Source organism: Streptomyces caniscabiei (genome assembly GCF_014930365.1).
Taxonomy (GTDB): domain Bacteria; phylum Actinomycetota; class Actinomycetes; order Streptomycetales; family Streptomycetaceae; genus Streptomyces; species Streptomyces caniscabiei.
The window spans coordinates 1-54,928 of record NZ_JABXWI010000001.1 but is presented as its reverse complement, the minus strand read 5'-3'; the positions used below and the strand labels follow the sequence as shown (position 1 = coordinate 54,928).

Below are 54,928 nucleotides of genomic sequence, written 5' to 3'. Positions count from 1 at the left end.
CGTCCTTCAGGTCGGTGATGAGCGAGCCGGCCGGGCTGCCCGGGTCGATGACCCAGCAGCGCGGCCCCCACTTCTTCGTCAGCTCCCGCGCCCGCTCCTTGAACCAGCCGGTGCCCGGCCGGTGCTCGACGACCTCGACGTGCGTACCGCCCCGCCAAGCCCCGGCCACCGCGATCGCCACGTGCGACCGCTCCGGCGTCATGTCGACGGCGAACGCCACCGGGTCGCTCGGCGTGGACTCGGCGGCCGCCAGGGCCCGCCACGCGTCCTCCCCGATGACCTGCCACGTCTCTGCGGTCACCGCCGGGTAGTCGCCCACACCGAGCCGTTCGCGCGCGTACCCGGCCGCGCTGAGTGTGGAGCGCTCGTTGCGGACCTTCGGCAGCGTCAGCCGGAACCCGACCGCCGGGTTGGCCTTCAGGACCGCCTCGTCCGAGCCCGCGTCGTCGTGCGCCGTGCAGCCCTGCGGGCACTCGTCGACGTGGAGGTCGCACGACCACTCGAAGTACGCCAGCGACTCGTCCGGCTCCCCGGCCTCGATCGCCGCCATGGCCCGCCCCCGCAGCCGCGACAGCTGCACCGACGGCGTGCCGATGCCCGCCGAACCCAGGTACCAGATCTGCGGGTTCTCGACCGCCGCCATCGTCGGCAGCAGCGCGTCCATCGCCTCGTCGCCGAGGATCATGTCCTCATCGAGGATGTTGCAGTCGCCGGTGAAGCCGCGGCCCGAGCCCTTCGAGCGGGCGATGAACCGCAGGATCTGCCCGGAGTGCAGCTCAATCGACTCCTCGCCGACCGTGTACCGGTAGGCCTTCACGCGTTTGTGCAGGTCAGGGCATCCCCTGATCAGTTTCTCGATCCGCTTGAACGCGTTCTTCGCCGTCTTGAACTCGTGAGCGGAGTGCAGGATCAGCTGCTCGCCGCCGATGAACAGGCCCCACAGCTCGCGGGCCTCGATGATCCCGCCCTTGCCGTTCTGGCGCGGGACATTGACCGCGACCTCGAACGCCGACCATGCCCCGTCGGCGGCCTCGCCCATGCCCACGCGAAGCACGTGCTGCTGCCAGGGGTCGAGCTTCAGCCCGGCCTTGGCCGCCAGGTCGATCGCCTCCTGCCCCGCGCTGGACACCGAGGGCGGGGCGATCTGGATCGGGGGCTCCTGCCAGCCGTACAGCGGGCCGTCAGCCGCTGGCCTGCTCGCGGGCGGCGGCCCGGCGCTTCGCTCGCTGCTCAGCAATGTCATCGACCGCGTCCCCCTTCGACTCCACGGGCGCGAGCTTGCGCAGGTCAGACATGATCGAGCGGAGTTCGTGGGCCGCCTTGGCCTGTGAAGCCGGAACGTCGGTGGAGTCGATCGCCTTGGCCAGCGCAAGGGCGACTGCCGCCATTCCGGGGGACGTCTCCTCCGCGTGAAGATCGTCAATCTCGGAGGCGATCTTGTCGGCAACGCTCACGATCACCCCCGGGCCGTGACGCAGCGTGATGTCACGCAGGGTGACGCTCCCTAATCCGCTGGAGCTTGCTTCGCCGGATTAGGGAGAAGATTTGGGCCGCGCAAAAAACAGGGCGACAAGGGCGTTTGGGTCGCCCGGTCTTCATCCCCCGTCAGCTACCCGCCCCCCTCCCCATGGGCGAATCGCCGCAGCTCACCAGGCCCGCGACGACTGGGGCATGGCCGAGCGTGACCGGCTGGCGCGGGAGTTGTACCAGCGGGTGGCGACCCTGGTCATGTCGGGGTCGCGCATGGCTTCGATGCGTGCCATGACGATCTGCCGGCCGGGGTCGACGACCACGATGCGCGCGTTGAGTCGTTTGTAGCGAGCGAGTGCTTTGCCCGTCGGCATGGTGTGGATGAGGTAGACATCGACGCGGTCGCGTAGCTCGAAGGCCTCGTGCATGGCGGCATAGCGCGCCTTGTGGGCGACCCTCAGCTGGAGGGGGTCCTGGTTCCAGGCGGGGGCGCCGGGGCCGGTCAGCGCGTGGGTGATGCGGTCCAGGTCGATGACGATGTCACGCGCTGTGGCGTGCGCGTCGATCCAGGTGGACTTGCCTGCGGCGGGCGGGCCGGTGATGACGTACAGCACGCTGTGTCACCTCGGATCGAGCCAGTCGATGAGCGCGTGTTGAGCGCAGGAGTCGCAGCCTCCGCAACTGCAGTCGGGGCCGCCGGCCTCGTCACGCATTCGGTCGGCGATCGCCACGAGCAACCGGTCCGCGACCTGATCGCGTTGGAAGAGGAGCGCGATCGGGTCAACTCGCCGCAGCTCTGACGCGACGACTTGGTGGGGAGTCTGCTGCTGGGCAGCCACGGTCACCACCTCCGTGAGGCTCGCTGGGGTGCCGCCCTGGGCGGCGTGGTGGTGCGGTTGCCGCGGCTGCTGTTGCAGCGCCGGTGCGCGGGCCGGGCGTTGGCCCGGTCGAGGAGGCTGCCGCCGCGCGAGAGCGGGACGAGGTGGTCGAGGGTGAACGACAGCGGGTGCCGGGCGTCGAGTTCGTACCCGATGTTGTGGCCGCAGATCCAGCACGGCAGCTGCTGGGCGCGGAGCCAGTCGACGAGCCGTCGGTAGGGGCGCCCGTTGCGGGGGTTGCCGGCCACGGGCGCCACCTCCGGGTCGTCAGGGTGCGGCGGTCTCCAGATCGTCGAGGGTGTCGTCGAGTTCCTTCTCGATGTCGTCGAGCGACTCCTCGACTTCCTTGGTCGTCTGGTCGGCGACGATGTCCTTGGCGTACTTCTGCACGGTCTTGTCGTCGACGCCGTCGCACGCGTCGGGGCGGCTGCCTTCCTTGCCGTCCTTGGCGTCCTCGAACTGCTTCTCCATCGCGGCCTTGCAGGCTGCGGGGTCGGCCTTGTCGCTGCTGCAGGCGGCCGTGGTGGCTGCGAGGGCGAGCAGGACGGCTGTGATGGCTGTACGGGTACGCATGGATCCCCCCGAGAGTGATTGCGCTGACGGGGCATCATCCGTCGAGTGCCGTCCGGGGGTCCCCGATGTGGCTGTTCTGTGACGTGGCTGAGCACACGACGAAGCCCCGGCCGGGGGGATTGGCCGGGGCTTCGCGTGCGTCTGTGGGTGCCGTTTGAGGACACAGTTGTTCACCGCGATCGTCACACAGGGTCTGACCTGCGGTCAAGCTGCAGCGTTCGCTCGTCGTTGCGCGGAGATGGCGGCGACGTCTTGGACGGCGTACCAGGGGTGTCGGTCGGTGCCTCCGGCGCGCTTGAGGCGGCCTCGGTAGACGAGGTTGCGGAGGGCTCCGGGCGTGATGCCGAGGGCGCGTTGGGCGTCGCGGGCGGTGAGGTAGCCGACGGGTGCGATCTGGTCGTCCATGACCCCAGTGTGGGTCAGCGGGCGCCGGCCTGGTGGGTACGGCGCCAGGCGTTGTGGGCGCGGCGGCCGACGCGGAGCCGGAGCTTCTTGCCGAGGCACCGCGGGCACATCCGGGTCTTGTCGCGGTGCTCGATCTCGCCGAGGCCGCCGCACCTGCGGCACGGGGCGAAGGGGCGGACGGCGCAGAGCACGGCGTAGCCGCCGAGCCACAGGACGGCCGCGGCCATAGCAACCAGCATGGGGTGTCTCCTCCTCGATTCCGGGCGGTTCCCGGGGGTTCAGCGGTGCCCCTGCTAGGCGCTAGGTGCCTGCTCAGGGGCCGTTTCGGGCGCTAGTAGGGGTGCTAGACCTAGCGGGGCGGGGTGCTAGGTCTAGCGGCCGTCCTGGGGCTATGCGGCGAGCCGGTCGGCCTCGCGGCGGGTGACGGCGGCGACCACGTCGGCCCGCTTGATGCCGCGCCGGTTCTTGCCCTCGCCGTCGTCGGTGGTGCCCCACACCTGGTCGGTCTTGATGCCCCACGCCTTGACGGTGGTGGTGACGTTCTCGCCCTTCCACTCGCCGTACACGTCGGGGCGCAGCTGGGCGAGACGGTCGGCGAGACGCTCGCACCACACGGCCTTCTCGTCCGGGCCCATGACGGCCAGGACGTCGCCGAGGATGTCCATCCCCACGGTGGCGGACGGGCCCTCGCCGAGGGCGTGGCCGGTGATGTTGCCGTACTCCTCGCGCATCTTCCGCGCCCGGGTGACGATCTGCTCGGCCTTCGGGGCGTCGACGAACGCGGACGCGACGATGCGGGGGTCGTCGCCCTCGCCGGACAGGTAGCAGATGCCGAGGTCGCGGCGGCTGAACATGGTCGCCCGGATCCCCGACTTGTACGCCCCGGTGCCCAACACCATGTCGTTGGCCTGGTGGTTCATCACCTTGAGGCAGAACCGCAGGACGGCGTTCGCGGAGATGCCGGTGGGCAGCGACTTGGAGTCGGGCCGCTGGGTGGCGAACATGCCGATGATGCCGAGGGCCGGGCCCCGCTTGGTGATGTCGGTGCAGATGCTCTCGATCTCGGCGCCGTGCTTCTCGTGCTCGAACACGACCTGGCACTCGTCGATGCCGATGACGATGGGGTGCAGGCCGAGGCTCTTGTCGTTCGCGAGGGCCGGGGTGACCTTCGATTCGGGGCAGCGGGCGTGCGGCAGGCCCTTGATGACCTTCGCGCGGCGGCGCAGCTCCTCCTTGACCTCGCGGAGCGCGTGGAGGATGTACTCGATGTCGTCGTCTTCCTCGCCGGCGCGGTAGCGGTGGGCGACGGGTTCGAGGGCGCGGAGGTCGCCGGTGCCCTTCAGGTCGAAGGGGAGCAGCCACGCGCGCGGGTCGAGGGCGGCGATGAGCATCAGCAGCCTGAGCAGGAACGTCTTGCCCATGCGGGGGATGGAGCCGATGACGATGGAGGCGAACATGAGGGTGACCTCGACCCACCGCATCCGCTGGTCGTTGCCGAAGACGACGGGCCGGAAGAGGTCGACCTGCCCGTCCTTGAGGAGCGGCCAGGCGGGTTTCGTGGTCTCGTTCATCGGCTTGTCGCCGACCCACAGCACCAGGCGGCCCTCGTGCTCGTTCTCGTCGCCGGAGGGCCAGACGCAGCCGACCTTGCGGCGCAGGCCGGAGGCGAGCTGCTCGCGTTTCTCCATGATGTCGTCGGGCGTTACGCCGTAGGGGAGGTCGAGGTCGGCGCGGTAGCCGGGCCCGTCGCGGACGATTTCGCTGGTGAAGCGCATGCCGTCCATGTCGCCGCCCTTCTTCAGGGCGGCGGAGATCTTCGGGTTGCCGATGGAGTCGAGGCCGCGCAGGACGATGGTGCCGGTGAGTTTCTGCAGCTCGGTGCGCATGACGGCTGGCCCGATGACGGGGGCGTCGGGCTGCTGCCCGAAGTAGCCGAGGGTGAGCACCCCGCCAGCGGCGAACGCCCACAGGAACGCGGGCGCCATGACGTACAGCCAGAGGGCGAAGCCGAGCCCGAACACGGTGGCGACGACGGTGACGAGACCGCGGAGGCGGACGCGGTTGCCGCGCAGCCGGGCGAGGTGCAGGTACTCCTCGACGTCCTCGGTACGGACGGCGTGCCCGCGCAGGGGCGCGGCCTCGCGGTCCCACAGCCACCGGTTGGTCTCGGTGACGAAGCGGCAAGCGCCGCGGGGCGCCATGGCGGCCAGTTGCACGGCGTACCAGGGGGCGCGGAGCCCGTGGTAGGCGGTGGCGTAGCCGAGGCGGGCGCTGGTGTGGCGGGCGGCGGTGGCGAATTCGGTGCGGTCCTTGAGCCACGGGGGGAGGATCGGCCGGCGCTTCTCGTCGGTGACGCCGGGCTTGGGCAGGTTCGGGTTGTCGACGGGTACGGGCGCGGTGGGCGGCTCGGTGGTGTCGACGGTGGCGGGTACGACGGTGTCCGTCATGCTGGTCTCTCCGGGTTGTTCTGTTGGGCGGTCCGGGGCCCGGGGACGGCCGTGGCCTGGACAGTTGGGGCCGTCCCCGGGGCGTTGCTACTTCTTGTTCTTGCGGCGGAGCGCCTGGCGCTCGATCCGCTCGGCGCGGGCCTTGAGGTCGCTGATGTCGACGCCGTCACCGGCGAGGCCGCGCTTGCCCATGCGGATGGCCAGGCCGGCCAGCCGCAGCTTCTCGCCGGTGGTGAGGTCGCTGAACTTGGGGCCGTCAGCCACGGGTGTCCTCCTCCGTGTCGGTGGCGGGCTGCTGCGGGAGGGTCATGGAGAAGGTGATGGTGAAGTCGCCGTCCGGCTCGATGTCGATCTCGCTGCCGGTGTCGGGGTTGATCAAGGCCATGGCTGGGTCCTCCTGGTTGCGGGCCGGGCTGTCCGGCCCCACCGCACCCCCACAGGCACAGGCCTGCGAGGGACGGAAGGGCAGGTCAGCGGCGCGGATAGGTGTGGCCGGGCGGCGGGTACGGGGCGCCGTCGGCGGGGACGGCGGCGCTGAGGACGGTCTCCTCGAAGTCGGTGAGGGAGGCGTCTCCGCACGCGTCGCCGGTGCGGGCGGCGTAGGCGTCCTCGACGCCCTGGAGGATCCGGCTGGTGCGGGCCTCGTCGTCGGCGGCGTTCTCGGTGCAGCGGAAGATGCCCATGTCAGCGGCCCTTCCGGTAGTCGGCCCACATCGAGCGCAGGACGACGGCGAGGATCGCGACGGACATCCCGCCGATGGCGATGGCGATCGACGCGAATGCGATCCCGATGCCGCCGACGCACACGGCGCAGCCGATGGCCAGCCATTCGCCCGCACTGCGGGCGGACTTGTGCTGGTGCCCGCACGCGGGAGGTGCGGCGGCGGGCTGCGCCTGCGCGGCCTTGGCCAGTTCGACGGCGGCGAGCGCGATCTGCACGGCGGCCGTGTTCACCGACGCCTCGCGGGCGGCGGCCTCGGCCTTCTCCAGGGCGTCGCTCATGACGTCCACCCCCTGATGCGGCGGCTGATGCGCGGCCAGGCGATGACCCCGGCGGCGAACGCGAGGACGACCGGCTGAGAGGCGACCGTGACGGCCGCGGCGAGGACGACAGAGAGCAGGGTCGGGTAGGCGACGAGGAGCCCGAGGAGGGCGCCGAAGATGATGCGCATCATGCGTATCCGCCCTCCATCGGCTTGGCCGGCACTTCCGGCTGGGGCTTCTTCGCGGCCCGCGAGAGGGCGGTGCGGATGTACGGCTCGTCGACGAGGAGACGCCGGTGCTGGGCCAGGTGCTCGGCGATCTCGCGGGGTGATGCGCCATCGCCGAGAGACGAGGCGGCCTCCTCGACGGCGCCTTGGAGGTTGACCGGTTCCAGCTCGCTGACCTGCTGATGCGCGGGCGCATCGGGTCGATGCACCTCGTACTCGGGGGGCTGCTGGCCGAGGACGACGGCGACCTGGACGGCGTCGACGACGACGCCGTAGGAGACGAGGAGGGCGGCCAGCTCGGGCGGGGGCGCATCAGGGTGCGCATCCGCTGCGATCCGGATCACCTCGGCGGGGTCCATCTCGGCGAACTTCTCGCGGAGCACGGTCTGCGCCGACCGGGCCGGGACAGGGCCGGCCTCCTTCGGGGAGGACTGTCCGCCGTACATGGTGGCGAGGGCCGCATCAGCTCCCTCGCGGACGCGGACGCGCTGGACGTCGACCAGGCCGGCGCCGAGCTCGGTGTCGCCGACACCCACGTATTTGGCGAGTCTCCAGTACCTGCGGACGGCGATCTTGCGTCGCCATTCGCCGGGGTGGCCGTCGGCGACGGCGCGCTGGAAGGCGATCTGCCGGGCGGCGTCGGCGTTGCGGCGCATCACCTCGGCGTCCACGCCGGTGCGGTAGACGACGACGCTGCGGGCGATCAGGCCGAGGCCTTCGGCGGCGCCGGACATGGCGAGCGGGGTGACCGCGTACACGGCGGCTTCGCGGACGTCGCTGGCGATGGTGATGCCGATGCCGCTGGCGGACAGCGGGGCGAGCCACATCCCGCCGCGGACGACGGCGGGGGAGGACTGGCCGAGCATGGTCCGCCCGAGCATGATCAGGGCGAGGATGAGGGTGAGGCCTTCTCCGGCGGCGACGACACCGGCGGCGGTGGCCTGGCGGTGGAACTCGGCGACGGCGTTGGAGTAGGTGCCCCAGCCGCCGAATGCGCCGACGACGACCATCAGGACGGCGGCGGTGCCGAGCACTCCGGCCTGCCCCCGGGTGAGTTCGCGGGTGGTCACCGGTCACCTCCGGCGAGGATCACGGCGAGCTGGTCGGCGAGGTCGCGCAGCTGGTCCGCGTAGCTGTCGAGGGCGGCCGCGAGCCCGTAGAGGTCGACGGGGTCCAGGGTTCGGCCGGGTGGGTACACCGAGACGCCGGGCGTCCGGCCGCCGAGGTCGGGGGTGGAGGGCGATGCGAACGGGGACTGTGCCAGGCCTGCGGCGATGACTTCGCCGCCGTGGAGGGTGAGGGCGACGTCCGGGCCCTTGTGGAGGATGTCGGCGCGGTGGGTGTCGGGCCGGTGGTCGGCGTGGCCGGTGCACCAGGCGGGGCAGGTCAGGGTGACGTCGCCGTGGTCGATGGTGGGCAGGGTGATGGTGCGGGGCGCGTTCACGGGCGGTCACCCCGGGCGCGCTCGTCGGCGAGGAAGCGGGCGACGACGGGGAAGGCGCGGTCGACGGAGGCGCGGGCGGCCCTCTCGGCGGCCTCGGTCTCCTCGGCGCGGAGCCTGCTGCGGAGGAAGTCGGCGTTCCAGCCGATGCTGGCCGGGTCCTCCTCCAGGGCGCCCTTGACGGTGGCGCGGACCCAGTCGGCCCGCGTCTGCATCCGGCGGGCGTGCTCGGGGGTGTCGTGGGGGAGGGTGACGGCTTCGAGGACGGCCTCCAGCAGGTTGCGGAGGTCGCGGGCGTCGCCGGGGTTCTGCGTGGGGGTGGACGGGGAACTTGCGGGCGCGCCGGGGCGCGGGGAAAGATCGGTCATGCCGACTCCTGGTGTGAGATCCAAGTCGGTAGAGGGTCGGGCGGTGCGATCGCCTCCCGGGTGTTCCAGCACCCGCGAGAGCTGCCGTCCGGCCCTCGTCTATTCGGTTGTGTACTTCTTGATCGCGTTGCCTACTGCGGTCTGGCTCAAGCCGAGTCGCTTAGCCAGTGCGTAGACGCTCCCGAGCTCGTCGGCCCCGTCCTTCAGGGCTTGAGCTCTCCTCTTCCGGGCCTGCTCTGCTTGGACGTCGAGCTGTTCCAGCAACTCGTCTTCCTCGCGGATCCGGTCCCTCCATGGGGTGTCTTCCACCTCCAGAAGGATACCGCATGGGGGGTTGAGCACAACCCCCCATTGAGTATCGTTCACTGGGTCGGCTCCTTGCGCTGCGCCCGCTGGAACGCCTGATAGATCAGCCGCTGAGCCTCGGCCAGGTGCCGGGCACAGATCTTCAGCTCGGCCGCAGGGTCCACGGCCTCGCCGGTGCACCGGACACCGCGGCCGGACAGAACACGGCACGTCACAATGCGCTCGGGCACGTCTCCTCCTTCGGCTGGAGGTGCTGGAGCTGCAGCCAGTCCTGGGCGGTCTCGTAGGTGTAGCCGCACCAGCCGCACCGGATCCGGGTCTGGCCCGGCAGCCGCTTGATAACGGCCCCGCACACCACACCTTCGACGTCGACCGCGACGCACGTGCCGAGCCGCTGCACGCGCGGCGCCGGGTCGCCCACGATCGACCGGGCGCTTCTCTCCAGCTCGCCGACCTCGCGCGCCAGATCCCCGGCCGCCGGATAGTGCGCGGCGATCCACTCCAGCTCCATGCCCAGCCAGCGCGCGTCCGCGTTCATCTCGGCGGCGGGCGGCGGCCCGTGGTGCGGCCACCGCACGCGCTGCACATCCACTCGCCACAGGTGCACGACCTCGGCGGCGCCGTTCCAGGTGACCGTGTCGAGGACGTCCTCGTCGATCGGCGACCTGGGGCCGGCCGCGCCCCTGGTCGACACGATCTCGCCCCAACCGGAGCGGCGCGGGACCAGACACTCGCCTACCTCGGCGTACAGCACGGGCAGCTCGGCCAAGCGCTTACCAGTGGCGAGCGCGCAGCCGGGACACAGGTAGCCCTGTGTCAGGTCGCGCTCGCACAGCCCGCAGCTGGCCGTCATGCGCGAGCCTTCTCTCGCGCGGCGTCGAGCCGGGCCTGAGCGGCGCGGGCGGCCTTACGGTCCCGCCGGTCGTCACAGATCCCGAATGCGACCTGGACGAGGATCATCAGGTCCATGCCCACGGCGACGCCGATGAACAGCAGCTGGAGTTCGTGATCGGTCATGACGTGTCCCTTCACGCCGCAGCGGCGAGGTTGTAGTTACGCAGGGCTTGGCCCGTCGCGTGGATGTCCATCAGGTCCGACACGTCTCCGGCCGTACTCCCGGCCGGGATCGGCACCCGGTTGAAGCGGCACCAAGCGCGCTGCTTCGGGCTCGGCGCCCTGTCCCGGTACCGCGCAGCCCGATCCAAGTACGACGGGTGCACGAGCCGCCGGGCCTGCTCCTCCGTCCACCGCATCGTCTCCGCGAGCGGCGCCTCCACATCCGGGCTCGGAGGCCTGACGCCTGTGCCGGTGTCCCAGCGCCGGACCCGGTACACGCCCGGCTTACTGCCGCGGACGAGGAACAGGAACATGCTCGATGTGAGCGGCACGAACCAGATCCCCGCGTCGGTCTGGAGCCACCGCACCGGAGACTCGTGGAAGAGATTCACGTCCTCCCACTCGACGCTCCCGATCGGCGCGTTGAGATCGTCCTCGTCGGCCGTCTCCCCGAGAGACCGGCCATCCTTCGGCTCCGACAGGCTCCGCCCGGTCAGGTCGACGATGGACGCGAGCTTGTGTCGGGTCGAGGCGCCCATCACGTCCAGGAGGAGAGCGTCCTTCTTGCCCTCCCACAGGCGCAGCGCACGGCCGGCCATCTGGCAGTACAGGCCCGCGGACTTCGTGGGGCGGGCGATGACCGCGCACGACGTCCACGGAGCGTCGAAGCCCTCCGTCAAGACCATGCAGTTGCATAGGACTTGGACGTCGCCGTTCTCGTACCACTTCAGCGCGGTCTGCCGGGCCTCCCTGGGCATGTCGCCCCAGATGGTCGTGGCGGAGATTCCGACGTCGTTGAGGGAGTCGGCCATGGACTGGGCGGTGGCGACGGTCGGGGTGAAGACGACGCCCGCCCGGTCGGCGGCGAACTCCTTGTACGCCTCGGCGACGACGTCGGCGGCGCCGGAGTCGTCGAGGGCCTGGGCGAGCTGGCCGTCCTGCAGGTCGCCGTGGCGGGTCTTGACCTTGTCGAGGTTGAGGCCGTCGACGACGACGCGCTTCCCGCGGACGTCGACGAGATAGCCGCCGCGGATCATCTCCAGGATGTCGAGGGTGAACACGACCTCCTGCCAGACCTCGGCGAGGCCGCCGTCCTGGCGGGTCATGGTCGCGGTGAAGCCGGCGGTCGGGACGCCGCGCCAGGCGCCGAAGTGTTCGAGAACGTCCATGTAGGTGGGCGCGGCGGCGTGGTGGCATTCGTCGACGATGATCAGGCCGATGTCGCGGATCGCGTTGCGGCGGCGCTCTACGGCCAGGGTTTGGACGCTGGCAACGATGACGTCGACGTCGTGGTGGTCGTTGCGCTGTGCCTTGACGATGCCGACACGGAGGTCGGGGCGGACGGCGCGGACCTTGGCGGCGGCCTGCTCGATGAGTTCTTCGCGGTGGGCCAGGACGAGGGCCCGGCGCCCGTCCAACTGGTCAAGCATCTCGCTGATCAGGTTGGCGAAGACCACGGTCTTCCCGGCGCCGGTCGGGAGGACGACAGCGAGCCGGTTGTTCGGACTGGCTGCCCAGCCGGAGGTGAGCGCCTGGATGGCCTTGGTCTGGTAGGGACGCGGAGTGAATTCAGGCATGGGTCACCTCGGCTCGGATCTGCTGCGGGGGAAGACTCCGGGCCGTTACGTGGCGCGTAACGCCTACGTAACGCCCTGCGTAACGCCTCTTTGTGGGCCTGACCTGCTCTTTCTTCTTCTCTTCTTTCTTTGTTACGTAGTTACGTAGAACACACAGGTACGCGCATGTGCACGCCCGCGCTCGCGCACGCATGCGCGCATCGGGGTGGGTATTCCGGCCGATTGCGTAACGCGACTTCGTGACGCGCTCACAGGTCCCTGAACTGCACATATGGCTCGCAGGCCCCGTTACGCAAACCGCGTAACGGCACTGCGTAACACGGCAGATGGAGGCGGTAATCACGCCGCCTCCCGGGCGTCTTCGTTCAACGTCAGTGCCTCGGGCGTGAACTGGAAGCAGCGCGCGGTGCGTCCGTCGAACCGGGTGACGATCCGGTAGGTGACCTTGCCGCGGTCGACTGCCGAGGAGAGGTAGCCCGCGTTGGCCCAGCCGTCCAGGACCGCGTCCAGGGAGTAGCCGGCGTCGGAGAGGATCGTCCGGAGGCGTTCGGGCATGAGCGCGATGAACGTGCCCTCCTTGCTGACCTTGACCGCGCCGAGCCAACCGCGCAGAGGCGGCCGATCCTCCGGGTCACGGCTGGGCCACAGCTCGAAGGAGTGGGCGGCGATGTATTCGCGGACCACGTCCATGGCCATCTCGGGCTGGTTGTCGGTGGCGTTGGACGAGGTGAACGTCTCAGCCCACGTCTCCGTCGACAGCGGCTCGTAGGGCAGGATGCCGGTCTCGCACGCCATCGCCTCGGCGAGGGCCAGGACTGCCACCATCGGGGCGCGGCGGCCCGTCATGGCGTTGTCGCCCCGGAAGAGGACGGTGAGGTCCTTGTGCCGCTGCCTGAGCCTGTCGCGGCCGCCGTCCCGGGCCAGTCCCTTGCGGACCAATTCCGCGAAACGCGGTCCGGCGTGACCGTAGTTGGCGAACACGGCGTCGTGGACTTCGCGGGCGGTGTCGCCGTCGTCTCCGAACGGGGCCTCGGTCGTGCACAACGTCCGTGCCGCCGCGCCCTGGTTACGGGTGTACGACAGCGCGGTCCGCTCCCCGGAGGACAGCAGGACCGTCTCCCACGGCAGGGCGCCCGCGTACCCGCCGGAGCGGTCCTTGCCCTGGTTCATCGGCAGTTGGTACAGGACGTAATCGATGATCCCTTCGTCGGAGACGGCCATCGTCTCGTCGAGGAACGTCGGCAGACCGCGGACCAAGTTGAAGCGCTTCTCGATGGCGAAGGCCGTACCCCGCCAGTTGGAGATGGCGGCGGCGTTCTCGCTCGGGTTGGCCCAGACGCTGCACCCGCACTGAAGGGCGGTGGTCTTGCCCTTGGTGGAGCGGGAGGAGATGTCGACGGTGAACGACGGCAGGCCCAGCGGACGCAGCAGCGGGGCGGCCAGCGATGCAGCGATGACGATCCGCGGCACCTTGTGGCGCTCCAGCAGGGCGATCGCTTGCCGCCACTCTTCGGCGGACCCGGCGACTCCGAATGCCTGTGAAGGCACTCGCTGTTCGTCGTAGCGGACCTCCAGCTTGGTGCCGGAGTCGGGGGAGGAGACGAACGTGCCGTCGGGCTGCCAGCCGAGGTTCCGGGCGAGTTTCTCGTGCGGGATTCCGCCGGGGTTGGCGGCCTCGAACTCGGCGATCCAGCGTTCCAGGATTCGGGCGTCGCCCTCGATGGCGGGCAGGCCGGCCGACCCGAGGGTCTTCACCAGCTCGCGCCCGCGCTTGGCGATGTCCCTGCCGACGATCCTCGACACTGTCTTGCCCCGGTCGGTCCACGAGAGCTGGACGCTCTGCTCGCCGTCGGGGTCCTCGTAGGCCGAGGTGACCACGAGGGGCGCGTAGGTGAAGCGGGCCCACGGCGGGTCGTCCTTGCCGGTGGTGTGGTCGACGCCCTTGGCGGTGATGCGGTATCCGCGTGGGACCTTGCACCCGCGCAGACCGAATACCGTCGTGAGGTCGAACCCGACCTGCGGTGCCGCAGGCTCGGTCTCCTCGGGCTGCAGGGCAGCTGAGCCCTCGGTGGGTGCGTCTGCTGGGGGAGGCACGGACCGGAGGTGTGAGCGCGGGTCGGTGATGTCGACCAGCTCGTCGAGAGTGTGCCCGGCCGCGATGTGGTCGACGATGTCGGCCTTGGCCCGGTCGACCGCGCCGCGCACGATACGAATCTCGCGGACGCGGCCCTTGAGCGCGGCGGCGACCTTACGGGCGTGCTTGATCCCAGGCTCGTCGTTGTCCGCGATGACGGTGACCTTGGCGGCACCGTCGAACCACTCGGCCATACCTGGCCGCCAGTCCTGGGCTCCGCCCGCGGTCGTACCGACCTGACCGATCTTCTCCAGGGCCTGGACGCACTTCTCGCCTTCGTTCCAGAAGATCTCCCGCCCGTCCTTCACCGCGGCGATGACCTGCGGGAGCCGCCACGGGACGCGGACGACGTCCTTCAGGCCGTACTCCTTGCGGCCGTTGACCATGCGGTACTGCATGAAGTCCTTGGACTTGCCGTCCTTGCCGGGCTCACGCCGGTCGCGGCGGTACTGCTCGGCACCGTCCGCGTCTTCGTAGATGTAGGTGGCGACGACCTGAGGCCGGTCCGGACGCTGAAGCTGCTGGTCGAACAGGTCGGCCTTGGTCAGCCCGAGCCCGGCGAGGATGTCGGGCTTGCCCTCTTCGCCGCAGACATGACAGTGGATGACGGCGCCGAGGTTGCCCTGCTTCACGGACATGGACGGCTTGTCGTCAGGGTGGGCCGGGTTGCCGCACTGGGCTTCGTACCCGCCGCCGGCGCGGCGGTAGTCGAGGCCTTTGTCACCGAGGGCCTTGAGCACGCGCTCCATAGCGACGCCGGGGAAGTTGTTCACGAACGTGTCCCTTGAGCTGGATCCGATGTGGTCCGTGAGCGCCGGGGACGGGCGGGGGGAGTGCCCGTCCCCGGCGGGTCCTCAGCCGGTGCCGCCCATCCACCTGGCCATGAAGACGATGGCGTCGTCGCGGTGTCCGTCGCAGACGGGGATGTCCCGGCGGACGGGACTCCCGTCGTGGACGCGGAGGACGGCCCCGGCCCGGTTGGGGCAGCCGCCGCAGCGGTGGCCCTTGAAGTCGGCGAGGGTGCAGTCGCACCAGGAGCACTGCTCGCCGTCGGCGTAGTCGTGGACGATGGCGATGGTGCGTCCGTCGGCTGCCGCGTCGCGGGCGGTGGCCAGGGCCTGGTCCGACCAGAACGTCTGACTCGGGGTGCGGCTCACTTCTCGCCCCCGATCTCCAGGGCGCCAAGCGGGCCGCGCTGGATCTGCTCGCGGATGACCTCGGCCGAGGGGAGCGGGCCGTCGCGGAGGACGGCGTCGGCCATGGTCTCGCCGGTCTTGCGCGCGGTGCCGTCCTCCGCGATCCGCACGACGTCGATCTGATCGGCGATCCCCGACTCGACGGCGGCCCGCTGGAACGCGGGCATGGCGTTCGCCATCAGCTCCTCGCCCCACGGCCCGTCGAGGGCGAGCATCAGGGCCATCTGCCAGTTGCAGACCGGTACCTGGTGGGTGCTGCCGTCTTCCTCGTAGGAGGTGATGGTGTCCACACGTGGGGGTACGGCCGGTTCCTCGGCGGCTTCGGCGATCTCTTCGTCACGGAGCTGTTCCCACTGCTGCCAGCTGGTGCCCGTGGCCTCCAGGACGGAGCCGACGAAGTACCAGTTGCCTCTTTCCCCGTCCACCGGCTCGGCGAAGACTGCGGTGACCTCGCCGAGCCCCATGAAGGTGACGACCTGCTGGGGGTCGGCGAGGTGTCGGCCGTGCTGTTCGGCGAAGTCGCAGAGCGACAGGGCGGTCTGGCCGTTATGGAGGGGCAGCTGCCCGTCGTCGATGAGCTTGCGGATGCTGGCGCGGAAAGGCTTCGGGTCGACGCTCACGCCCGGTCCTCCTTCTGCTTGGCGACGGCGGCCTGGGCCGCGCGGTAGACGTGGGGGCTGGACCGGCGGCGGCCGGAGGCGATGGCGCGCTCGTCGATGACGGAGGCGACGCTGTCCGGGGTGGGCGTGGTCCAGGCGCCGACGGGCCAGCCGGGGCCGGGCGGGAATTCGGGCAGCCCTTGCAGGGCGCGCGGGGTGTGGGCGGGGCAGCGGAGTCCGGGGATGTATGGGCGGACGCCTTCGGCCTTGCGGCAGTGGCGGCGTTCGGCGCCGATCCAGTGGCCGCACTCGGGCTTGGAGGTCTCGCGCATCACGCCGCCCCCTGCATGCGTGCGCCGTGGAACGCGGTCCTGATGACGGCTCGCTGCTCATTCGAGAGAGGGGGAGCCTCAGCCACGATGCGGTCGATCCGTGCCCAATAAGCGGCGTTGCGGGCGGGGTCGGGGTCGCGGACGGGTCGGTCCGCGCGTCGGGCCTGCTCGGCCTCGCTGAGGGCCGGGCGGCGCTGCTGGGACACAGAGGCCTCCCTTGTTTCCTGAGGCCCCGCGCCTGTGGAACAGGACAGCACGGATTCCGTGGAGTGTTCCCCTGGCACGGAATCGGCGGCTCGGGCCGGGCGGCCGCAGGCTCCCCCTGCGGCCGCCACGGTGTTCGTCGGGGCGGTCACGCGACCGCTCCGGCGCGGTGCTCGCGCATCAGCTGGACGATCGCGTCGAGCGTCGCGGTCGGGTCGTCCGCCTCGGAGATCTGCCGGATGACCTCGGCGTTGAAGTCGTCGAGGGCCGGGCTGCCGAGCCCGACGCGGTTCATCTCGGCGTGGCCGGCTCCGAGCTGGCTGATGATGCGCTCGCGGGTGGTGTCGATGGCCGTCATGCCTGCGCCTCCGCCCGTCCGGCCTGCTCGGTGCGGGTCTGCTGGTCGGCGAACACGCGGTCGGCCAGCTCGTCGACCTGGTCGAGGAACGCGCGGACCTCGGCGGTCTTCGCCCGGACCGAGGCCGGGTCGGTGAACTCGGCGTTGCGGAGGTAGACGATCACGTGCCGGTCCGAGCCGGAGTTGGCGACCATGCCCGCGTCGAGGATCGTGGAGCCGTCCGCGTCGTCGACGACCTTGAGGTCGTGGGTGAAGTGGTCGAAGTGGCCGGGGGTGGTGTCGGCGCAGTCCCGGTAGACGGGGCACGGGACCGAGGTGACGCCGGTGAGGTTGGCGATCGTCTGGGCGGCGATGGCGTCGGCCATGTCCGGCGTGTACTTCTGCGGGAGCGTCTTCCGCATGGCCTCGTGGATGGCGTCGGGCATCGCTGCGATGACCGCGTCGAGGTCGACACCGGCGCGCTGGTCTCTCGGGTCCGGCGTCGTCGTTGACGCCGTGATGCTGGGCTGTACTGTTGCCATTTGAGACGTCTCTTTCCGGCGGCGGCACTGATGGGGTGGCTAGACCCCGGGTGCCGCCGTCTTGCTAGTTAGCGCTGGTGGTGAGGGTCGTTCTCACACGGCGGCGTCGGGTGGCTAGGCCCGGCGCCGCTCTCGTTGGGCTCGATGTCGAGCGCGCGGAGAAGCGCAGCTCGACTGACCCTGTAGGTGCGCCCAACTCGGATGACCGGGCAGGGGTACTCGCCCTTCTTGGCCAGGATGAACCCCTTGGTGCGGCCCAGCAGGAACGCCCGGTTGGACGTCTCCAGGTCGACCATGACGGGCAACTGAAGCAGTTCATCGAGCTGCATGCCGCGCGCCGCGGCCCCGGCATGCGCATTCTGCGGAGGCGCTGTCATCGCCTCGCCCTCCCGATCTTGTGTTGCGGTGTGCCGTTCCGTGCCGACTCGCCTCAGCTCGTGACGAGCTGGAAAGGTGAGCACGTTTTGTGCTGGTGGGAAGACAGTCACACGTGAAGGCGAGGGTGTCAACCCGGAAACGGCCTGGTATCTTCAGGTCGTGACGAACTATGCCGAGGAGTGCCGCGATGACACCTGAGGAACTGGATGCGCAGGCCGCTTCCGACGAGGAGCGGGCGCACCAGATGATGCAGATCGTCAACGAGGAATCGGAGCGCCGGAAGATCCATCTCGAAGCACCTCACCCCGTTGAGGGGCTCGACACCGAATCCCTGGCCAGCTTCAACCTGAAACAGATCCGCACCACGCTCGGCATGTCTCAGCAGCAGATCGCCGACAAGCTTGCGGAGCATCGGACTGCCGGGTATCACGACGTCAAGCTGTCGCAAACGCAGATTGCCAAGATCGAGCGTGGGGAAAGGCCTTGGCGCCTGAATGAACTCGTGGCTATCGCAGGAGCGCTTGAAGTTCCAGTGGATGAGTTCTTCAACGCCCAGGCGGCGTCTCAAGACGGGGATGTTCTGGTGCTTACGGCGAAGCTGAGATACCAGCGAGCGAAGGCGCAAGAAGAAGCGGTGAGGGATGATTTGCGAGCCGCCATCCGCGCGACCTACGAGGCGGAGAACGAACTGCTGAGAGCGTCTGCGAGGTACGAACTCACCCTTCCTGAGGTGCTCAGTATCCTCGCGCTCAGGGGGCACCGGAGTTACTGGGCAAAAGTCACGCAGGAAGAGGATGCAGAGCGGATTCGCACCCGCGGGGACCACGATGAACCACGGAAGGAGCATGCTGTGGAATTCGTGGCGAAAGAATGGGACAGGCTGGTGCGGGAAGAAACCGGACACCCGCCAAAAGAGCCGTGGAGTGATCTGCCCCAAGCCATGCTCTGACGAGGGCGGATAACCGTGTCCGCATCTCGCTTGGCTGGCGGCCTTGGCGCACGCCGTGAGTCCTACGGGTCCAGTGATTACGTGCCCGCGAACCGCCACTGGAGGGGCGGTTCGCGATCACATGAAAGTGGTTCCGCCCCGCTTCCACGTGAACACGACGGCGTCGTAGTCGAAGTACCCGCCGTCCGGCATCCGCCCCGGACGCGGAGTCTTCAGCGTCACCTCGACCAGGCTCCGCAGCACCGTGCGCTGCCGGTCCAGCTCCAGCGCCCGCCACGCCTTCCGCACATCCGGCGCCCCCACCAGAGCGACGAGCGGGTCCACGGTCGCCGCACGCGCCAGCTGCCGCGTGACACCGGCGAGCTGCGCACGGGCCGTGTCCATGCCCTCCGTGAACGGCTCCAGCTCCAGCTCCCCGGCACCGAACAGGCCGCCCAGGTCTTTCATCCGCCGCCGGATCAGCTCCTCCTCGGCCTGCAGCGCGGCCACGTCGACATCGTCCGGACCGGGCAACAGCAGCTCGTGCGCGTCCGGCTCCGACAGCCGGCTGACGATCGTGTCCTCGACGTACTGGTCGACGACCTCGGCCCGCCGGCCGCCACCGTGCCCGTCCTGGCACCGGTACGACGGGTACGACCGGCCGCCGGACTGCGTCACGTACACGAACCGCGGGCACTCCCCGCGGCCGCACCGGTACAGCAGCGACCCGAGCCACTTCGGCTGGGCGCCCGGAGTCGTCGTCCGTGACGGGTCCGTCAGGATCGCCACGACGGCCCTGTACTTCGCCTCCTCGACGATCGGCTCCCACTTCCCCCGGCCGACCTCCTCGCCCCGGTAGACGGCGATCCCGGCGTTCCTGGGGCGCATCAGCATGTCCCGCATGTCGGTGTGCGTGACCGCGTTCCCGCGCGTCGACGTGATGCCCTTGTCGGCGCACCACTTCACTAGGCCCCGGATCGACCCTCCGGCGAGGATGGTGTCCGTCCAGTGGCGCAGCGCCTCCGCCTCCTCGGGCACGACCTGGTTCATGTCGAGGACGGGCACCTCGACCTCCTCGCCGGTCTGCCGGTCGACCTTGACGCGCGTCTCGCCGGTGGGCACGCCCCACCCGAACGGGCGGATCCCGCCGTGCCACTCGCCGGCGAGGGCCTTCTGTTGCCGGGCGCGGGCGACGCGGTGCCCCTTGTGCTCGGACTCCTGGCGGGCGACGGCGCCGAGGATCCGCGCGGTCATCCGTCCGGACGGTGTGGCCAGGTCGACGGTCCCGGCCTGCACGGTGTGCGTGGCGATGCCGCGCCGCTCGGAGAGGTCGATGTACTCCTCCAGCTCGACGATCGAGCGGGTGAGCCGGTCGGTGTGCCAGACGATGACGACGGTGGCGGTGCCGTCGTCGAGGTCGGCGAGCATCTGCCGGTAGCCGGGCCGCTTCTTGCCGGAGTACGCGGAGATGTCGTTGTCGACGTACACCTCGACGACGTCCCAGCCGTTGCGCTGGGCGAGGGCTTCGCAGTCCTGGCGCTGCCGCTCGATGCCGAGGCCGGCGCCGGTCCTGTCCTGCGAGATTCGGCAGTAGATGACCGCGCGCGTCCGGGCGCCGTCCGTCTGGGTGTTCTTCATGGCCCGAGTGTGCCGGATTAGTGGCGTCTCTGTCTGAGGTTCGGGAAGACCACGCTGCTGAGCGCGCTGCTCGGTCTGGTCGACCCCGGCGAGCGGATCGTGCTGGCCGAGGACTCGGCGGAGCTGCGGCCCGACCATCCGCATGTGGTGCGGCTGGAGGGCAGACCGGCGAACCAGGAGGGCGTGGGCCTCGTCGAGTTGCAGGACCTGGTGCGGCAGGCGCTGCGCATGCGGCCGGACCGGCTGGTGGTCGGCGAGGTCCGCGGACCCGAGGTGGTCTCCTTGCTGGCCGCCCTGAACACGGGGCACGAGGGCGGCTGCGGCACGCTCCACGCCAATGCCGCGGGGCAGGTGCCGGCCCGTCTGGAGGCCCTCGGCACGGCCGCGGGGCTGGACCGGGCCGCGCTGCACAGCCAGTTGGCGGCCGCGCTGTCGGTGGTCCTGCACCTCGTACGGGACCGGGACGGTCGACGCCGGATCGCCGAGGTGCACGTGCTGGAACGGGACGGTTCCGGGCTGGTGGTGACCGTGCCGGCCCTGCGCTGGGGCGAGGCGGCGTTCGTGTACGAGCGGGGCTGGGAGCGGCTGCGGGGGCTGCTTCTGGGCGGGGCGCGCGGCGGGGGCGGCGCGGCGTCGGAGGGGGTGCGCCGTCGAGATGCCCGGGCCTCGGGCGGGGTGCGCGGGCGGGACGGCGGATCGTCGGGCGGGGCGGGCGGCCGGGTCGGTGATCCTCAGGAAGGGAGTGAGCGGCGGTGACAGGGGTCGGGGAGATCTCGGGGGTGGTGGCCGTGCTGTGTGCCGGGGCCGCGGCCTGGATGTCGGACGAGGGGCGAGGGGCCGGGGTGCGGCGGGCTCGGGCGCTGCTGCCGGGTGGCCGAGCGGTGGGGCCGCCGCGCTGGAAGCGGGTCGTCGGCCGGGCGCGGACGCTGGGGGCCGAGTGGTGGGCGCCGGTGGCCGGGTTGGTGGTCGCGGTGCTCGGGGCGTCGGTGTTGCCGCTCGTCGTGGGAGCGGCCGGAGTGCCGTTGCTGAGGCGGGTGCGGCGGGCGGCGCGGGAGCGTCGGCTCCGGGAGCGGCGGGGCGATGCCGTGGTCACACTGTGCGCGTCGCTCGCGGGGGAGGTGCGGGCCGGGCGGCAGCCGGGCGAGGCGTTGACGCGGGCCGCGCGGGACTCCGGAGGGCTGGGCGAGACCCACGCCGTGGTGCTGGCGGCGGCTCGCTTCGGCGGGGACGTGCCCGGCGCCCTCGCGGACGCGGCACGGCAGCCGGGCGCGGAGGGGCTGCTGGGGCTCGCCGCATGCTGGCGGGTGGCCGTCGACCGGGGAGCGGGCCTCGCGGCCGGGCTGGACCGGTTGGAGGGCGCCCTGCGTGCCGAGCGGGACCAGCGGGCCGACCTGCGCGCCCAGTTGGCGGGCGCACGGTCGACGGCCGTGATGCTGGCCGGGCTTCCGGTCCTGGGCCTCCTGCTGGGCACCGCGCTCGGCGCCGACCCCTTGCACGTGGTGCTGCACAGCACGGCGGGGATGGCCTGTCTGCTCGTCGGCGTGGTGCTGGAGGGCGCGGGCCTGTGGTGGGCGCTGCGGATCGTCCGGGGAGCTGAGGCGACGTGAGCGGGGATGTCGTCCACAGGCTGGGGGTGGCCCTCGCCGTGATCGCGGGACTGTGGTGGCTGGTCCGGTCGTGCGACACCGCGCGGCGTGGACGAAGGCTGCGCGCCCGGTTGACCACGGTGCTCGCTTTCGCCGCCGAGCCGTCCCGGCGACGTCTCCTGCCGCAAGGGGCGGTTCGGCGATGGTTGCCGGTCGCCGGGGCGGTCTGCGCCGGGTGGGTGCTCGTCGGCGGGTACGCGGGGCTGCTGGTGGGGCCGGCCGCCGGCATCGGGGCCTGGCTGTGGCTGCGGAGGGCCCGGCGGGCGGGCAAGGACCTGGGCGAGGCGTACGACGCCGCCGAGGCCGCACGTCAACTGCCGCTCGCCGCCGACCTGCTGGCCGCCTGCATCACGGCCGGGGCGAGCCCGGTGGTGGCCGCACAGGCTGTGGGCGACGCCCTCCGCGGTCCGGTGGGCGAGCGGCTGGCCAGAGGGGCCGCCGAGGCGCGGCTCGGGGGCGAACCCGCCGAAGCATGGCGCTCGTTGGCGGTGCTGCCCGGTGCCCGAGCCCTGGCGCGGCTCCTGGAGCGCGCCGACGAGTCCGGCGTGCCGGCCGCCGCACCGGTCGCCCGCCTGGCCGCCGAGGCCCGTGCCGAATGGGGCCGCTCGGCGACGGAGCGGGCCCGCCGGGCCGCCGTGATGGTCACCGCGCCGGTGGGGCTGTGCTTCCTGCCCGCCTTCATCGCGGTGGGCGTCCTGCCGGTGGTCATCGGCCTGGCGGACGGGCTGTTGGGAGGAGGAGCGCGGTGACGGGGTGGACGGCGGCGCGTGGCGCGCGGGCGCCGCCGGGCGGCCGAAGCGGTCGACGGCGCCGAGTAGTGGACATCGGGCACATCAGCGGTCAGCCGACGGCGCGGAGCAGGGGTCAGCGAACACATCAGCGGTCAACGGAACAGAGCCTCACGGGGGTTGAGATGCACAAGGCAGTACAGGCGGTGCGGGCAGTGGAAGCCATGCGGGAAGCGGTGCGGGTTCGGGTGGTGCGGGCCGTGCTGTGCCGGGTACGGGCGGCGCGGAGGGACGCGGGGATGGTGACCTCGGAGTACGCGGTGGGGATCATCGCGGCCGTGGCCTTCGCCGCGGTTCTGTACAAGGTGGTGACCAGCGGACAGGTCCAGGCGGAGCTGCAGCAGATCGTCGGGCGGGCCCTCAATGGCGGGGCGTGAGTCGCGACGGCTGCGCGGGGCGCTGGGTGGCGACGGCGGGTTCGTGACGGCGGAGGCGGCCATGGCCCTGCCGGTGATGCTGCTGCTCGCGACGGCACTCGTGTGGGCCCTGCTGGCCGCCTGCGCGCAGATCCAGGTCGTGGACGCCGCTCGAGCCGGTGCCCGGGCGGCGGCCCGGCAGGACCCGCAGGGGGCGGTCGTGGCGGCAGCGCGGAGGACGGCGCCCGACGGGGCGGAGGTGAGCGTGGGACGGCAGGGCGACTTCGTACGGGTCGTGGTCTCGGCCCGCGCGCCGGGGCCGGACGGACTGGGCCTCGACCTCAGCCACACCGCTGTGGCGCTGGCGGAGGAGACGGTGGGGGAGGTGGGCGGGTGAGCGCGTTCTCGTGGTGCGGCCGGTGGCTCGGGGGCGTCCGCTCGGTCCTGGGGCGTGGGCGTGAGGCGGACAGAGGGTCCGCGACCGTCTGGGCGGTCGGTGCGATCGCGGTGCTGTGCGCGGTGTTCGGCGCCGTACTCGCCTTCGGGCAGGCCGTCGTGATCCGGCATCAGGCGGAGGCGGCGGCCGATCTCGCCGCCCTCGCGGCCGCCGACCACTGGATGAAGGGCGCCGAGGGGGCCTGCGCGACGGCGGAACGGGTGGCTCAGGCCCAGGGCGGCCGACTGGTGCGCTGCGCGGTGGAGGGCGAGATCTCGGACGTCACGGCCGCCACGGGGACGGTCCCGTTCACCGCCGAGTCCAGGGCACGCGCGGGACCGCCGGGCCCCGCAGCCGACCGGGAAGCGCCCAGTGCACCCCTTGAGGGGCGCGGGGAACTGCGCGATCAGCCACACACGACCGGCGATCGCCGGATCTGGGAGGTCCCCGAGCTCTGAGGCGCCCGGCCCCCGGGTTCTGAGTCACCCCGAGCCCTACGGCACCCCGACCCCCGGGTTCTGAGTCACCCCCGAGCGGCGCTCCGGCCCCCGGCCCCGACGCACCCCCGAGTCCTACGGCACCCGGTCCTCCGGTGGAGCCGCCGGCGCGGTGCGCAGCAGTTCGGTCAGGAGGCGTACGGCGCCCCGTTTGTGCAGCGGGTCGTTGCCGTTGCCGCACTTGGGGGACTGGATGCAAGACGGGCAGCCGGCGTCGCACTCGCAGGAGGCGATGGCCTGGCGGGTGGCGGTGAGCCAGGCACGGGCCGTGTGGAAGGCGCGCTCGGCGAAGCCCGCGCCGCCCGGGTGGCCGTCGTAGACGAAGACCGTCGGGAGCAGGGTGTCCGGGTGGAGCGGGACCGAGACGCCGCCGATGTCCCAGCGGTCGCAGGTCGCGAAGAGGGGCAGCATGCCGATCGAGGCGTGTTCGGCGGCGTGCAGGGCGCCGCCGAGGATCTCGGGGTTGATCCGGGCCGCGTCCAACTGGTCCTCGGTGACGGTCCACCAGACGGCGCGGGTGCGCAGCGTACGAGGAGGGAGGTCGAGTTTGGACTCGCCGAGCACCTCGCCGGTGATGAGGCGGCGACGGAGGAAGGAGACGACCTGGTTGGTGACTTCGACGGAGCCGTAGCACAAGCGGCCGTCGCCCCAGGGGACTTCGGTGTCGGTCTCCAGGACGGAGATGGAGGTGGTGTCGCGGGCGACGGTCGAATAGGGCGGGTCGGCCTGCTCGACGAGGGCGACGGAGTCCTCCAGGTCCAGGTCGCGCACCAGGTACGTACGGCCCTGGTGCAGGTGGACCGCGCCGTCGTGGACGGTGGTGTGGGCGGCGCCCGCGTCGACCGTGCCGAGGAGCCGGCCGGTGCCGGTCTCGACGACCTGGACGGGGCGGCCGCCCTGGCCCCGGATGTCGGTCAGGTCGGCGGCGCGTTCGCGGCGGGTCCAGTGCCAGGCCTTGGCCCGGCGGCGGAGCAGCTTCGCGGCCTCCAGCTGCGGCAGCAGGTCCTCGCAGGCGGGGCCGAAGAGGGCGAGGTCCTCGTCGGTCAGGGGCAGTTCCGCGGCGGCGGCGCAGAGGTGGGGGGCGAGGACGTAGGGGTTGTCGGGGTCGAGGACGGTCGATTCCACCGGTCGGTCGAACAGGGCCTCGGGGTGGTGGACCAGGAACGTGTCCAGCGGGTCGTCGCGGGCGATCAGGACGGCGAGCGCGCCTTGGCCGGCGCGTCCGGCGCGGCCGGCCTGCTGCCACAGGGAGGCGCGGGTGCCGGGGTATCCGGCGATGAGGACGGCGTCGAGGCCGGAGACGTCGACGCCGAGTTCGAGGGCGGTGGTGGCGGCGAGGCCGAGGAGTTCGCCGGAGTGGAGGGCGCGTTCGAGGGCGCGGCGTTCCTCGGGGAGGTAGCCGCCGCGGTAGGCGGCGACGCGGCGGGCGAGGGAGCGGTCCACCTCGGCGAGGCGTTCCTGGGCGATCACCGAGATCAGCTCGGCGCCGCGCCGGGAGCGGACGAAGGCCACGGAACGGACGCCCTGGACGGTGAGGTCGGTGAGCAGGTCGGCGGTCTCGGCGGTGGCGGTGCGGCGTACCGGCGCGCCCTTCTCGCCGTGCAGCTCGGTGAGCGGGGGCTCCCAGAGGGCGAACACCAGTTCGCCGCGGGGTGAGGCGTCGTCCGCGACCTCGGTGACCGGGACGCCGGTGAGGCGGCGGGCGGCGACCGAGGGCTCGGCGGCGGTGGCGGAGGCGAGGAGGAAGACGGGTTCGGCGCCGTAGCGGGCGCACAGGCGGCGCAGGCGCCGGAGCACCTGGGCGACGTGGGAGCCGAAGACGCCGCGGTAGGTGTGGCACTCGTCGATGACCACGTATTTCAGGGCGCGCAGGAAGGAGGACCAGCGGGGGTGGGAGGGGAGGATGCCCCGGTGCAGCATGTCGGGGTTGGTGAGCACGTAGTTGGCGTACTGGCGGACCCACTCGCGTTCCTCGACGGGGGTGTCGCCGTCGTACACAGCCGGGCGCACAGCGTTTCCGAGGGGTTGTGAAAGTTCCTTCACGGCCCGGCACTGGTCCGCCGCGAGGGCCTTGGTGGGGGCCAGGTAGAGGGTGGTCGCGCCGCGGCCGTTGGGGGCCTCGGAGCCGTCCAGGAGCCGGGAGAGGACCGGGACGAGGTAGGCCAGCGACTTGCCGGAGGCGGTGCCGGTCGAGACGACGACCGATTCGCCGTCCAGCGCGTGCTCGGCGACGCGTGCCTGGTGGGCCCAGGGATGTTCGATTCCTGCGGCCTGTACGGCGGCGACCACTTCCGGACGGATCCGGTCGGGCCAGACGGCATGGCGACCCGCACGTGGGGGCACATGCTCCGTATGAGTGATGCGCGAAGCCCGGCTCGGCCCCGAGGCGAGCCGGTCCAGGACCGTGCCCGGCGAGGGGCTGGAGGCGGTGTCCGTCGGGGTTCGATCGGATCGGTGATTCTTGGCCATCGGCATCGAGTGTGTCACCGGCGTGACGGACAATGGAGCCAAGGCGTCGTGCACGCCTGCCGGTAAGTGATTGAATGCCATCGCGGCTGGCGAACCGTCCCGGGGGCTTTCAAGCCGAGGTGTCCCGAGGGGCGAACGCTCGATAGCAAGGTGCTGGAGGATCCGTGGACCTGTCCCTGTCGACCCGTACCGTCGGCGATCGTACGGTCGTCGAGGTCGGTGGCGAAATCGACGTTTATACCGCGCCCAAGCTGCGTGAGCAGCTGGTCGAGCTGGTCAACGACGGGAGTTTCCACCTCGTCGTCGACATGGAGGGCGTCGACTTCCTCGACTCCACCGGGCTCGGCGTACTGGTGGGCGGCCTGAAGCGAGTACGGGCCCATGAGGGCTCGCTGCGCCTGGTGTGCAACCAGGAGCGGATTTTGAAGATCTTCCGCATCACCGGTCTGACCAAGGTGTTCCCCATCCACACCTCGGTCGACGAAGCGGTGGCGGCCACTGACTGATCACGTCCGTCCGGGCCCCGTGCCCGGACGGCCACAGACGAGTGAGGAGGACCGGGTCCGCGCGGCCCGGCCTTCCGACAGCACGCCCGTAGTTCCGAGGGGGATGCATGGCCACCGTTGAACTCCGCTTCAGCGCGCTGCCCGAGCACGTCAGGACCGCCCGGCTGGTGGCGGCAGCGGTGGCGCGCAGGGCCGGAGTGGACGAGGCCGTCCTCGACGAGGTCAGGTTGGCCGTCGGCGAGGCGTGCACCCGTGCCGTCGGACTGCATCAGAGCAGCGGTATCTCGGCGCCGGTGCGGGTGTCGCTGATCGAGGAGGAGAAGCAGTTCTCCATCGAGGTGGGCGACGAGGCGCCGCACGCCGTGCCCGGTGACCCTTCATCGGGGAACGCGGACGCCGAGGTCGAGGAGGACGACATGGGCCTCGCGGTCATCAGCGGCCTCGTCGACGACGTGGAGGTCACCGTCGGCGAGAACGGCGGGCTGATCCGCATGACCTGGCCGACGACACCGTCGGTCGCGGTCGTGCCCTGATCGTCCCCGCTCGTTCATCCTGACAACTTCAAGTAGTACCGCGGAGGACCCTGCTGAGCAGGGTCCTTCGTGTTTTCCCGGCATCTATTCTGATCACCGTTCATCGGAACACCGGAATTCGTGAAGGAATTCACGATCATTCGCCTGATAATTGATCAAGTGTCAATGCCTTTGAGGCGTTACTTCTTTCGAGTAACGTGGGCGGGTCCGGATCATTTGCTGAAGAGCATGTGAAGGCCAATTCCGTTTCCCGTGCACTGTTTTGATCAGGTGCACCTCCCTACAATCCGTCCACATCTTGAGCTCAGCCCAAGCGTCAAGGAGGACGAATGGCGGGGCTTTCTACCCCTCAAAGGTTTGACCACACCGCGAACTTCGCAGCCGCGGTGCTCACCGACGACAACCGGATCATCGTCATGGTGATCGGCGTCGTGGCCGTGGCAGCACTCGTCGTCGCCGGGGTCCTGGTGCGCCAGGTGCTCGCGGCGGGCGAGGGCACCGACAGCATGAAGAAGATCGCGACAGCGATCCAGGAAGGCGCGAACGCCTATCTGGCACGGCAGTTGCGCACGCTCGGCGTATTCGCGGTCGTCGTGTTCTTCCTGCTCATGCTGCTGCCCGCGGACGACTGGAATCAGCGCGCCGGACGATCGGTGTTCTTCTTGATCGGCGCGGCGTTCTCGGCGGCCACGGGCTATATCGGTATGTGGCTCGCCGTGCGCAGCAATGTGCGCGTGGCCGCGGCGGCCCGGGAAGCGACACCGGCCGAAGGCGAGCCGGAAAAAGATCTCACCGCCGTCTCGCACAAGGCGATGAAGATCGCATTTCGCACCGGCGGCGTCGTCGGCATGTTCACGGTGGGGCTCGGCCTTCTCGGCGCGTCCTGCGTGGTCCTCGTCTACGCGGCCGACGCGCCCAAGGTGCTGGAGGGCTTCGGTCTCGGGGCCGCGCTCATCGCCATGTTCATGAGGGTGGGCGGCGGCATCTTCACCAAGGCCGCCGACGTCGGCGCCGACCTGGTCGGCAAGGTCGAGCAGGGCATTCCGGAGGACGACCCGCGCAATGCCGCGACCATCGCCGACAACGTGGGCGACAACGTGGGCGACTGCGCGGGCATGGCGGCCGACCTCTTCGAGTCGTACGCCGTGACGCTCGTCGCCGCGCTGATCCTCGGCAAGGCGGCCTTCGGCGACTCCGGCCTGGCCTTCCCGCTGATCGTGCCCGCGATCGGCGTGCTCACCGCGATGATCGGCATCTTCGCGGTGGCACCCCGCCGCACCGACCGCAGCGGCATGTCCGCCATCAACCGCGGCTTCTTCATCTCCGCGGTGATCTCGCTGGTGCTCGTCGCCATCGCCGTCTACGCCTACCTGCCGTCCTCGTACGCCGACCTCGAAGGCGTCACGGACACGGCGATCGCGGGCCACGACGGCGATCCGCGGGTCCTCGCGGTGCTCGCGGTGGCCATCGGCATCGTGCTGGCCGCGCTGATCCAGCAGTTGACCGGCTACTTCACCGAGACCACCCGGCGTCCCGTGAAGGACATCGGCAAGAGTTCGCTGACCGGCGCGGCCACCGTCGTCCTCGCCGGTATCTCCATCGGTCTCGAATCGGCCGTCTACACCGCCCTGTTGATCGGCCTCGGTGTCTACGGGGCGTTCCTGCTCGGCGGTACGTCGATCATGCTCGCGCTGTTCGCGGTGGCGCTGGCCGGCACCGGCCTGCTCACCACGGTCGGTGTCATCGTCGCCATGGACACCTTCGGACCGGTCTCCGACAACGCGCAGGGCATCGCCGAGATGTCCGGCGACGTCGAGGGCGCAGGCGCGCAGGTGCTCACCGACCTGGACGCCGTCGGCAACACCACCAAGGCCATCACCAAGGGCATCGCCATCGCCACGGCCGTCCTCGCGGCCGCCGCGCTCTTCGGCTCGTACCGGGACGCGATCCTCACGGCCGCGAACGACGTCGGCGAGAAGGTCTCCGGCGAAGGCGCGCCCATGAACCTGATGATGGACATCTCCCAGCCCAACAACCTGGTCGGGCTCGTCGCGGGTGCCGCGGTCGTCTTCCTCTTCTCGGGGCTGGCGATCAACGCGGTGGCGCGGTCGGCCGGTTCGGTGGTCTACGAGGTGCGGCGGCAGTTCCGCGAGCGGCCTGGGATCATGGACTACACCGAGCAGCCGGAGTACGGCCGGGTCGTCGACATCTGCACCAAGGACGCCCTGCGGGAGCTAGCCACGCCTGGTCTGCTCGCCGTCATGGCGCCCATCGCGATCGGGTTCACGCTCGGGGTCGGCGCGCTCGGCGCGTATCTCGCCGGCGCGATCGGGACGGGGACGCTGATGGCGGTGTTCCTCGCCAACTCCGGTGGCGCGTGGGACAACGCCAAGAAACTCGTCGAGGACGGTCATCACGGCGGCAAGGGCAGCGAGGCCCATGCCGCGACCGTCATCGGCGACACGGTCGGCGACCCGTTCAAGGACACCGCAGGACCGGCGATCAACCCGCTGCTGAAGGTGATGAACCTCGTCGCGCTGCTCATCGCGCCCGCGGTCGTCCAGTTCAGCTACGGCGAGGACAAGAGCGTCGCGTTGCGGGTCGCCATCGCGGTGGCCTCGATCGCCGTCATCGTCGGCGCGGTGTACGTGTCCAAGCGGCGCGGGATCGCCGTGGGTGACGAAGGCAACTCCGAGCGGGTGGCCAAGTCGGCGGATCCCGCGGTGGTTTCGTAGACGGTCTGACGACCGGCTCTGCCAGGGGCCAGCTCAAGGGGCGGGCGGACGGCGCGTGTTGACGCGTCGGCCGTCCGCCCCTCGGCCGTGCCGGTGGCTCCCGTGAGCCTTCTCTCTCTTGGTGCAAACGGTTACAAAACGGTGCACCGAGGGTGCTCGGCACACAGGTGCCGCCCATCCGGCGTGTATGTTCCGGGGCCGAGAGCCATGGAAGGGACCAATCCGGTGAACAAGAAGCTCGCGGCCGCACTGTCCGGCGGTGCGGTACTGGTACTGGCGCTGTCCGGCTGCGGCGGCGACGACGAGACGAACGACAAGCTGAACTCCTGGGCCAAGGAGGTCTGCGACTCCGTGCAGCCGCAGATCAAGAAGATCGCGGCGGCCAACGCCTCGATCCAGAAGGAGACCTCGGACGACAGCGCACCGGCGGACGTGCAGAAGGCCGACTCCCAGGGCTTCCAGGACATCTCCGACGCGTACAAGGCGATGGCGACGGCGATCCAGAAGGCCGGGGCGCCGGATGTCGAGGACGGCGCGAAGAAGCAGAAGGCCGCGGTCGCCGAGCTGAACCAGCTGTCCACGGCGTACGGGGAGCTGAAGAAGAAGTCGGACGCGCTGAACACCAAGGACCAGGCGAAGTTCGCGGACGGGCTCGAAGGGGTCGCGACGGAGCTGGAGAAGCTCAGCAAGACCGGGAGCGACGCGTTGAAGGAGCTGGAGAAGGGCGAGGTCGGGCAGGCGATGGCGGAGCAGCAGAGCTGCAGGTCCGCGAACACCTCCGGGGCGGCTTCGGTGCCGGCTGTGCCTTCGGAGGGCTGACGGGGGCTCTCGGCCTGTGAGCTGAGGTGAGCTGGGCCGGGGCTTGATCAGGCGCCCGGGGTTCCACGCCGGCGGGCGGGGCGGGCCGCGGGTGCGTCGGGCGCTCGGCGGTCGAGCTGGTCGGGGGTTGGGTCCGCGGCTCGGCGGTGACGAGGCGCCGCCTGCGCCCACCCGTGCCGCCCCAGCGGCACGACTGCCCGCAGTTGTGACGACGGAGCGAGCCGAGATACGGCGTGTGTGCCGCCCAGGCGGGTCGCGAGGCGCGGCTACGCTGAGCTTCGTGAGTGATTCCAAGCTGTCGTCCCTGCCTTCCACCGACCGGACCGATGTCGCCGTGCGGCTTCGGGAGGCCTTGCTCGGTGCCGAGTTCACCGCCGACGGGCTGCTCGAGCTGCTCGGTGCCTCCGCCTACGCCGCCCTCGCGCGGAGCGAGGTCGTGCCGGCGCTCAGGGCGACGCGGGGGGACACGGCGCTGGAGGCGCTGGTGCGGCTGTTCCTGTTGCAGGAACCGGTCGTACGCGCGCGCGTGGACGGCGTGCTGCCTGTTGACGCGTGCGTCGAGAGCGGATGGCTCGTTCGCGTCGGTGACGACGGGGACGAGGTCGCCGCCAGCGTCGACGTGCGGCCGTACGGCGGCCCCGACGGCGAGGACTGGTTCATCGTGTCCGACCTGGGGTGCGCGGTCGGTGGGGCCGGAGGGATCGGCAGCCGGGACGAGGGCGTCGTGCTGGGGGTCGGCGGGGCGTCCACGACGCTGGCCGGCATCACCGTACGGACGCCCGTCGCCGCCGCCCTCGATCTCGGGACCGGCTCCGGCATCCAGGCGCTGCACGCCGCACAGCACGCCACGCGCGTGACGGCGTCGGATCTCAACCCGCGCGCGCTGCACATCACGGCGCTCACGTTGGCGCTCTCCGGAGCACCCGCCGTCGAGCTGCGGGAGGGCTCGCTCTTCGAGCCGGTCGGGGCGGACGAGACGTACGACCTCATCGTGTCGAACCCGCCGTTCGTGATCTCGCCCGGCCCCCGGCTGACGTACCGCGACGGCGGGATGGGCGGCGACGACCTGTGCCGGACGCTCGTCTCGCAGGCGGGGGAGCGGCTGAACGAGGGCGGGTACGCGCAGTTCCTCGCCAACTGGCAGCACGTGGAGGGCGAGGACTGGCAGGAGCGGCTCAGGTCGTGGGTGCCGCGCGGCTGCGACGCGTGGATCGTGCAGCGCGAGGTCCAGGACGTCACGCAGTACGCCGAGTTGTGGCTGCGGGACGCGGGCGACCACCGCGGTGACGTGACCGAGTACCAGGCGCGGTACGACGCGTGGCTCGACGAGTTCGAGGCGCGCAAGGTGAAGGGTGTCGGCTTCGGGTGGATCACGCTGCGGAAGTCGGCCGCCGCGCAGTCCGAGCCCTCGATCACCCTGGAGGAGTGGCCGCATCCGGTCGAACAGCCGCTCGGAGAGGCGGTGCGGCAGCACTTCGCGCGCGTCGACTACCTGCGCGCGAACGACGACGCCGCCCTCCTCGCGGCGCACTTCCGGCTCACCGCCGAGGTCGTCCAGGAGCAGGTCGGACTGCCCGGCGCCGAGGACCCCGAGCATGTGGTCCTCCGTCAGAACCGCGGCATGCGCCGGGCCACGAAGGTGGACACGGTAGGCGCCGGATTCGCCGGTGTGTGCGACGGCACGCTCAGCGCGGGACGGATTCTGGACGCCATCGCCCAGCTCGTCGGCGAGGACCCGGTGGCCCTGCGCGACCGGACCCCCGTCCAGATCCGCCTCCTCGTCGAACAGGGGTTCCTCGAACCGGCCGGGTGACCCGCCCGCACCGCGAAGGGGCCCGTCCGGCCCCGCGCCCGGTGACGATTTCCGTACCGTCCGGTGACCGTACCGGTACCCCGCCCGACGCCCCTTCCCGTGCCGTACGGGGCGTATTCGCACCACTGGGACGCATGTGTCCCCTCTGGCTGGATTGGTCAGTAAAAGGGCTCCTGTCAGTGGTGGGTGCGAAGCTATTTTCAAGAGACGGATTCGACGTGTCCTCGGGGGAGGCACGCGCTGTCTCGAGGATCGGGGGATCGCGATGGCGGGGGATACGCCGGAGCAGGGTCAGGGAAGGATCATCAACGGCCGGTACCGCCTGCTGCGCACCCTGGGCGCGGGCGGCATGGGCCGGGTCTGGCTCGCGTACGACGGGGAGTTGGCCTGCGAGGTCTCCATGAAGGAGATCTCCCTGCCCGACGTCCCGCTGGACGCGACCGAGCCCGCCCAGCGCATCGCCCGGGCCCGCAGCGAGGCCCGGCACGCCGCCCGGCTGCGCGGCCATCCCCATGTGGCCACCGTCCACGACGTGGTGCTCCACGAGGGCCTGCCGTGGATCGTCATGGAGTACGTGCCGGACGCCGTCGACCTCCAGGCGGTCGTACGGCAGCGGGGGCCGCTCGCGCCCGAGCAGGTCGCCCGGATCGGGCTCGCCGTCCTCGACGCGCTCACGGCGGGCCACCGGATCGGCATACTCCACCGGGACGTCAAACCGGCCAACATCCTGCTCGCGGCCGACGCCTCGGGCGACCCCTACGCGCGCGTGCTGCTCACCGACTACGGCATCGCGCTCCAGCCGGAGTCGCACGAGCCCCGGCTCACCGCCACCGCCGGCATCCTCGGAACGCCCGGCTATCTGGCGCCCGAGCGGGCGCGGGGCGAGCCGCCGACCCCGGCCGCCGACCTGTTCTCGCTCGGCGCCACGCTGTACGCGGCGGTCGAGGGCCGCGGCCCCTTCGACCGGCACGGCGAGTACGCGACGCTCACGGCCCTCCTCGGCGAGGAGCCGGCACCGCCCGCCCGAGCCGGTGAACTGGCCCCCGTCCTGCACGGCCTGCTCATCAAGGACCCCGTGCGCCGGCTCTCTCCGGAGGCCGTGGCACGTGGCCTGGAGCGGGTGGCGGCCCCGGGCGGCGCGTCGACCCCGCAGGGCTGGGGAGCCACCCCCGCGCCGGCCCCCGGCGCCTTCGGACCGGCCCCCGGCACACCCGGAACGCCCGGCGCTCCCGCCACACCCGGCACGCCCGGCGCGCCTCCGGGGTACGTGGCGAGCGCACCACCCGGGTACGTGGCGAGCGCACCGCCCGGGTACGTGGCCGCAGGGCAGCACGGCCTCGGGGGCACCCCGAACACGCCCGGTCCGCCCCGCACGCCGTACACCCCGGGGGCCCCGCACACACCCGGCGCACCCTCGGGCGCGCCGAACACCCCGAACACTCCCGCCGGTGGCCCGCCCACACCGGGAGCGACGCCGGGCGGCCCCTCGCCGTACGACCCGTGGCAGCAGGGCCGGCAGCCGCGCGGGCCCTACGACAGCCCCAACCCGTACGGGGGCGGCCCCTCCACGCCCTACGGGAGCCCGGCGTACGGCGGCGGAGGCGGTCAGGCCCCCGGGTACGGCGGCACGGTGGGCAACCAGTCGCTGCCGTACGCGGCCAACGCGTCGACACCGTACGGCGGTGGCGGCGCCCCACCGCCGGGGAACGCGGCGTACCCGACCCTCACGGCAGGGAGCCCGCCGCCGCCCGGCGGGCCGAGGCGGAAGACGCCCGCGGCGGCGATCGTCGCGATCGTGGCCGCCGTGCTGCTCGTGGCCGGCGGCGGGACCTGGGCCGCGGTGAACCTGACGGGCGAGGCCGACCCCAAGCCCTCCGGCACCCCGGACACGCTCGCGTCGCCGCCGAGGTCGGAGTACCCCTACGGCAAGCAGGCCGCCCTCAAGAAGGCGCTGGAGGTGGGGGACTGCGTCAAGGCGGTGTGGACGGGGACCGCGTTCGCATCGGTGCCCGACCTCGGCGTGGTCGACTGCGACGAGGACTGGCCGGACGGCCAGGTCGTGGCGATAGCGACGGCGTCCGACCCCGCCGACGCCAGGGCCGGCGGCGCGCAGCGCTGCGCCGGCCAGGCCGACCCGGTGGCCGAGGCCCTGCCCGACGCCGACGTCTACGCCCTCGTACCGACGAAGGAGGGCTTCACCGCCGCCAAGGGCGGTACGGCCTGTCTCGTCCTCGGCAAACACGTCCCGATCGGCGGCGAGGTGGGCCGGCTCCGTGACGTGGGCATGCACCTGTGGCCCACGCAGATGGCCGTCGGCGACTGCTGGGACTACACCACCAGGGAGGACAAGGGGTACGACGCCCCGCTGACCGACTGTGCCGAAGCGCACACCGACCAGGTCGTCGGATCGGTGCAGGCCCCCGACAACATGACCTTCGCCGGCGCCCTCGCCGAGGGCGGAAAGCTGTGCACCAACAGGTTCGAGTCGAGTTGGGCCCCCGGCGCTGACCTGATCGTGTCGGGGTGGGTCTCCGACGAAGAGGAGTGGAAGAAGGGCTTCAACAAGGTGGTGTGCACGGTGCGCAACGCCGACGTGTCGCAGACCACCGGGAAGATACCCACGCCCGGCTCGGTCTGAGGGTCCGGACGCCTCGCGTTCACCTCGGGTTCGCGCGCCCGCTTCCCGTCCGTGCCAGCCTCCCGTCCCGGGGCAGTCGAGGGGTGGGAGGACGGGACATGGAGAGCGGTCCGGCGATCTTCGTGGGAGTGGTGTTCGCCCTGTTCGGGGGCGGGCTGCTGCTGTGGACCGCGAGGCGGCTGCGGCTGGGCGAGCCGGTCGCGCAGGGGGTGCGTCCCGTGATGTCGGCGACCCTCGCGAGCGTCACCGCGGTCACCGCCCTGGCGCTCGCCGCGTGGTGCCTCACCCGCCTCTGAGGGGGCTCGGGGAGACAGTGCCGACGGGTCGCCGGGGTGATCGGGATGTGACCCTCCGCATAGGCCCCGAACGGATCGCTGCAGACGCCGGGCGGCAGGAATGGCGGTAGTCGGGTTACCGTTCGAGTGGCCGTTGCGGGCTTTTCCCGTTTGACACGGGGGCGGGATGTACCGTCACACTCCGCAGCGTCAGCATGACCCGACCCCCGGGCCGACCGCCGAGCCCCGTGCGCGGCACCCGCCCCAGGGGGCGCCCGCCCCGGGACGCAAGCCTGGGGAGACCCAGCGTCGACCGGAGAGAAGAGCGAAGTTGTCCCCGACCAGCGAGACCGCGAAGGGCGGCCGCCGACTCGTCATCGTCGAGTCGCCTGCCAAGGCGAAGACGATCAAGGGCTATCTCGGCCCCGGCTATATCGTCGAGGCGAGCGTGGGGCACATCCGCGACCTTCCCAACGGCGCCGCGGAGGTGCCCGAGCAGTACACCGGCGAGGTGCGCCGCCTCGGCGTGGACGTCGAGCATGACTTCGCGCCCATCTACGTGGTCAACGCGGACAAGAAGGCCCAGGTCAGGAAGCTCAAGGACCTGCTGAAGGAGTCCGACGAACTCTTCCTCGCCACCGATGAGGACCGCGAGGGCGAGGCCATCGCCTGGCACCTCCAGGAGGTGCTCAAGCCCAAGGTCCCGGTCAAGCGGATGGTCTTCCACGAGATCACCAAGGCCGCGATCCAGGCCGCCGTCGCCAACCCGCGCGAACTGAACCAGCGCCTCGTCGACGCCCAGGAGACCCGCCGCATCCTCGACCGCCTCTACGGCTACGAGGTCTCGCCGGTCCTGTGGAAGAAGGTCATGCCGCGCCTGTCGGCGGGCCGTGTCCAGTCCGTCGCGACCCGGCTCGTCGTGGAGCGCGAGCGCGAGCGGATCGCCTTCCGCTCCGCCGAGTACTGGGACCTGACCGGCACCTTCGCCACCGGCCGCGCCGGTGACGCCTCCGACCCGTCGTCGCTGGTGGCCCGCCTGCAGTCGGTGGACGGCCGCCGCGTCGCCCAGGGCCGCGACTTCGACTCGCTCGGGCAGATCAAGGGCGCCAACGTCCTCCACCTCGACGAGGCCGACGCCCGCGCGCTGGCCGCCGCCCTGGAGAACACCCGCTTCTCGGTCCGCTCCGTCGAGTCCAAGCCGTACCGCCGCTCGCCGTACGCCCCCTTCCGCACGACGACGCTCCAGCAGGAGGCCTCGCGCAAGCTCGGCTTCGGGGCGAAGGCGACGATGCAGGTGGCGCAGAAGCTGTACGAGAACGGCTTCATCACCTATATGCGTACGGACTCCACGACGCTCAGCGAGACCGCCGTGGCCGCCGCCCGAGCCCAGGTCACCCAGCTGTACGGCGCCGACTACCTGCCGGCGCAGCCGCGTACGTACGCCGGGAAGGTCAAGAACGCGCAGGAGGCGCACGAGGCGATCCGGCCCTCGGGTGACCGTTTCCGCACGCCCGCCGAGACCGGGCTGACCGGCGACCAGTTCAGGCTGTACGAGCTGATCTGGAAGCGGACCGTCGCTTCCCAGATGAAGGACGCCACGGGCAACAGCGTCACCGTCAAGATCGGTGGCACCGCCTCCGACGGCCGGGACGCCGAGTTCAGCGCCTCCGGCAAGACGATCACCTTCCACGGGTTCCTCAAGGCCTACGTCGAGGGCGCCGACGACCCGAACGCCGAGCTCGACGACCGCGAGCGCAGGCTGCCGCAGGTCAGCCAGGGCGACGCGCTCTCCGCCGAGGAGATCACGGTCGACGGGCACGCCACCAAGCCCCCGGCCCGCTACACCGAGGCCTCGCTGGTCAAGGAGCTCGAAGAGCGCGAGATCGGCCGTCCGTCGACGTACGCGTCGATCATCGGGACGATCCTCGACCGGGGCTACGTCTTCAAGAAGGGCACGGCGCTCGTGCCGTCCTTCCTGAGCTTCGCCGTGGTCAACCTCCTGGAGAAGCACTTCGGGCGGCTCGTCGACTACGACTTCACCGCCAAGATGGAGGACGACCTCGACCGCATCGCGCGCGGCGAGGCCCAGGCGGTGCCGTGGCTGAAGCGGTTCTACTTCGGCGAGGGCACGGACGCGAGCGGCACGGCGGCCGCGGCCGGCAACGGCGACGGGGACCACCTCGGCGGGCTCAAGGAGCTGGTGACCGACCTGGGCGCGATCGACGCGCGCGAGGTCTCGTCCTTCCCCGTCGGCAACGACATCGTGCTGCGCGTCGGGCGCTACGGCCCGTACATCGAGCGGGGCGAGAAGGACGCCGAGGGCCACCAGCGCGCCGACATCCCCGAGGACCTGGCGCCGGACGAGCTGAGCATCGAGCTGGCGGAGGAACTGCTCGCCAAGCCGAGCGGCGACTTCGAGCTGGGCGCGGACCCGGCGACCGGTCACCAGATCGTCGCCAAGGACGGGCGCTACGGGCCGTACGTCACGGAGATCCTCCCCGAGGGCACACCGAAGACGGGCAAGAACGCGGTCAAGCCGCGCACGGCCTCGCTGTTCAAGTCCATGTCCCTGGACACGGTGACCCTCGACGACGCCCTGAAGCTGATGTCGCTGCCGCGGATCGTCGGCGCCGATGCCGAGGGCCAGGAGATCACCGCGCAGAACGGGCGGTACGGGCCGTATCTGAAGAAGGGCACGGACTCGCGGTCGCTGCAGACCGAGGAGCAGCTCTTCACGATCACCCTCGAAGAGGCGCTGGCGATCTACGCCCAGCCCAAGCAGCGCGGGCGGGCCGCAGCCAAGCCGCCGCTGAAGGAACTGGGCGAGGACCCCGTCAGCGGGAAGCCGGTCGTGGTGAAGGACGGCCGTTTCGGGCCGTACGTCACCGACGGCGAGACCAACGCGACGCTGCGGTCCGGGGACAGCGTGGAGACGATCACGCCCGAGCGCGGCTTCGAACTGCTGGCGGAGAAGCGGGCGAAGACTCCCGCCAAGAAGACGGCCAAGAAGGCGCCGGCGAAGAAGACGGCGACCAAGACCGCCGCGAAGAAGGCCGCGCCGGCGAAGAAGACCGCCGCCACGAAGAAGACGGCCGCTTCGAAGACGGCCGCGGCCAAGAAGGCGGCTCCGGCGAAGAAGGCGGCCGCGAAGAAGGCGACTGCTGCTGGGGACGGCGCCCAGTAGCTCGGGGGTGCGGGTTGTTCGGCGACCGCGGGTTCGGTGTGGTCGATCGCGCGGTTCCCCGCGCCCCTGACGGGGCGCTTCGCTCCGATGAATGTGTGCGTTCTGTGTGACTTGGTCGTGCGCCGTGCGTGCGTTCGGGCGCTGCTTCTGGGTGTCGGTGCGTGCCGATAGGCTGAAAGCATGATGCGAGCCGAGCAGCCGACGGCCCACAACCCGGCCCCCGATGACGCCCTGGCAGCCGATTCCAGGGAGCGCGCCGTCCGGGCGCTGCTGCGCCGACCGCAGCTGAAACGGTTGTGGAGCGCCCAGCTCGTGGGCGGCGTGGGCGATGTGCTCGCGCTGTTCGTGCTGGTGCTCCTCGCCTTCCAGGCGGCGATCGCCGAGGGCGCCTTCGGCGGCGGATACCGGGGCGTCGCCCTGACGGTCGCGACCGTCTTCGGGACGCGCGCCCTCGCTACCCTGCTCTTCGGCGCCGTCCTCCTCGGCCCGCTCACCTCCCTGACCTCGCAGGACGGCCCGCTGGACCGCCGCTGGACCATGGTCGGCGCGGACGGGCTGCGGGTGCTGCTGCTGATCGTCGCTCCCCTGTGGATCGACTGGACGCCGGACAACGCGCTCGCGGTGCTGCTGGTCACCGCGTTCGTCGCCGGTGTCGCCGAGCGGTTCTGGACGGTCTGCCGCGAGAGCGCGGCACCCGCGCTGCTGCCCGCGCCGCCGCTGGAGGGCGCGACCGTACGGCCACTGCCGGACCACATGGACGCGCTGCGGCGTTTGGCCCTGCGGACCGGATTCGTGGCGGTGCCCCTCGCGGCCGCCGTGCTCGTCGTCGCCTCGCTGCTCAACAACCTGCTGGGCGCGGGCCTCGACTGGTTCGCGCAGCACCAGGCCGCGCTCGCCTCGTACGTCGCCGCCGGGCTCTTCGCCGCCTCGCTGTCGGTCGTGACCTTCCTCGACCTGCCCAAGACGCGCACCCCCCGCGCGCGGTCGCCGCTGGAGGGGCTGCGCCGGCCCAAGACCGGCACCGGTGTGGACAAGGGCCGCACGGGCGCGATCCCGCTGCTGGTGCCGGCCTGCGGGGCCGTCGCCGCCGCGGTCGCCGCCGCGGTCGCCGTCGCCGTGCTGCACGCCAAGGACCTGGGCGGCGGGCCGGTGATGTACGGGCTGTTCGTCACCGCGCTGACCGGTGGCGTGGTCCTCGGGATCCGCCGGGCGCCGTCCGTACTGCCCTCGCTGTCCCGGCGCCGGCTGCTCGCTCTCGCGATCGCCTTCACCGGGATCGCGCTGCTCGCCGCCGGCCTGACGCCGGACGTCACGAGCGTCATGCTCATCCTGGGCCTCGCCGGTGCCGGGGCGGGCATCGCCGCCAACACCGGGCACACGCTGCTCGACCAGGAGGCCGAGGACTTCCGGCGGGCCCGCACCACCGAGCATCTGCACGCCGTCGTACGGGTGTTCGTGGCGCTGGCGGTGCTCGTCGCTCCGCTGGTCGCCGCCGTCATCGGGCCGCACCGGCTGGAGAGCGGCAAGTTCGTCTTCGCGCACGGCGGTGCGGCGTTCACGTTGATGCTGGTGGGGGCGTTGCTGCTGCCGGTCGCCGCGTGGGTGCTGGCCAAGGTCGACGACCGGTCCGGGGTGCCGCTGCGGCAGGACCTGCGGGACGCGATGCTGAAGGGCGACGACCCCGATCAGGCGCCCGCGGCCTCGGGGTTCTTCATCGCCCTTGAGGGCGGTGACGGCGCCGGGAAGTCCACTCAGGTCGAGGCGCTCGCCGAGTGGATCCGGGCCAAGGGGCACGAGGTCGTGGTGACGCGCGAGCCGGGGGCGACCCCGGTGGGCAAGCGGCTCCGGTCGATCCTGCTGGACGTGTCGAGCACAGGACTGTCGCACCGGGCCGAGGCCCTGCTGTACGCGGCTGATCGGGCCGAGCACGTGGACACCGTGGTGCGGCCCGCGCTGGAGCGCGGCGCGGTCGTCATCTCGGACCGCTACATCGACTCGTCCGTGGCCTACCAGGGCGCCGGGCGGGACCTCTCGCCCACGGAGATCGCCCGCATCTCGCGCTGGGCGACCGACGGTCTCGTGCCGCATCTGACGGTGCTGCTGGACGTGTCGCCGGAGGCCGCGCGCGAGCGGTTCACCGAGGCGCCGGACCGGTTGGAGTCGGAGCCGGCCGAGTTCCACGAGCGGGTGCGCGCGGGATTCCTGACGCTGGCCGCCGCGGACGCCGGGCGCTACCTGGTCGTGGACGCCGCACAGGACCCGGAGGCCGTGACGACCGTGGTCCGGGCCCGCCTCGACGTGATGCTGCCGCTGTCCGAGGCCGAGGTGAAGGCGCAGGAGGAGGCCCGCCGCAAGGCCGAGGAGGAGGCCCGCCGCAAGGCCGAGGAAGAGGCCGCGCGCAAGGCCGAGGAGGAGCGGCTGGAGCGGGAGCGGCAGGAGGAGCTGGCGCGGCTGCGGGCCGAGGAGGAGGAGCGCAAGCGGCGCGAGCTGGAGGAGGCTCAGCGGCGCGAGGCGGAGCGGCAGGCGGAGGAGGCCCGGCAGCGGGCCGAGGAAGCGCGCCGCCGCGCCGAGGAGGAGCAGGCGCGGCTCCTCGCGGAGGAGAAGGCGCGCGCCGAGGCCGAGGAACGGCGTCGGGTCGAGGAGGAACGGCGTCGTCAGCAGGCCGCGGAGGAGCAGCGGCTGCGGGCCGAGGCGGAGGCGCGGCGCCTGGAGAAGCAGCGGAAGGCCGAGGAGGCGTTGCTGCGGGCCGAGGAGGCTCGGCGGGTCGCCGCCGCCGCGGAGGCCGACCGGGCCGCGGCGGTCGCGGCCGAGGCGGAGCGCGCCGCGGCGGAGCGGGCCGAGGCCGACCGGAAGGCCGAGGCGGAGCGGGTCGCGGCTGCGGCGGAGGCTGCGCGGGTCGCGGCTGAGCGTGGGGCCGGGGCCGGGGCCGGGGCTTCGGCTGGGGCTGAGGCCGGCGCTGCGGGTGCCGGTGCGGAGCCCGAGGCGGGTGCCGGTGAGGGTGCCGGTGAGGGTGCCGGTGGTCGGGGCGATGACGCGGTGACCGTGGCTACGCCGTTTGTGACGCCGACCAATGCGTCGGGTGGGCCGGTGGACGAGACGGCTGTGTTGCCGCCGGTGCGGGCGGATGGGCCGGGGGGTGACTCCGAGACGACGGCGAAGCTGCCGAAGCCGTCGGTGTCGGCTTCCAATTCCGGTTCCGGTTCCGGTTCCGGGGCTGCGTCCGCGGCCGCTGCTGCCGAGGATGAGACCGCGGTGTTGCCGCAGGTGCCGTCGGAGGCCGCCGACGAGACGGCTGTGCTGCCGCCGGTGCGCGACGATCTGGCGCCGCCCGGATACTTCCGGGACGAGCGGCCCGCGGCCGGCGGCGCCGATGGTGCGCACAGGGCGGACGGGACCGATCGGACGCGGGAGCTTCCGCAGGTCGACGAGCAGGGGGTGCCGCGGCGGCGGCCTCGGTCGGACTGGGCCGAGGAGACGCCGCTGGACGATCTGCCCACGCTGGCGGACGAGTTGTTGGGGCCGCACGGCGAGGACGACGGCGATGGGAAGCGGGGCTGGGGGCGGCGTCGCCGCTGAGCCGGGCCGGAACGGGGCGGGCCGGGCTGGTTGTCGGTGCCGGTCCGCGTGCCGCCGGTGGGTGGGTCGGGGCCGTGCCGGTGCGTCAGCCCGTCGCTGGGTGCCCTACTGCCCGGGTGCATCGGTGGGACTTCCCTGGGCCGCTGTATGCGACGGGCTCGACGCACCGGCACGGCCCCTTCCGTGCGTGGGCGGCCGACCGTGCGTCTACGGCCGACCGTGCGTCGGCGGCCGACTGTGCGTCGTGGTCGTCTCCGTGGACGACGGCCCGGTGCCGCGGTCAGGGGTGTGTGCGGTGTGATGTCAGTGGGGTCGCGCACAATGGGGCGCGGTGAGGGTTTTGTGTGACGGAGGCGGTGGGGCATGGCTGTGTGGGACGACCTGGTGGGGCAGGAGCGGCTGAGTGCGCAGCTGGACGCGGCCGCCCGGGACGCGGACAGGATCGTCACGGCGGCGGAGCAGCGGGTCGCGCCTCCGGAGGCGTCGAAAATGACGCACGCGTGGCTGTTCACGGGGCCGCCGGGGTCGGGGCGGGTGACGGCGGCGCGGGCGTTCGCCGCGGCGTTGCAGTGTGTGAGTCCGGACCGGGCGCTCGGCGGGAGCCCGGGCTGCGGGTTCTGCGACGGGTGCCATACGGCGCTGGTGGGGACGCACGCGGATGTGAGCACCGTGGCGGCGGTGGGCACGCAGATCCTGGCCGACGACATGCGGGACACGGTGCGCAAGTCGTACACGTCGCCGGCGAACGGACGCTGGCAGGTGATCCTGGTCGAGGACGCCGAGCGGCTCAACGAGAAGTCGGCGAACGCCGTGCTGAAGGCCGTGGAGGAGCCCGCCCCGCGGACGGTGTGGATGCTGTGCGCGCCGTCCCTGGAGGACGTGCTGCCGACGATCCGGTCGCGGTGCCGGCACGTCGCGCTGCTCACCCCGTCGGTGGACGCGGTGGCGGACATGCTCGTACGGCGCGAGGGCATCGAGCCGGAGGCCGCCGCGACGGCCGCGCGGGCGACCCAGGGGCACATCGAGCGGGCCCGGCGGCTGGCCACCGATCCGCGGGCCCGGGAGCGGCGGGCGGCCGTGCTGAAGCTGCCGTTGCGGGTCGAGGACATCGGTGGGTGCCTGAAGGCGGCGCAGGAGTTGGTGGACGCGGCTTCGGAGGAGTCGAAGCAGTTGGCCGAAGAGGTCGACACCAAGGAGACCGAGGAGCTGAAGGCGGCGCTGGGCGCGGTGCAGGGCGGGCGAATGCCGCGCGGCACGGCGGGGGTGATGAAGGATCTGGAGGACAAGCAGAAGCGGCGGCGTACGCGGGCGCAGCGGGACAGTCTGGACCTGGCGCTGACCGAGCTCACCGGGTTCTACCGCGATGTGCTGGCTCTGCAGCTCGGCTCCCGGGTGGCGCTCGCCAATGTAGAGGTGCGGGACAGTCTGGAGCGGCTCGCGCGGAGCGGCCCGCCCGAGGCGACGCTGCGGCGCATCGACGCGATCGCGGCGTGCAGAGAGGCCTTGGACCGGAATGTGGCGCCTCTGCTGGCCGTGGAGGCGATGACGATGTCCCTGCGCGCCGGGTGAGGCGGGGGGCACGACCGCGGGTGCCGGGGCGCCTTCGGTTGACCGGGTCACTCGTACGAGGAGCGTTCATCGCTGTTCGTGATGAATTGAGTGGTTCTGGTTAGGCTCGCGAGATGCACACCAGGCGTACTTCCCGGCCGAACCGGTCCCTGCGGGCCGGCGGCGCGTTGCTCGCGGCCGCCGCGCTGCTCGTCGCGGGCTGCTCCTCCGGTCACTCCAGTGCGGCGGCCACGACGGTCGACGGGGGCCCCGCTCTCGGCCCGCTGCCCCGTGCGACTCCGTCGGCGCTGGCCCCGTACTACGGGCAGAAGCTGAGCTGGCGCACCTGCGAGACCCCCGGTTTCCAGTGCGCCACGATGAGGGCGCCGCTCGACTACGCGAAGCCGGGCGAGGGCGACATCGAGCTGGCCGTCTCGCGGCGGAAGGCGACAGGACCGGGAGAGCGGCTCGGTTCGCTGCTGGTCAATCCGGGCGGGCCCGGCGGCTCGGCGGTCGGCTATGTGCAGCGGTACGCGGGCATCGGCTACCCGGCCAAGGTCCGGGCGCGGTACGACATGGTGGCCGTCGACCCGAGGGGCGTGGCGGGCAGTGAGCCGGTCGAATGTCTGACCGGGCGCCAGATGGACACGTACACGCAGACGGATCTCACCCCGGACGACACGGCGGAGACGGGCCGGCTGGTCGCCGCGTACAAGCGGTTCGCGGAGGGGTGCGGGGAGCGGGCGCCGAAGCTGCTGCGGCACGTCTCCACGGTCGAGGCGGCCCGGGACATGGACATCCTGCGAGCCCTGCTGGGCGACGAGAAGCTGACGTACGTCGGTGCGTCGTACGGGACGTTCCTCGGGGCGACGTACGCCGGGCTGTTCCCGGAGCGGGTAGGCCGGCTGGTGCTGGACGGCGCGCTGGACCCGTCGCTGCCGGCCCGTCGGCTCAACCAGGAGCAGACGGCGGGCTTCGAGACGGCGTTCCAGGCGTTCGCCAAGGACTGCGTGCGGCGGAAGGACTGCGTGCTGGGGCGTACGCCGACGAAGGTCGCCGAGAACCTGAGCGGGCTCTTCGAACGGCTGGACGCACGGCCGCTGGCGACCGGTGACGCCGACGGGCGGCGGCTCGGCGAGTCCCTCGCGACGACGGGCGTGATCGCCGCGATGTACGACGAGGGGGCCTGGCCGCAGCTGCGGCAGGCGCTGACCGAGGCGGTCGAGAAGGACGACGGCGCGGGTCTGCTCGCCCTCTCGGACAGCTACTTCGAACGGGCGCCCGACGGCACCTACTCCAACCTGATGTATGCCAACGCCGCCGTGAACTGCCTCGACCTCCCGGCCGCCTACGACAGCCCCGAGGCGGTGGAACGGGCGCTGCCCGAGTTCGAGAAGGCGTCCCCCGTCTTCGGCAGGGCCCTGGCGTGGGCCTCCCTGAACTGCGCGTACTGGCCGGTGGGGCCGACGGGCGGGCCGCACCGCATCGAGGCGAAGGGAGCCGCCCCGATCGTCGTCGTCGGCACGACGCGCGACCCGGCCACGCCGTACCGCTGGGCCTGCTCCCTCGCCTCCCAGCTCTCCTCGGCCCGCCTCCTCACGTACGACGGGGACGGACACACCGCCTACGGGCGCGGCAGTTCCTGCATCGACTCCGCGATCAACACGTACCTGCTCCGCGGCACACCCCCGACCGACGGAAAGCGCTGCTCAGCGTCCTGATCGTCGACAGCCGCGACGGCCGGGGCGGGCCCTCCGCCGGGTGCTCCGGCCCGTGGTTCGGAGCACCTCGGAAACTGTGTAGACTTACCGACGTTGCTGATCGCACCATAGTGCGCACAGCGCGCCGCCTTAGCTCAGATGGCCAGAGCAACGCACTCGTAATGCGTAGGTCTCGGGTTCGAATCCCGAAGGCGGCTCCACCTCTGACCAGCGGTTTCCTTCGGGGAGCCGCTGTTGTCGTTTCGGCCTAGTTGCAGCGCAAGTTGCGGTTACCAATCCGTGTCGTACGCGCGATCGAATCTCGGTCACCCCCACAGCGCGTCCCCCATCCGCTTCGCGGCATCGTTCGCGAGGACCGACGCGACGTGCGTGTACCGCTGGAGCATCCGCATCGAGGAGTGCCCGAGGATCTCCATCACGACGCGGGGCGAGACGCCCGCCTCGATCAGCAGAGTGCCGGCCGTATGCCGGTTGTCATGCACCCGCGCGTCCCGCAGGCTGGCTGCGTCGAGGATGTCCTTGAACTCACTCCAGTCCTGGCGCGGATCGATCGGCTTCCCGTTCGGCTGGCAGAAGACGAGGTCGTTCTCCTCCCACAGCTCCCCGGCCGCCAGGCGCTCGCGCAGCTGCTCCTTGCGATGCGCCTTCAGCAGGGGAACCAGCGGGGGAGGGATCGGCGCCAGGCGCTTGTTCTTGCCCTTCGGCTCCCTGAACGTCAGGCCGCCGCCCCTACGCTCCGGGCACGCCTTCGCGTGGTCCGTGCAGTCCTTCGGGCACGGCTTCGGGCACCCGCGCTTGTAGTTCTTGTGGGCGGTGCAGTTCTTCCGGCATGCCTTCCGGTGGTGCTTCGCCCCGCAGGCGTGCGCGTCCTCGCATCCGTGCTGCCAGTTGAGCCGCTGCAGTTGCCACCACACCTTGGCGACCCCGTTGTCCAGGTCGATGTACTTCCAGCGCAGACCGAGCGCTTCGCCCTGGCGCAGGCCGAGCGCGAGGGCAACGGACCAGCGGGCGCCGTTGCGTCGCTCGGCGGCTTCGGCGAGCAGCGCGCGGGCCTCGGCCTGGCTGAAGGGTTCGATCTCACCCTCGGCGGCGGACGGCGGCTCGACCATCAGGGCGACATTGCGGGAGACGATCTCCCGTTGCCACGCCACCTTCAGGGCGCGGGAGATGATCCGGTGCGTCTTCAGCACCGTGCCGGACGACAACTCCCGCTTGATCATGCCGAGGTACAGGGCGTCGAGGTGGGACGCCTCCAGCTTGTCGACGCGGTGCTTGCCGATACCGGGGAACAGGTACAGGCGGCACTTCGACCGGTAGTCGTCCAGGGTCCGCGGGCTCATCGTCCCGTCGGCCACCTTGCGGGCGCAGGCCGTGTCCATCCACGTCGTGAGCCACTGCTCGACGGTCGGCGGGCGGCCAGCCTTCTTCGTCTTGCCCGCGTCGCGCTCGCGCTCTAGTTGGCGCACCTTCGCCCGTACGACGTCCTCGTCCGATCCCATGCGGTGACGGCGGTCCGGGGCCCCGTTCGGTTTCGTGCCGACGGTGACCCAGCCGTGCCACTTCCCATCCGACTCAGAGAAGTAGACGCTGCTCTCTCCGTTGCTCCGGCGCCCGCTCATCCCGCACGCCCTGCCCGCGCCGGCGGCAGGATGCCGCGCTTGCGCGCTTCGTAGATCCAGCGGTGCACGGTACGCACGGGCACCTTGGCGCGCTTCGAAATTGATGGCGCTGGCGGCTCGCCAGCCGCGGTGAACCACCGGTAGGCATCGGCCACATCGGTAAGGAAGTCTTCGGTGAGTCGTCCCTCGGGAGAGCGGATGATCGGCAGCTTCCCCTTGGGGTCTCCGTCCTGTCCGTCACCCACGCGGGCCCCGATCTCTCCGATCATGACCGTCGTGAACTTGTCCTTCGTGCTGTCGAAGAACTCGACGAGGGAGTCGAGCGTCGGACGCGGGCCCTCCCACGGATAGTTGAAGATCCCGTGGGTGTACTCCATGTCCTCAAGGAGGCGGCTTTCCGCCATTGCCAGGGGGATGCGGCGCCATGTTCGGCCGGTGAGAGGACCCTCCTGGCCAGCCTCCATGACCACGGTTTGCATGTCGAGGCGCGTATCGGCTGCCGACTCCGGGATCGCGTATTGGATGTAGACGGTGGGCCCTCCGCTGTTGTCGCTGAGGCGCGTCCATCCCATGGGGCGGACCTCGATTTTCCACGTTCCGATGTGAACAGCCATGCCCTGAGAATGCCAGCGCCGTCAGCGAATGAGCAAGTGGTGACACGCGCGTGAGAAGGTGTCTCCACGTACTTGCACGACCTTCGGCGACTCACTAAAGTGGATCTGAGTAAGCGGCGACGCGTACTCGCTGTCACCTACTCGGGAGATCGCATGTCCCAGATCCTCTACAAGGCCGAAGAGTGCACGACAGTGCTTCGCCTGGGGCTCACGACCGTCAAGGCGATGATCGCCTCCGGAGAGCTGCGAAGCATCAAGATCGGCCGCGCTCGCCGGGTCCCGGCGGATGCCCTGCACGAGTACGTGCAGCGTCTCGACGCCGAGCAGAACGGCGCGCCCGCCGCATGAGACGGCCTCCAGCTGCATTGCCCGCAGCTGGAGGCCTGAACGCCCACCCAGAAATGCGACGGCCCCGGTCCACGACCAAATGACCCGGGGTCCGTCACCAGCGATATGAGAGGAGCGCCGTCTTCATGATGGCAGACCCGCCCGACGGCGGACACACCGACGAGGCGCTACGCCGCGCCCGAGCCGCAGACCAGCCGAACCCCTCCGTGCCCGAGACGGACCTCGCAAGGTTCTTCAGCAAGGTCGACAAGGACGGGCCGATACCCAAGCACCGGATCGAACTGGGTCCATGCTGGTTGTGGAAGGCGTGCAAAGACAGCAGTGGCTATGGGAGCTTTCGCTACCAGGGCCGCACGACCTCGGCGCACCGCTTCTCGTACGTGGTGCTGGCTGGCGGAACGATCCCTGACGGCCTACAGCTCGATCACCTATGTCGTACTCGGCATTGCGTCCGTCCGGACCACCTAGAGCCAGTGACGCCGCAGGAGAACATCCTGCGCAGCGAAGCGCCTAGCGCAGCCAACGCCCGAAAGACGCACTGCGCTCGCGGCCATGAGTTCAACGAGCAGAACACCTACACGACGTGGTGCGGTGGGCGGGGATGTCGAGTCTGCAATCGGGAGTGGGGGAACGCCAGCTACGCCGCTCACAGGGACGAGATCAACGCTAAGCGGCGCGCAGCGTACGCCGCGGAGCAGGCCCGGAAGGCGGGCGGCCGGTGAGCAGCAAGGACACCGAGCAGCTGCTCGACGAACTCCGCAGTCAGGGCTTCGAGGTACGCATCGGAGGCAGCGGCCACTACCGGGTCAAGTCCCCGGGCGGCCAGACGACCACGATCCCGAAGACACCGGCGACCAGACGGTCACTGGCGAACACGAAAGCCAGCCTCCGCCGGATCGGGGCGCGGGTCTAATGGCCGGCCGCCGCGATCACCTTCGTCTCGTCGCCTCCACGGCGGCGGGGCGGAGGCCCGCGCGCGCCTTCCGCTGCAACCGCACGTACGGACTCAGCCGCGAAGAACTCCGCCGCGAACTCCGCCGTCTGTCCAGCCTCGGATGGCAGACGTGGGAGCTCGTGCGCCGATTCGACTGCACCTGTAAGGACTAGACAGCCAATGGGCTACGAGCTGTACCGCGAGGTCAAGGTGTGGGCGCCGCCTTCTCTGACGCACCGCGAGAAGTTGACGGCGATGGTCCTCGCGGACGACGCCAACGACCGAACGCGCCTCACGTACAGCAGCGTCGTGGACCCGGAGATCATGCGGCAGGCCATGGTGCCGGATGACCGTTCCATGCGCCGGATCATCGCCAAGCTGAAGGAGGAGAAGGTCCTTGAGCATGTCGGCGGCGGCCACAACGGGCGTACAGCAAAGTACCGGTTCCTCCACCTTGCTCCCGCAGGGTCCGGCATCACGTTGCCGGGTGAAAATGACCCGGCTACGGCAGATGTAGGCGGGTCGGAATCGCCCTCCTACGAAAGCGAGCCGGACGAGAAGGCGGGCGAAAACGACCCCCCTTCGGACGGAGTAGGCGGGTCTTTTAGTGCCAGTAGCAGGGTCAAAAAGACCCCCCCTACTCCTTCACCCCCAACTACCTCTTCCTCAACTACTCCGACGGACAAGTCCGCCAGCGGCCAGCGGAAGCCGAGCAAGCACCAAGTAGCGGACGACCTCACCGCCGCCTTCTGGGAGCACCACGGCAAAGGCCGCGCCCAACCCTTCCTTGCAGTCCGCGGAGTGATTCGGACCGCCATCGGCAACGGCGTCGACCGCGACGACCTCGCCCGCGCCCTGGATCAAGTCGCCCGCGAAGGCCGATCCATCTCCGGCGCAACCCTCGACATCGCCCTCGGCAACCTCCGCCGGGGCGCCTACCAAAACCCCGACGACCAAGACGTCTACGACGAGGACTTGATCTGATGAACCACCAGCCGAAGCTCACCGTCGACTTCGCCGGCCTCGGCATCCCGCCCGGCAACTACGCCCTCCCCGACCCCGGCGCCTACGAGGACTACAACCGGCTTCTGAAGCACTTCACGGGGGACCTGGCCCTTGCCGACATGGCCCCCGACGACGTCCGGTTCCTACGCGACCACTTCGCCGAGCAGGTCACCGAGCACCGCGAGCAGGCCATGGACTACTTCGCGGCCAAGGCGCCGCGCCGCTTCGCCGAGGCCCGCCCCGACGAGCAGGCCACCGCGTGGGCCGAGCGGTTCGCGGCGGACCGGCACGCCGTGAAGTCGCTGCTGCTGATCGGCCCCACCGGCACGGGCAAGACACACCACGCCTGGTCGGTGCTGCGCGCGGTCGCCGACACCGGCACCCAACTGCGCTGGCAGATGCACACGGCCGCAGACCTGTACGCCCAGCTGCGCCCACGCGACGGCGAGGACTCCCACGACACGTTCCGGCGGATCGCCGACGCGCATCTCCTCGTCCTCGACGACCTCGGCGCCTCCAAGTGGACCGAGTGGGTCGAGGAGATCACCTACCGGCTGATCAACCACCGGTACGAGGAGTGCCTGCCGAGCGTCTTCACCAGCAACCTCCCGCCGGCGAAGCTGCGTGACGCCCTGGGCGAGCGTGTCGCGTCCCGGCTTACGGAGATGTGCGACCGGATCGTCCTCAAGGGCGACGACCGGCGTAAGGGCGGTGTCGCGTGAGCATCGACACCGAGGCCGCGGCCGACTTCCGGCGTGTCCCCCCGCAGGACCGGGACACCGAGCGGTCCCTGCTCGGCGAGTTGATGCTGTCGAAGGACGCCATCGACGAGGTGGCCGGGATGCTCAAGGGTTCGGACTTCTACGACCCGCATCACGAGACGATCTATGCGGCGATCCTCGACCTGTACGGCCGTGGCGAACCCGCGGATCCGCTCACCGTGGGCGCCGAGCTGACCAAGCGCGGAGACCTGAGCCGGGTCGGGGGCGGGCCGTACCTATTCAGGTTGACTCAGTCGGCGGTCACGACGGCGCACGCCGAGCAGCACGCCGAGATCGTCCGCGATCTGAAGGTTCTCCGCCAAGTCGTCGCGGTCAGCGAGAACATCACCGCGATGGGGTACGCGGGCGAGGGCGGCACCGCCGAGATCGTCGACCGTGCCCAGGCCGCGATCCTCGGGCTGACGGCGCAGCAGGCCGACGACACGCTCAGGGCTGTCGGCGACCTCAGCGAGGAGTGGCTCGACGAACTCGAACAGATCGGGCAGCGCAAAGGCGAGATCACCGGGGTGCCGACCGGTTTCATCGACCTGGACCAGCTGACCAACGGACTCCAGCCCGGACAGCTGATCGTGATCGCGGGACGCCCGGCCATGGGTAAGAGCACGCTCGCCCTGGACGTGGCCCGGTCCGCCGCCATCAGACACCATCTGCCCACCGCGTTCTTCTCGCTGGAGATGAGCCGCAAAGAGCTGATGAGCCGGATGTTCTCCGCCGAGGCCCGCGTCGCCCTCCATCACATGCGCTCCGGCACCATGACCGACGACGACTGGACCCGGCTCGCCCGCCGCATGCCGGACGTCAGCGCGGCACCGCTGTACATCGACGACGGCGGCGAGCTGACGCTCATGAACGTCTGTATCAAGGCCCGCCGGTTGAAGCAGCGCAACGACCTGCGGCTGATCGTCGTGGACTACCTCCAGCTCATGCAGTCCGGTTCCGGGCGCCGTGGCGAGAACCGGCAGCAGGAGGTGGCCGACATGTCCCGCCGGCTGAAGCTCCTCGCGAAAGAACTCGACGTGCCGATCATCGCCTTGTCGCAGCTGAACCGAGGGTCGGAGCAGCGGTCGGACAAGAAGCCCGTCCTGTCGGATCTGCGGGAGTCCGGGGCGATCGAGCAGGACGCCGACATGGTGATCCTCGTCCACCGCGAGGACGCCTACGAGAAGGAGTCCCCGCGGTCGGGTGAGGCGGATCTGATCGTGGCGAAGCATCGGAACGGGCCGACGGCCACGGTCACGGTCGCCTTCCAGGGGCACTACAGCCGGTTCGTCGACATGGCGCAGACGTGATCCCCATGCCGTGCCGTACGAAGGGCGGCGCTCCCCAGCTCGGCGCCAAGGGTCCTCACCAGCGAGGCCCGTTCGGCCGATGGCCCGACCTCGACAAGGACGACGACCAGGCCGACGGCGAGCAGCAGGCCGACAGCTAACCCACAAACTCCGGCCGTCGACCGGCGGTCGGCCAACCCGAGCAAGGAGAAGCACCGTGACCATCACCAGCACCGACATCCGCACCCTCAACCACTGGGTCGACGAAGCCACCGCCACCTACATCGCCGACCTCTGGAACACCGCCTACCCCGGCATGCGCGCCGACCTCACCGAGGAGATCAAGCGCACCGCTCCCTTCGCCGAGACCGGCGACGAGAACAGCGACTACTGGAAGGGCCACCTCCTGCGCGCCAAGAACACCCGCAAGCGGCTCGCGCAGTTGGACAACGGCACCTTCAAGGGGTGCACCCGAAGCCCCGGCGGATTCTCCGTCTCCGGCGCCCTGAGCGAGGTCAGCGCCCTCCTCCACATGCGCTTCGGGCACCTCGCCCGTCCGAACGACGGCAACGTCTACCGGCTGCTCGCCGAGCTCTCGGACTCCACCGCGGCCCGGCACGCCGAGCTCGAAGCCGCACACACCGCCTGACCCGCACACGAAACGGCCGGCCCGCGGGAACCGGGCCGGCCACCCACAGGATCGCACCGAAGGAGAACACCATGTCCAACCACACCGAACACCGGCCCGTCAGCTTCGAACCCGCCTCCACCGGCTGGCGCGCCGTCTTCCTCGCCGACACCAACACCGGATACGACACCCTCGCCCTCGCCGGGTGGCTCCTCGTCGAAGAAGTCTCCGCCGACCGGTACAGCAACATCGACCCCCACACGACCCCGGCCCCCGAGCACCGCCGCCGTAAGTACGTCGCCGCCGTCGTGATGGAAGGCGCACTGGCCGACGTCACCGGCTACGAGAACTTCTGGTTCGTCGCCAGCCCGGAGTCCGAACTCCCCACCGCAGAGCAGGCGGCGGCGGAGAAAGCCGACCGACGGGCCGCCCGACTCGCCGCCTGACCGCCCCGGCCCGGTCGTCCTCGCGGCGGCCGGCCTGGGTGTGGTTGGCGGGTGGTGGTGATGGGCCCGGCTGTCTACGGCCGGGCCTGCTGCCTGTCCGGAACCCGTACGACCGCGCTGGGCACAAGATTTCACTAGTCAGCAGGAGGTGACCCCATGGCGGAACCCGAACGGCTGGAGGGCCGTAACGGCGCGATCTGGCGCGCCTACCTCGAAGGACGGACTCAGGAAGCGATCGCCGAGGAGTTCGGCGTCAGCCAGCAGCGCGTCAGCCAGATCATCAGTGAGGTGCGTGAGTCGATTCCTGAGGTCAACCGGGTGGCTGCGGCGCTGCTCGATCTTGAGCGTCTCGATCTGTTGATGACGGGGATGATGCCGCCGGCGCTGGCGGGGGACCCGAAGGCGACGGCGGCGGTGCTGCGGATTCTGGAGCGCAGGGCGAAGGCCCTGGGCACTGATGCGTCGCAGCCTCTTGAGGTGGTTCTCGACGCGCGGATGGATGTGGTGGGCCAGCTGGTGGCGGATGCGCTCGCTGCTGCGCTCGACGCTGTGCCGGAGTTGTCTCAGGAGCAGCGGATCGCGGCTCTTACGACGGCGCAGGACTTGTTGTTCCGGGAGGCGGGAGGCGGCTCGCCGGAGGCGGGGTGATGTGAGGTGGTGGCCCGCCCCGGTGACAGACCACGAAGGAGGACGGGGCGGGCCGTTGGGCCGTCCCGGAACCTGGATCACGGACAGGCCCCGGGGCGGCACTGTTTTGGAGGATAGCGCCGCTTCCGTAGGTGTCCTTCCGGAAGCTCCGGAATGATCTTTACGGGGTGGCTTTTACCGTCCGCACATGGACGAATTCACCGCCGCCGAGGCCGCGAAATGGCTCGACATCAGCCGCGAAGCCGTGGACCTCGCAGCCCGTGAAGGGCGCCTTTCCGTGCTCGCCGGGGAGGGGCCGCGCCGGTTCTCGCGGGCGGCCGTCGACGCGTACCACCAGGGGCGTGTGCTGGAGAACGTCGCCGCTCTGGCGCGGGCCGGGGAGACCCCGGTGAGCGCGGCCCGCAAGGTACGTCAGCGTCTGCACGCCGAGGAGCTGGGGATGCCGCGCCCGTTCGCGGTGCGGCTCAAGGCGATGCCGATCACGTGGCGGTCGGTGTTCTCGCCGGCGGAGCTCGCGGCGGCATGCGTGCGGGATGGCGAGGGTTGCCGGTGGTGCCGGGCGCGGGAGTTCGCCGACTTCCGCGGGCTGCGTCCGCCGGAGTTCTCGCCGGCGTTGAAGGAGTTGTTCGGCGCGGACCCGTGCGGGGTGTGCGGGCCGGGGTTGCTGGCCCCGTTCATGGCCGCTCTGGGGGCTCGGGTGCGCGCGGGTGACCGGCGTCCGCCTGGGCCGCCTCCGCGCCCTTCTGAGGCGGAGCGGCAGGCCGCCCGGGAGTGGGCCTCTCAGCGGGCGGTGACGGCTTCGGCGCGGCCGTCCGTGGACGACGACGGGAAGGCTCTGGTGGCCCGTCGTCTGAGGGAGACCCGCGAGCGATTGAAGGCGGCGAAGCGGCGCGGTGACCAGCGGCATGCGATCCGGTTGCAGCAGACGCTGCAGTCGTTGACGGCGGACGCGTCCGCGATCGATGCGCGTGCCCCGAAGAGGGGGCAGCGATGATCGAGGACGAGCGGGAGCGGATCCTCAACGATGCTGCGGAGCGCATCGGCCGCCTCATCATCGAGACGGCGGAAGAGGTCGA

General features: G+C 71.0%; 61 protein-coding genes, 1 tRNA gene and 2 pseudogenes (1 of these 64 cut by a window edge). 30 read left to right on the top strand and 34 right to left on the bottom strand.

The features are described from left to right. From HW837_RS00315 to HW837_RS00175, 30 genes are all read right to left on the bottom strand, one after another. Positions 1-1,243: the 5' portion of a terminase gene (locus HW837_RS00315; protein WP_237269788.1), read on the bottom strand. It extends 338 nt beyond the left edge of the window; only the first 1,243 of its 1,581 coding nucleotides appear in the window; the start codon lies at positions 1,241-1,243; the stop codon falls past the left edge of the window. Further along, entirely contained in the window at positions 1,182-1,454 is a 273-nt protein-coding gene (locus HW837_RS00310) for a hypothetical protein (protein ID WP_319677993.1), read from the bottom strand. Before HW837_RS00310 ends, HW837_RS00315 begins: the two co-directional genes overlap by 62 nt. 192 nt (positions 1,455-1,646) lie before the next feature. Beyond that, entirely contained in the window at positions 1,647-2,084 is a 438-nt protein-coding gene (locus HW837_RS00305; protein ID WP_193383330.1) for an AAA family ATPase, read from the bottom strand. A gap of 6 nt (positions 2,085-2,090) precedes the next feature. Continuing rightward, on the bottom strand, positions 2,091-2,309 hold the full coding sequence (locus HW837_RS00300; RefSeq protein WP_193383329.1) for a hypothetical protein: 219 nt from the start codon (positions 2,307-2,309) through the stop codon (positions 2,091-2,093). A gap of 2 nt (positions 2,310-2,311) precedes the next feature. Continuing rightward, entirely contained in the window at positions 2,312-2,596 is a 285-nt protein-coding gene (locus tag HW837_RS00295) for an HNH endonuclease (protein WP_193383328.1), read from the bottom strand. 19 nt (positions 2,597-2,615) lie between these two features. After that, positions 2,616-2,921: a hypothetical protein gene (locus tag HW837_RS00290; RefSeq protein ID WP_193383015.1), complete on the bottom strand. Its 306-nt coding sequence runs from the start codon at positions 2,919-2,921 to the stop codon at positions 2,616-2,618. A 204-nt stretch (positions 2,922-3,125) separates the two neighbouring features. Continuing rightward, entirely contained in the window at positions 3,126-3,326 is a 201-nt protein-coding gene (locus HW837_RS00285) for a hypothetical protein (protein WP_193383016.1), read from the bottom strand. A 14-nt stretch (positions 3,327-3,340) separates the two neighbouring features. After that, complete coding sequence (locus tag HW837_RS00280; protein WP_193383017.1) at positions 3,341-3,565, bottom strand: hypothetical protein; 225 nt, start codon at positions 3,563-3,565, stop codon at positions 3,341-3,343. A 150-nt stretch (positions 3,566-3,715) separates the two neighbouring features. Beyond that, positions 3,716-5,773, bottom strand: a complete 2,058-nt coding sequence (locus HW837_RS00275; protein WP_193383327.1) for a cell division protein FtsK — start codon at positions 5,771-5,773, stop codon at positions 3,716-3,718. An 87-nt stretch (positions 5,774-5,860) separates the two neighbouring features. After that, positions 5,861-6,037: a DUF6257 family protein gene (locus HW837_RS00270; RefSeq protein WP_193383326.1), complete on the bottom strand. Its 177-nt coding sequence runs from the start codon at positions 6,035-6,037 to the stop codon at positions 5,861-5,863. Continuing rightward, positions 6,030-6,158, bottom strand: a complete 129-nt coding sequence (locus tag HW837_RS49510) for a hypothetical protein (RefSeq protein WP_272875577.1) — start codon at positions 6,156-6,158, stop codon at positions 6,030-6,032. The genes HW837_RS00270 and HW837_RS49510 overlap by 8 nt, the downstream gene beginning before the upstream one ends. Positions 6,159-6,243: 85 nt before the next feature. Next, complete coding sequence (locus tag HW837_RS00265; protein WP_193383325.1) at positions 6,244-6,456, bottom strand: hypothetical protein; 213 nt, start codon at positions 6,454-6,456, stop codon at positions 6,244-6,246. 1 nt (position 6,457) lies between these two features. Beyond that, the gene (locus HW837_RS00260; protein ID WP_193383324.1) at positions 6,458-6,775 is read right to left on the bottom strand and encodes a hypothetical protein; all 318 of its coding nucleotides are present in this window, start codon (positions 6,773-6,775) and stop codon (positions 6,458-6,460) included. Next, a complete protein-coding gene (locus HW837_RS00255; protein ID WP_193383323.1) occupies positions 6,772-6,948 on the bottom strand; it encodes a hypothetical protein in 177 nt (58 codons plus the stop codon). Before HW837_RS00255 ends, HW837_RS00260 begins: the two co-directional genes overlap by 4 nt. Then, a complete protein-coding gene (locus HW837_RS00250; protein ID WP_193383322.1) occupies positions 6,945-8,054 on the bottom strand; it encodes a conjugal transfer protein in 1,110 nt (369 codons plus the stop codon). The genes HW837_RS00255 and HW837_RS00250 overlap by 4 nt, the downstream gene beginning before the upstream one ends. Next, positions 8,051-8,428, bottom strand: a complete 378-nt coding sequence (locus HW837_RS00245) for a DUF6907 domain-containing protein (protein ID WP_193383321.1) — start codon at positions 8,426-8,428, stop codon at positions 8,051-8,053. The genes HW837_RS00250 and HW837_RS00245 overlap by 4 nt, the downstream gene beginning before the upstream one ends. Beyond that, a complete protein-coding gene (locus tag HW837_RS00240; protein ID WP_193383320.1) occupies positions 8,425-8,793 on the bottom strand; it encodes a hypothetical protein in 369 nt (122 codons plus the stop codon). The genes HW837_RS00245 and HW837_RS00240 overlap by 4 nt, the downstream gene beginning before the upstream one ends. Before the next feature lie 99 nt (positions 8,794-8,892). Then, a complete protein-coding gene (locus HW837_RS00235) occupies positions 8,893-9,159 on the bottom strand; it encodes a hypothetical protein (RefSeq protein ID WP_319677991.1) in 267 nt (88 codons plus the stop codon). After that, the gene (locus tag HW837_RS00230; protein ID WP_193383319.1) at positions 9,156-9,329 is read right to left on the bottom strand and encodes a hypothetical protein; all 174 of its coding nucleotides are present in this window, start codon (positions 9,327-9,329) and stop codon (positions 9,156-9,158) included. The genes HW837_RS00235 and HW837_RS00230 overlap by 4 nt, the downstream gene beginning before the upstream one ends. Further along, positions 9,311-9,952: a hypothetical protein gene (locus HW837_RS00225; protein WP_193383318.1), complete on the bottom strand. Its 642-nt coding sequence runs from the start codon at positions 9,950-9,952 to the stop codon at positions 9,311-9,313. The genes HW837_RS00230 and HW837_RS00225 overlap by 19 nt, the downstream gene beginning before the upstream one ends. Then, positions 9,949-10,116: a hypothetical protein gene (locus HW837_RS00220; protein WP_193383317.1), complete on the bottom strand. Its 168-nt coding sequence runs from the start codon at positions 10,114-10,116 to the stop codon at positions 9,949-9,951. Before HW837_RS00220 ends, HW837_RS00225 begins: the two co-directional genes overlap by 4 nt. A gap of 11 nt (positions 10,117-10,127) precedes the next feature. Next, positions 10,128-11,732, bottom strand: a complete 1,605-nt coding sequence (locus HW837_RS00215; RefSeq protein WP_193383316.1) for a DEAD/DEAH box helicase — start codon at positions 11,730-11,732, stop codon at positions 10,128-10,130. A gap of 339 nt (positions 11,733-12,071) precedes the next feature. Then, positions 12,072-14,639 carry a DUF927 domain-containing protein gene (locus HW837_RS00210; protein WP_193383315.1) on the bottom strand — a complete coding sequence of 856 codons (2,568 nt, stop codon included), beginning with the start codon at positions 14,637-14,639 and terminating at the stop codon, positions 12,072-12,074. Positions 14,640-14,720: 81 nt separating this feature from the next. Next, entirely contained in the window at positions 14,721-15,023 is a 303-nt protein-coding gene (locus HW837_RS00205) for a hypothetical protein (protein ID WP_193383314.1), read from the bottom strand. Further along, positions 15,020-15,682: a hypothetical protein gene (locus tag HW837_RS00200; RefSeq protein WP_193383313.1), complete on the bottom strand. Its 663-nt coding sequence runs from the start codon at positions 15,680-15,682 to the stop codon at positions 15,020-15,022. Before HW837_RS00200 ends, HW837_RS00205 begins: the two co-directional genes overlap by 4 nt. After that, positions 15,679-15,993 carry a hypothetical protein gene (locus HW837_RS00195; protein WP_193383312.1) on the bottom strand — a complete coding sequence of 105 codons (315 nt, stop codon included), beginning with the start codon at positions 15,991-15,993 and terminating at the stop codon, positions 15,679-15,681. Before HW837_RS00195 ends, HW837_RS00200 begins: the two co-directional genes overlap by 4 nt. Next, on the bottom strand, positions 15,993-16,199 hold the full coding sequence (locus tag HW837_RS00190) for a hypothetical protein (RefSeq protein WP_193383453.1): 207 nt from the start codon (positions 16,197-16,199) through the stop codon (positions 15,993-15,995). Before HW837_RS00190 ends, HW837_RS00195 begins: the two co-directional genes overlap by 1 nt. Positions 16,200-16,345: 146 nt before the next feature. Continuing rightward, positions 16,346-16,555, bottom strand: coding sequence for a hypothetical protein (locus HW837_RS00185; RefSeq protein ID WP_193383311.1), 210 nt, complete (start codon positions 16,553-16,555; stop codon positions 16,346-16,348). Continuing rightward, positions 16,552-17,076: a hypothetical protein gene (locus HW837_RS00180; protein WP_193383310.1), complete on the bottom strand. Its 525-nt coding sequence runs from the start codon at positions 17,074-17,076 to the stop codon at positions 16,552-16,554. The genes HW837_RS00185 and HW837_RS00180 overlap by 4 nt, the downstream gene beginning before the upstream one ends. A 68-nt stretch (positions 17,077-17,144) precedes the next feature. Continuing rightward, positions 17,145-17,405, bottom strand: coding sequence for a hypothetical protein (locus HW837_RS00175; RefSeq protein WP_193383452.1), 261 nt, complete (start codon positions 17,403-17,405; stop codon positions 17,145-17,147). A 236-nt stretch (positions 17,406-17,641) separates the two neighbouring features. Here HW837_RS00175 and HW837_RS00170 point away from each other — a divergent pair, with 236 nt between their 5' ends. Beyond that, positions 17,642-18,403: a helix-turn-helix domain-containing protein gene (locus tag HW837_RS00170; protein WP_196791474.1), complete on the top strand. Its 762-nt coding sequence runs from the start codon at positions 17,642-17,644 to the stop codon at positions 18,401-18,403. 117 nt (positions 18,404-18,520) lie between these two features. Here HW837_RS00170 and HW837_RS00165 read toward each other — a convergent pair whose 3' ends face one another. Further along, positions 18,521-20,020, bottom strand: a complete 1,500-nt coding sequence (locus tag HW837_RS00165) for a recombinase family protein (RefSeq protein ID WP_193383309.1) — start codon at positions 20,018-20,020, stop codon at positions 18,521-18,523. A 42-nt stretch (positions 20,021-20,062) separates the two neighbouring features. Between HW837_RS00165 and HW837_RS00160 the strand changes: the two are divergent. The 6 genes and pseudogenes from HW837_RS00160 to HW837_RS00135 form a co-directional block, all read left to right on the top strand. Next, positions 20,063-20,776 (top strand): annotated as a pseudogene (locus tag HW837_RS00160) (ATPase, T2SS/T4P/T4SS family); the annotation flags it as partial. Next, positions 20,773-21,627 (top strand): type II secretion system F family protein, encoded by an 855-nt coding sequence (locus tag HW837_RS00155; protein WP_045563050.1) that lies wholly within the window; start codon positions 20,773-20,775, stop codon positions 21,625-21,627. The pseudogene HW837_RS00160 and the gene HW837_RS00155, both read left to right, overlap by 4 nt. Next, positions 21,624-22,415 (top strand): type II secretion system F family protein, encoded by a 792-nt coding sequence (locus HW837_RS00150; protein WP_193379531.1) that lies wholly within the window; start codon positions 21,624-21,626, stop codon positions 22,413-22,415. Before HW837_RS00155 ends, HW837_RS00150 begins: the two co-directional genes overlap by 4 nt. A 203-nt stretch (positions 22,416-22,618) precedes the next feature. Next, a complete protein-coding gene (locus tag HW837_RS00145; RefSeq protein WP_045563067.1) occupies positions 22,619-22,831 on the top strand; it encodes a DUF4244 domain-containing protein in 213 nt (70 codons plus the stop codon). Next, positions 22,818-23,207, top strand: a complete 390-nt coding sequence (locus HW837_RS00140; RefSeq protein ID WP_045563052.1) for a TadE family type IV pilus minor pilin — start codon at positions 22,818-22,820, stop codon at positions 23,205-23,207. Before HW837_RS00145 ends, HW837_RS00140 begins: the two co-directional genes overlap by 14 nt. A 47-nt stretch (positions 23,208-23,254) precedes the next feature. Next, on the top strand, positions 23,255-23,704 hold the full coding sequence (locus tag HW837_RS00135; RefSeq protein WP_193379575.1) for an Rv3654c family TadE-like protein: 450 nt from the start codon (positions 23,255-23,257) through the stop codon (positions 23,702-23,704). A 114-nt stretch (positions 23,705-23,818) separates the two neighbouring features. Here the strand turns inward: HW837_RS00135 and HW837_RS00130 are convergent, their stop codons facing one another. Further along, the gene (locus HW837_RS00130; RefSeq protein ID WP_193379532.1) at positions 23,819-26,293 is read right to left on the bottom strand and encodes a DEAD/DEAH box helicase; all 2,475 of its coding nucleotides are present in this window, start codon (positions 26,291-26,293) and stop codon (positions 23,819-23,821) included. Between the two features lie 83 nt (positions 26,294-26,376). On the opposite strand from HW837_RS00130, the gene bldG reads away from it, so the two are divergent. The 12 genes from bldG (at position 26,377) to HW837_RS00070 (ending at position 45,760) form a co-directional block, all read left to right on the top strand. Then, positions 26,377-26,718, top strand: a complete 342-nt coding sequence (bldG, locus tag HW837_RS00125) for an anti-sigma factor antagonist BldG (RefSeq protein WP_005475923.1) — start codon at positions 26,377-26,379, stop codon at positions 26,716-26,718. 107 nt (positions 26,719-26,825) lie between these two features. Next, positions 26,826-27,251: an ATP-binding protein gene (locus HW837_RS00120; RefSeq protein WP_045563054.1), complete on the top strand. Its 426-nt coding sequence runs from the start codon at positions 26,826-26,828 to the stop codon at positions 27,249-27,251. A 329-nt stretch (positions 27,252-27,580) separates the two neighbouring features. Continuing rightward, complete coding sequence (locus HW837_RS00115; protein ID WP_045563055.1) at positions 27,581-29,986, top strand: sodium-translocating pyrophosphatase; 2,406 nt, start codon at positions 27,581-27,583, stop codon at positions 29,984-29,986. Positions 29,987-30,193: 207 nt separating this feature from the next. After that, a complete protein-coding gene (locus tag HW837_RS00110) occupies positions 30,194-30,805 on the top strand; it encodes a small secreted protein (RefSeq protein WP_045563056.1) in 612 nt (203 codons plus the stop codon). A 280-nt stretch (positions 30,806-31,085) separates the two neighbouring features. Further along, positions 31,086-32,618 (top strand): DUF7059 domain-containing protein, encoded by a 1,533-nt coding sequence (locus HW837_RS00105; protein WP_193379533.1) that lies wholly within the window; start codon positions 31,086-31,088, stop codon positions 32,616-32,618. A gap of 265 nt (positions 32,619-32,883) precedes the next feature. Beyond that, positions 32,884-35,256 carry a serine/threonine-protein kinase gene (locus tag HW837_RS00100; RefSeq protein ID WP_093791102.1) on the top strand — a complete coding sequence of 791 codons (2,373 nt, stop codon included), beginning with the start codon at positions 32,884-32,886 and terminating at the stop codon, positions 35,254-35,256. Positions 35,257-35,354: 98 nt separating this feature from the next. After that, a complete protein-coding gene (locus HW837_RS00095; RefSeq protein WP_045563059.1) occupies positions 35,355-35,552 on the top strand; it encodes a hypothetical protein in 198 nt (65 codons plus the stop codon). A gap of 310 nt (positions 35,553-35,862) precedes the next feature. Continuing rightward, a complete protein-coding gene (topA, locus tag HW837_RS00090; RefSeq protein WP_193379534.1) occupies positions 35,863-38,715 on the top strand; it encodes a type I DNA topoisomerase in 2,853 nt (950 codons plus the stop codon). Between the two features lie 180 nt (positions 38,716-38,895). After that, the gene (gene tmk, locus HW837_RS00085) at positions 38,896-42,291 is read left to right on the top strand and encodes a dTMP kinase (protein WP_193379535.1); all 3,396 of its coding nucleotides are present in this window, start codon (positions 38,896-38,898) and stop codon (positions 42,289-42,291) included. Between the two features lie 363 nt (positions 42,292-42,654). After that, positions 42,655-43,860, top strand: a complete 1,206-nt coding sequence (locus HW837_RS00080) for a DNA polymerase III subunit delta' (protein WP_045563062.1) — start codon at positions 42,655-42,657, stop codon at positions 43,858-43,860. 113 nt (positions 43,861-43,973) lie between these two features. Beyond that, the gene (locus HW837_RS00075) at positions 43,974-45,560 is read left to right on the top strand and encodes an alpha/beta hydrolase (RefSeq protein ID WP_193379536.1); all 1,587 of its coding nucleotides are present in this window, start codon (positions 43,974-43,976) and stop codon (positions 45,558-45,560) included. A 123-nt stretch (positions 45,561-45,683) separates the two neighbouring features. After that, positions 45,684-45,760 (top strand) — tRNA-Thr (locus HW837_RS00070). Positions 45,761-45,865: 105 nt separating this feature from the next. Here the strand turns inward: HW837_RS00070 and HW837_RS00065 are convergent. Further along, positions 45,866-47,059 carry a tyrosine-type recombinase/integrase gene (locus HW837_RS00065; protein ID WP_193382758.1) on the bottom strand — a complete coding sequence of 398 codons (1,194 nt, stop codon included), beginning with the start codon at positions 47,057-47,059 and terminating at the stop codon, positions 45,866-45,868. 116 nt (positions 47,060-47,175) lie between these two features. Further along, complete coding sequence (locus HW837_RS00060; protein WP_193382757.1) at positions 47,176-47,793, bottom strand: hypothetical protein; 618 nt, start codon at positions 47,791-47,793, stop codon at positions 47,176-47,178. Positions 47,794-47,946: 153 nt separating this feature from the next. Here HW837_RS00060 and HW837_RS00055 point away from each other — a divergent pair, with 153 nt between their 5' ends. The 11 genes and pseudogenes from HW837_RS00055 (at position 47,947) to HW837_RS00005 (ending at position 54,846) form a co-directional block, all read left to right on the top strand. Beyond that, positions 47,947-48,141, top strand: a complete 195-nt coding sequence (locus HW837_RS00055; protein ID WP_193382756.1) for a helix-turn-helix domain-containing protein — start codon at positions 47,947-47,949, stop codon at positions 48,139-48,141. 125 nt (positions 48,142-48,266) lie between these two features. After that, positions 48,267-48,863 carry an HNH endonuclease gene (locus HW837_RS00050; protein WP_196790514.1) on the top strand — a complete coding sequence of 199 codons (597 nt, stop codon included), beginning with the start codon at positions 48,267-48,269 and terminating at the stop codon, positions 48,861-48,863. After that, positions 48,860-49,054 (top strand): type II toxin-antitoxin system HicA family toxin, encoded by a 195-nt coding sequence (locus tag HW837_RS00045; protein ID WP_193382755.1) that lies wholly within the window; start codon positions 48,860-48,862, stop codon positions 49,052-49,054. Before HW837_RS00050 ends, HW837_RS00045 begins: the two co-directional genes overlap by 4 nt. A gap of 201 nt (positions 49,055-49,255) precedes the next feature. Then, positions 49,256-50,059, top strand: a complete 804-nt coding sequence (locus HW837_RS00040) for a hypothetical protein (protein WP_193382754.1) — start codon at positions 49,256-49,258, stop codon at positions 50,057-50,059. Continuing rightward, the gene (locus tag HW837_RS00035; RefSeq protein WP_193382753.1) at positions 50,059-50,802 is read left to right on the top strand and encodes an ATP-binding protein; all 744 of its coding nucleotides are present in this window, start codon (positions 50,059-50,061) and stop codon (positions 50,800-50,802) included. Before HW837_RS00040 ends, HW837_RS00035 begins: the two co-directional genes overlap by 1 nt. Further along, positions 50,705-52,151: pseudogene (gene dnaB, locus HW837_RS00030) on the top strand (replicative DNA helicase). The gene HW837_RS00035 and the pseudogene dnaB overlap by 98 nt, the downstream one beginning before the upstream one ends. After that, positions 52,148-52,291: a hypothetical protein gene (locus HW837_RS00025; protein ID WP_193382752.1), complete on the top strand. Its 144-nt coding sequence runs from the start codon at positions 52,148-52,150 to the stop codon at positions 52,289-52,291. Before dnaB ends, HW837_RS00025 begins: the two are co-directional and overlap by 4 nt. Before the next feature lie 56 nt (positions 52,292-52,347). Beyond that, entirely contained in the window at positions 52,348-52,779 is a 432-nt protein-coding gene (locus tag HW837_RS00020) for a hypothetical protein (RefSeq protein ID WP_193382751.1), read from the top strand. Positions 52,780-52,850: 71 nt separating this feature from the next. Next, positions 52,851-53,204, top strand: coding sequence for a hypothetical protein (locus HW837_RS00015; RefSeq protein ID WP_193382750.1), 354 nt, complete (start codon positions 52,851-52,853; stop codon positions 53,202-53,204). A 156-nt stretch (positions 53,205-53,360) separates the two neighbouring features. Then, positions 53,361-53,852 (top strand): sigma factor-like helix-turn-helix DNA-binding protein, encoded by a 492-nt coding sequence (locus HW837_RS00010; RefSeq protein ID WP_193382749.1) that lies wholly within the window; start codon positions 53,361-53,363, stop codon positions 53,850-53,852. Positions 53,853-54,039: 187 nt separating this feature from the next. Beyond that, a complete protein-coding gene (locus HW837_RS00005; RefSeq protein ID WP_193382748.1) occupies positions 54,040-54,846 on the top strand; it encodes a MerR family transcriptional regulator in 807 nt (268 codons plus the stop codon). Positions 54,847-54,928 lie beyond the last annotated feature (82 nt).

What these genes read in the sequence shown, in the direction of transcription:
- HW837_RS00290 (WP_193383015.1), bottom strand. Translation starts at nt 2,921, where the DNA reads ATGCGTACCCGTACAGCCATCACAGCCGTCCTGCTCGCCCTCGCAGCC.
- HW837_RS00285 (WP_193383016.1), bottom strand. Translation starts at nt 3,326, where the DNA reads ATGGACGACCAGATCGCACCCGTCGGCTACCTCACCGCCCGCGACGCC.
- HW837_RS00280 (WP_193383017.1), bottom strand. Translation starts at nt 3,565, where the DNA reads ATGCTGGTTGCTATGGCCGCGGCCGTCCTGTGGCTCGGCGGCTACGCC.
- HW837_RS00275 (WP_193383327.1), bottom strand. Translation starts at nt 5,773, where the DNA reads ATGACGGACACCGTCGTACCCGCCACCGTCGACACCACCGAGCCGCCC.
- HW837_RS49510 (WP_272875577.1), bottom strand. Translation starts at nt 6,158, where the DNA reads ATGGCCTTGATCAACCCCGACACCGGCAGCGAGATCGACATCGAGCCG.
- HW837_RS00265 (WP_193383325.1), bottom strand. Translation starts at nt 6,456, where the DNA reads ATGGGCATCTTCCGCTGCACCGAGAACGCCGCCGACGACGAGGCCCGC.
- HW837_RS00260 (WP_193383324.1), bottom strand. Translation starts at nt 6,775, where the DNA reads ATGAGCGACGCCCTGGAGAAGGCCGAGGCCGCCGCCCGCGAGGCGTCG.
- HW837_RS00255 (WP_193383323.1), bottom strand. Translation starts at nt 6,948, where the DNA reads ATGATGCGCATCATCTTCGGCGCCCTCCTCGGGCTCCTCGTCGCCTAC.
- HW837_RS00240 (WP_193383320.1), bottom strand. Translation starts at nt 8,793, where the DNA reads ATGACCGATCTTTCCCCGCGCCCCGGCGCGCCCGCAAGTTCCCCGTCC.
- HW837_RS00225 (WP_193383318.1), bottom strand. Translation starts at nt 9,952, where the DNA reads ATGACGGCCAGCTGCGGGCTGTGCGAGCGCGACCTGACACAGGGCTAC.
- HW837_RS00220 (WP_193383317.1), bottom strand. Translation starts at nt 10,116, where the DNA reads ATGACCGATCACGAACTCCAGCTGCTGTTCATCGGCGTCGCCGTGGGC.
- HW837_RS00215 (WP_193383316.1), bottom strand. Translation starts at nt 11,732, where the DNA reads ATGCCTGAATTCACTCCGCGTCCCTACCAGACCAAGGCCATCCAGGCG.
- HW837_RS00195 (WP_193383312.1), bottom strand. Translation starts at nt 15,993, where the DNA reads ATGCGCGAGACCTCCAAGCCCGAGTGCGGCCACTGGATCGGCGCCGAA.
- HW837_RS00185 (WP_193383311.1), bottom strand. Translation starts at nt 16,555, where the DNA reads ATGACGGCCATCGACACCACCCGCGAGCGCATCATCAGCCAGCTCGGA.
- HW837_RS00180 (WP_193383310.1), bottom strand. Translation starts at nt 17,076, where the DNA reads ATGGCAACAGTACAGCCCAGCATCACGGCGTCAACGACGACGCCGGAC.
- HW837_RS00175 (WP_193383452.1), bottom strand. Translation starts at nt 17,405, where the DNA reads ATGCAGCTCGATGAACTGCTTCAGTTGCCCGTCATGGTCGACCTGGAG.
- HW837_RS00170 (WP_196791474.1), top strand. Translation starts at nt 17,642, where the DNA reads ATGACACCTGAGGAACTGGATGCGCAGGCCGCTTCCGACGAGGAGCGG.
- HW837_RS00165 (WP_193383309.1), bottom strand. Translation starts at nt 20,020, where the DNA reads ATGAAGAACACCCAGACGGACGGCGCCCGGACGCGCGCGGTCATCTAC.
- HW837_RS00145 (WP_045563067.1), top strand. Translation starts at nt 22,619, where the DNA reads ATGCGGGAAGCGGTGCGGGTTCGGGTGGTGCGGGCCGTGCTGTGCCGG.
- HW837_RS00140 (WP_045563052.1), top strand. Translation starts at nt 22,818, where the DNA reads ATGGCGGGGCGTGAGTCGCGACGGCTGCGCGGGGCGCTGGGTGGCGAC.
- HW837_RS00130 (WP_193379532.1), bottom strand. Translation starts at nt 26,293, where the DNA reads ATGGCATTCAATCACTTACCGGCAGGCGTGCACGACGCCTTGGCTCCA.
- HW837_RS00120 (WP_045563054.1), top strand. Translation starts at nt 26,826, where the DNA reads ATGGCCACCGTTGAACTCCGCTTCAGCGCGCTGCCCGAGCACGTCAGG.
- HW837_RS00115 (WP_045563055.1), top strand. Translation starts at nt 27,581, where the DNA reads ATGGCGGGGCTTTCTACCCCTCAAAGGTTTGACCACACCGCGAACTTC.
- HW837_RS00110 (WP_045563056.1), top strand. Translation starts at nt 30,194, where the DNA reads ATGGAAGGGACCAATCCGGTGAACAAGAAGCTCGCGGCCGCACTGTCC.
- HW837_RS00100 (WP_093791102.1), top strand. Translation starts at nt 32,884, where the DNA reads ATGGCGGGGGATACGCCGGAGCAGGGTCAGGGAAGGATCATCAACGGC.
- HW837_RS00095 (WP_045563059.1), top strand. Translation starts at nt 35,355, where the DNA reads ATGGAGAGCGGTCCGGCGATCTTCGTGGGAGTGGTGTTCGCCCTGTTC.
- tmk (WP_193379535.1), top strand. Translation starts at nt 38,896, where the DNA reads ATGATGCGAGCCGAGCAGCCGACGGCCCACAACCCGGCCCCCGATGAC.
- HW837_RS00080 (WP_045563062.1), top strand. Translation starts at nt 42,655, where the DNA reads ATGGCTGTGTGGGACGACCTGGTGGGGCAGGAGCGGCTGAGTGCGCAG.
- HW837_RS00075 (WP_193379536.1), top strand. Translation starts at nt 43,974, where the DNA reads ATGCACACCAGGCGTACTTCCCGGCCGAACCGGTCCCTGCGGGCCGGC.
- HW837_RS00065 (WP_193382758.1), bottom strand. Translation starts at nt 47,059, where the DNA reads ATGGGATCGGACGAGGACGTCGTACGGGCGAAGGTGCGCCAACTAGAG.
- HW837_RS00060 (WP_193382757.1), bottom strand. Translation starts at nt 47,793, where the DNA reads ATGGCTGTTCACATCGGAACGTGGAAAATCGAGGTCCGCCCCATGGGA.
- HW837_RS00055 (WP_193382756.1), top strand. Translation starts at nt 47,947, where the DNA reads ATGTCCCAGATCCTCTACAAGGCCGAAGAGTGCACGACAGTGCTTCGC.
- HW837_RS00050 (WP_196790514.1), top strand. Translation starts at nt 48,267, where the DNA reads ATGATGGCAGACCCGCCCGACGGCGGACACACCGACGAGGCGCTACGC.
- HW837_RS00040 (WP_193382754.1), top strand. Translation starts at nt 49,256, where the DNA reads ATGGGCTACGAGCTGTACCGCGAGGTCAAGGTGTGGGCGCCGCCTTCT.
- HW837_RS00035 (WP_193382753.1), top strand. Translation starts at nt 50,059, where the DNA reads ATGAACCACCAGCCGAAGCTCACCGTCGACTTCGCCGGCCTCGGCATC.
- HW837_RS00015 (WP_193382750.1), top strand. Translation starts at nt 52,851, where the DNA reads ATGTCCAACCACACCGAACACCGGCCCGTCAGCTTCGAACCCGCCTCC.
- HW837_RS00010 (WP_193382749.1), top strand. Translation starts at nt 53,361, where the DNA reads ATGGCGGAACCCGAACGGCTGGAGGGCCGTAACGGCGCGATCTGGCGC.
- HW837_RS00005 (WP_193382748.1), top strand. Translation starts at nt 54,040, where the DNA reads ATGGACGAATTCACCGCCGCCGAGGCCGCGAAATGGCTCGACATCAGC.